The organism is Enterococcus sp. LJL90 (genome assembly GCF_056924355.1).
This window is the reverse complement of record NZ_JBXPBQ010000004.1, coordinates 115343-173013: the sequence shown is the minus strand read 5'-3', so window position 1 is coordinate 173013 and position 57671 is coordinate 115343. Positions and strand designations below refer to the sequence as shown.

54 protein-coding genes and 2 tRNA genes (1 of these 56 cut by a window edge) are annotated in these 57671 nt (G+C 39.8%); 15 read left to right on the top strand and 41 right to left on the bottom strand.

Features of this window, described 5'->3' with window-relative positions:
* Together AC1Z3S_RS10940 and AC1Z3S_RS10935 are read right to left on the bottom strand one after the other, a co-directional pair.
* Positions 1-415, bottom strand: the start of a protein-coding gene (locus AC1Z3S_RS10940) for a DnaD domain protein (protein ID WP_461740402.1). 479 nt of this gene lie to the left of the window's left edge; 415 of the gene's 894 nt are visible here — the first part of the coding sequence; its start codon is at positions 413-415; its stop codon lies beyond the left edge, outside the window.
* A gap of 126 nt (positions 416-541) precedes the next feature.
* A complete protein-coding gene (locus AC1Z3S_RS10935) occupies positions 542-817 on the bottom strand; it encodes a ubiquitin family protein (protein ID WP_461740401.1) in 276 nt (91 codons plus the stop codon).
* 185 nt (positions 818-1002) lie between these two features.
* Between AC1Z3S_RS10935 and AC1Z3S_RS10930 the strand changes: the two genes are divergently transcribed.
* Positions 1003-1584, top strand: a complete 582-nt coding sequence (locus AC1Z3S_RS10930) for a helix-turn-helix domain-containing protein (protein ID WP_461740400.1) — start codon at positions 1003-1005, stop codon at positions 1582-1584.
* Between the two features lie 45 nt (positions 1585-1629).
* Entirely contained in the window at positions 1630-2778 is a 1149-nt protein-coding gene (locus AC1Z3S_RS10925) for a tyrosine-type recombinase/integrase (protein ID WP_461740399.1), read from the top strand.
* Between the two features lie 97 nt (positions 2779-2875).
* Here the strand turns inward: AC1Z3S_RS10925 and AC1Z3S_RS10920 are convergent, their stop codons facing one another.
* The 7 genes from AC1Z3S_RS10920 to AC1Z3S_RS10890 all read right to left on the bottom strand — a co-directional run bounded on the left by AC1Z3S_RS10920 (position 2876) and on the right by AC1Z3S_RS10890 (position 8645).
* The gene (locus tag AC1Z3S_RS10920) at positions 2876-3205 is read right to left on the bottom strand and encodes a DUF1292 domain-containing protein (protein ID WP_265458975.1); all 330 of its coding nucleotides are present in this window, start codon (positions 3203-3205) and stop codon (positions 2876-2878) included.
* 22 nt (positions 3206-3227) lie between these two features.
* Positions 3228-3656, bottom strand: a complete 429-nt coding sequence (gene ruvX, locus AC1Z3S_RS10915) for a Holliday junction resolvase RuvX (protein WP_265458974.1) — start codon at positions 3654-3656, stop codon at positions 3228-3230.
* Entirely contained in the window at positions 3656-3922 is a 267-nt protein-coding gene (locus AC1Z3S_RS10910) for an IreB family regulatory phosphoprotein (RefSeq protein ID WP_265458973.1), read from the bottom strand. The genes ruvX and AC1Z3S_RS10910 overlap by 1 nt, the downstream gene beginning before the upstream one ends.
* Positions 3923-4189: 267 nt before the next feature.
* A complete protein-coding gene (gene argB / locus AC1Z3S_RS10905; RefSeq protein WP_265458972.1) occupies positions 4190-4942 on the bottom strand; it encodes an acetylglutamate kinase in 753 nt (250 codons plus the stop codon).
* 63 nt (positions 4943-5005) lie between these two features.
* Positions 5006-6196 carry a bifunctional glutamate N-acetyltransferase/amino-acid acetyltransferase ArgJ gene (gene argJ / locus AC1Z3S_RS10900; protein WP_461740398.1) on the bottom strand — a complete coding sequence of 397 codons (1191 nt, stop codon included), beginning with the start codon at positions 6194-6196 and terminating at the stop codon, positions 5006-5008.
* A gap of 26 nt (positions 6197-6222) precedes the next feature.
* Positions 6223-7251, bottom strand: coding sequence for an N-acetyl-gamma-glutamyl-phosphate reductase (gene argC, locus AC1Z3S_RS10895; protein ID WP_461740397.1), 1029 nt, complete (start codon positions 7249-7251; stop codon positions 6223-6225).
* A 251-nt stretch (positions 7252-7502) separates the two neighbouring features.
* On the bottom strand, positions 7503-8645 hold the full coding sequence (locus tag AC1Z3S_RS10890) for an acetylornithine transaminase (RefSeq protein ID WP_461740396.1): 1143 nt from the start codon (positions 8643-8645) through the stop codon (positions 7503-7505).
* A 375-nt stretch (positions 8646-9020) separates the two neighbouring features.
* Here AC1Z3S_RS10890 and AC1Z3S_RS10885 point away from each other — a divergent pair, with 375 nt between their 5' ends.
* Positions 9021-9743: a GntR family transcriptional regulator gene (locus AC1Z3S_RS10885; RefSeq protein ID WP_461740395.1), complete on the top strand. Its 723-nt coding sequence runs from the start codon at positions 9021-9023 to the stop codon at positions 9741-9743.
* A gap of 151 nt (positions 9744-9894) precedes the next feature.
* Here the strand turns inward: AC1Z3S_RS10885 and AC1Z3S_RS10880 are convergent, their stop codons facing one another.
* Positions 9895-10737, bottom strand: a complete 843-nt coding sequence (locus tag AC1Z3S_RS10880; RefSeq protein WP_461740394.1) for a TIGR03943 family putative permease subunit — start codon at positions 10735-10737, stop codon at positions 9895-9897.
* 13 nt (positions 10738-10750) lie between these two features.
* Complete coding sequence (locus AC1Z3S_RS10875; RefSeq protein WP_461740393.1) at positions 10751-11800, bottom strand: permease; 1050 nt, start codon at positions 11798-11800, stop codon at positions 10751-10753.
* Between the two features lie 179 nt (positions 11801-11979).
* Between AC1Z3S_RS10875 and AC1Z3S_RS10870 the strand changes: the two genes are divergently transcribed.
* Positions 11980-12324 carry a thioredoxin family protein gene (locus AC1Z3S_RS10870; protein WP_461740392.1) on the top strand — a complete coding sequence of 115 codons (345 nt, stop codon included), beginning with the start codon at positions 11980-11982 and terminating at the stop codon, positions 12322-12324.
* A gap of 73 nt (positions 12325-12397) precedes the next feature.
* On the opposite strand, the gene AC1Z3S_RS10865 is transcribed toward AC1Z3S_RS10870, so the two are convergent.
* Entirely contained in the window at positions 12398-13051 is a 654-nt protein-coding gene (locus AC1Z3S_RS10865; RefSeq protein ID WP_265458963.1) for a redox-sensing transcriptional repressor Rex, read from the bottom strand.
* Positions 13052-13362: 311 nt separating this feature from the next.
* Between AC1Z3S_RS10865 and AC1Z3S_RS10860 the strand changes: the two genes are divergently transcribed.
* Positions 13363-15303, top strand: coding sequence for an ABC-F family ATP-binding cassette domain-containing protein (locus tag AC1Z3S_RS10860; RefSeq protein WP_461740391.1), 1941 nt, complete (start codon positions 13363-13365; stop codon positions 15301-15303).
* Positions 15304-15546: 243 nt separating this feature from the next.
* Here AC1Z3S_RS10860 and hpf read toward each other — a convergent pair whose 3' ends face one another.
* From hpf to AC1Z3S_RS10845, 3 genes are all read right to left on the bottom strand, one after another.
* Positions 15547-16101 (bottom strand): ribosome hibernation-promoting factor, HPF/YfiA family, encoded by a 555-nt coding sequence (gene hpf, locus AC1Z3S_RS10855; RefSeq protein WP_265458961.1) that lies wholly within the window; start codon positions 16099-16101, stop codon positions 15547-15549.
* Between the two features lie 118 nt (positions 16102-16219).
* Positions 16220-16909, bottom strand: coding sequence for a ComF family protein (locus AC1Z3S_RS10850; RefSeq protein WP_461740390.1), 690 nt, complete (start codon positions 16907-16909; stop codon positions 16220-16222).
* Positions 16899-18212, bottom strand: a complete 1314-nt coding sequence (locus AC1Z3S_RS10845; RefSeq protein ID WP_461740389.1) for an ATP-dependent helicase ComFA — start codon at positions 18210-18212, stop codon at positions 16899-16901. Before AC1Z3S_RS10845 ends, AC1Z3S_RS10850 begins: the two co-directional genes overlap by 11 nt.
* A 382-nt stretch (positions 18213-18594) precedes the next feature.
* Between AC1Z3S_RS10845 and AC1Z3S_RS10840 the strand changes: the two genes are divergently transcribed.
* The gene (locus tag AC1Z3S_RS10840) at positions 18595-18822 is read left to right on the top strand and encodes a DUF378 domain-containing protein (RefSeq protein WP_265458958.1); all 228 of its coding nucleotides are present in this window, start codon (positions 18595-18597) and stop codon (positions 18820-18822) included.
* A gap of 131 nt (positions 18823-18953) precedes the next feature.
* Here AC1Z3S_RS10840 and AC1Z3S_RS10835 read toward each other — a convergent pair whose 3' ends face one another.
* The 3 genes from AC1Z3S_RS10835 to AC1Z3S_RS10825 form a co-directional block, all read right to left on the bottom strand.
* Positions 18954-19256, bottom strand: a complete 303-nt coding sequence (locus tag AC1Z3S_RS10835) for a hypothetical protein (RefSeq protein ID WP_461740388.1) — start codon at positions 19254-19256, stop codon at positions 18954-18956.
* A gap of 62 nt (positions 19257-19318) precedes the next feature.
* Positions 19319-19639 carry a PTS sugar transporter subunit IIB gene (locus AC1Z3S_RS10830; protein WP_265458956.1) on the bottom strand — a complete coding sequence of 107 codons (321 nt, stop codon included), beginning with the start codon at positions 19637-19639 and terminating at the stop codon, positions 19319-19321.
* Positions 19640-19716: 77 nt separating this feature from the next.
* Positions 19717-20004: a DUF7662 domain-containing protein gene (locus AC1Z3S_RS10825; protein ID WP_265458955.1), complete on the bottom strand. Its 288-nt coding sequence runs from the start codon at positions 20002-20004 to the stop codon at positions 19717-19719.
* A 126-nt stretch (positions 20005-20130) separates the two neighbouring features.
* Here AC1Z3S_RS10825 and AC1Z3S_RS10820 point away from each other — a divergent pair, with 126 nt between their 5' ends.
* Positions 20131-20766: a YigZ family protein gene (locus AC1Z3S_RS10820; RefSeq protein ID WP_461740387.1), complete on the top strand. Its 636-nt coding sequence runs from the start codon at positions 20131-20133 to the stop codon at positions 20764-20766.
* Positions 20767-20833: 67 nt separating this feature from the next.
* Here the strand turns inward: AC1Z3S_RS10820 and AC1Z3S_RS10815 are convergent, their stop codons facing one another.
* Entirely contained in the window at positions 20834-21541 is a 708-nt protein-coding gene (locus AC1Z3S_RS10815) for a GntR family transcriptional regulator (RefSeq protein ID WP_461740386.1), read from the bottom strand.
* Between the two features lie 309 nt (positions 21542-21850).
* Positions 21851-26095, bottom strand: a complete 4245-nt coding sequence (locus tag AC1Z3S_RS10810) for an acyl-CoA dehydratase activase-related protein (protein WP_461740385.1) — start codon at positions 26093-26095, stop codon at positions 21851-21853.
* A gap of 225 nt (positions 26096-26320) precedes the next feature.
* Here AC1Z3S_RS10810 and AC1Z3S_RS10805 point away from each other — a divergent pair, with 225 nt between their 5' ends.
* The gene (locus tag AC1Z3S_RS10805) at positions 26321-26929 is read left to right on the top strand and encodes a TetR/AcrR family transcriptional regulator (RefSeq protein ID WP_461740384.1); all 609 of its coding nucleotides are present in this window, start codon (positions 26321-26323) and stop codon (positions 26927-26929) included.
* A gap of 83 nt (positions 26930-27012) precedes the next feature.
* Here AC1Z3S_RS10805 and AC1Z3S_RS10800 read toward each other — a convergent pair whose 3' ends face one another.
* The 11 genes from AC1Z3S_RS10800 to AC1Z3S_RS10750 form a co-directional block, all read right to left on the bottom strand.
* The gene (locus AC1Z3S_RS10800) at positions 27013-27180 is read right to left on the bottom strand and encodes a hypothetical protein (protein WP_461737870.1); all 168 of its coding nucleotides are present in this window, start codon (positions 27178-27180) and stop codon (positions 27013-27015) included.
* A 139-nt stretch (positions 27181-27319) separates the two neighbouring features.
* Positions 27320-27391, bottom strand: a tRNA-Gln gene (locus tag AC1Z3S_RS10795).
* 1 nt (position 27392) lies between these two features.
* A tRNA-Tyr gene (locus AC1Z3S_RS10790) sits at positions 27393-27476 on the bottom strand.
* A 117-nt stretch (positions 27477-27593) separates the two neighbouring features.
* The gene (locus tag AC1Z3S_RS10785) at positions 27594-27827 is read right to left on the bottom strand and encodes a DUF2969 domain-containing protein (protein ID WP_461737871.1); all 234 of its coding nucleotides are present in this window, start codon (positions 27825-27827) and stop codon (positions 27594-27596) included.
* A 102-nt stretch (positions 27828-27929) separates the two neighbouring features.
* Positions 27930-29276, bottom strand: a complete 1347-nt coding sequence (locus AC1Z3S_RS10780; RefSeq protein WP_461740383.1) for an MFS transporter — start codon at positions 29274-29276, stop codon at positions 27930-27932.
* Between the two features lie 16 nt (positions 29277-29292).
* Complete coding sequence (locus tag AC1Z3S_RS10775) at positions 29293-30873, bottom strand: alpha-L-rhamnosidase-related protein (RefSeq protein ID WP_461740382.1); 1581 nt, start codon at positions 30871-30873, stop codon at positions 29293-29295.
* A 14-nt stretch (positions 30874-30887) separates the two neighbouring features.
* Positions 30888-32201 (bottom strand): MFS transporter, encoded by a 1314-nt coding sequence (locus AC1Z3S_RS10770; protein ID WP_461740381.1) that lies wholly within the window; start codon positions 32199-32201, stop codon positions 30888-30890.
* A 300-nt stretch (positions 32202-32501) separates the two neighbouring features.
* Positions 32502-33464, bottom strand: a complete 963-nt coding sequence (locus AC1Z3S_RS10765; protein WP_461740380.1) for an AraC family transcriptional regulator — start codon at positions 33462-33464, stop codon at positions 32502-32504.
* Between the two features lie 214 nt (positions 33465-33678).
* On the bottom strand, positions 33679-35136 hold the full coding sequence (locus AC1Z3S_RS10760; protein ID WP_461737875.1) for a glycoside hydrolase family 1 protein: 1458 nt from the start codon (positions 35134-35136) through the stop codon (positions 33679-33681).
* A gap of 104 nt (positions 35137-35240) precedes the next feature.
* Positions 35241-36680, bottom strand: a complete 1440-nt coding sequence (locus AC1Z3S_RS10755) for a 6-phospho-beta-glucosidase (RefSeq protein ID WP_265458945.1) — start codon at positions 36678-36680, stop codon at positions 35241-35243.
* A gap of 90 nt (positions 36681-36770) precedes the next feature.
* Entirely contained in the window at positions 36771-38144 is a 1374-nt protein-coding gene (locus AC1Z3S_RS10750) for a 6-phospho-beta-glucosidase (RefSeq protein WP_461737876.1), read from the bottom strand.
* 234 nt (positions 38145-38378) lie between these two features.
* Between AC1Z3S_RS10750 and AC1Z3S_RS10745 the strand changes: the two genes are divergently transcribed.
* Positions 38379-39290 carry a MurR/RpiR family transcriptional regulator gene (locus tag AC1Z3S_RS10745; protein WP_461740379.1) on the top strand — a complete coding sequence of 304 codons (912 nt, stop codon included), beginning with the start codon at positions 38379-38381 and terminating at the stop codon, positions 39288-39290.
* Between the two features lie 53 nt (positions 39291-39343).
* On the opposite strand, the gene AC1Z3S_RS10740 is transcribed toward AC1Z3S_RS10745, so the two are convergent.
* From AC1Z3S_RS10740 to AC1Z3S_RS10720, 5 genes are all read right to left on the bottom strand, one after another.
* The gene (locus AC1Z3S_RS10740) at positions 39344-41260 is read right to left on the bottom strand and encodes a beta-glucoside-specific PTS transporter subunit IIABC (RefSeq protein WP_461740378.1); all 1917 of its coding nucleotides are present in this window, start codon (positions 41258-41260) and stop codon (positions 39344-39346) included.
* A 146-nt stretch (positions 41261-41406) separates the two neighbouring features.
* Complete coding sequence (gene licT / locus AC1Z3S_RS10735; RefSeq protein ID WP_461737879.1) at positions 41407-42246, bottom strand: BglG family transcription antiterminator LicT; 840 nt, start codon at positions 42244-42246, stop codon at positions 41407-41409.
* 316 nt (positions 42247-42562) lie between these two features.
* Positions 42563-44344, bottom strand: a complete 1782-nt coding sequence (locus AC1Z3S_RS10730) for an ABC transporter ATP-binding protein (RefSeq protein WP_461740377.1) — start codon at positions 44342-44344, stop codon at positions 42563-42565.
* Position 44345: 1 nt separating this feature from the next.
* Positions 44346-46094 (bottom strand): ABC transporter ATP-binding protein, encoded by a 1749-nt coding sequence (locus tag AC1Z3S_RS10725; protein WP_461740376.1) that lies wholly within the window; start codon positions 46092-46094, stop codon positions 44346-44348.
* Between the two features lie 163 nt (positions 46095-46257).
* The gene (locus AC1Z3S_RS10720) at positions 46258-46482 is read right to left on the bottom strand and encodes a YneF family protein (protein WP_265458938.1); all 225 of its coding nucleotides are present in this window, start codon (positions 46480-46482) and stop codon (positions 46258-46260) included.
* Between the two features lie 247 nt (positions 46483-46729).
* On the opposite strand from AC1Z3S_RS10720, the gene AC1Z3S_RS10715 reads away from it, so the two are divergent.
* The 3 genes from AC1Z3S_RS10715 to AC1Z3S_RS10705 all read left to right on the top strand — a co-directional run bounded on the left by AC1Z3S_RS10715 (position 46730) and on the right by AC1Z3S_RS10705 (position 50516).
* Positions 46730-48535 carry a heavy metal translocating P-type ATPase gene (locus AC1Z3S_RS10715; protein WP_461740375.1) on the top strand — a complete coding sequence of 602 codons (1806 nt, stop codon included), beginning with the start codon at positions 46730-46732 and terminating at the stop codon, positions 48533-48535.
* Positions 48536-48919: 384 nt separating this feature from the next.
* Positions 48920-49783 carry an SDR family oxidoreductase gene (locus AC1Z3S_RS10710; RefSeq protein WP_461740374.1) on the top strand — a complete coding sequence of 288 codons (864 nt, stop codon included), beginning with the start codon at positions 48920-48922 and terminating at the stop codon, positions 49781-49783.
* Between the two features lie 103 nt (positions 49784-49886).
* Positions 49887-50516 (top strand): NAD(P)-dependent oxidoreductase, encoded by a 630-nt coding sequence (locus AC1Z3S_RS10705; protein ID WP_461740373.1) that lies wholly within the window; start codon positions 49887-49889, stop codon positions 50514-50516.
* 58 nt (positions 50517-50574) lie between these two features.
* On the opposite strand, the gene AC1Z3S_RS10700 is transcribed toward AC1Z3S_RS10705, so the two are convergent.
* Positions 50575-51177 carry a helix-turn-helix domain-containing protein gene (locus AC1Z3S_RS10700; protein ID WP_461740372.1) on the bottom strand — a complete coding sequence of 201 codons (603 nt, stop codon included), beginning with the start codon at positions 51175-51177 and terminating at the stop codon, positions 50575-50577.
* Between the two features lie 289 nt (positions 51178-51466).
* Between AC1Z3S_RS10700 and AC1Z3S_RS10695 the strand changes: the two genes are divergently transcribed.
* Together AC1Z3S_RS10695 and AC1Z3S_RS10690 are read left to right on the top strand one after the other, a co-directional pair.
* Positions 51467-51805 carry a GNAT family N-acetyltransferase gene (locus AC1Z3S_RS10695; protein ID WP_461740371.1) on the top strand — a complete coding sequence of 113 codons (339 nt, stop codon included), beginning with the start codon at positions 51467-51469 and terminating at the stop codon, positions 51803-51805.
* A gap of 20 nt (positions 51806-51825) precedes the next feature.
* Positions 51826-52017: a hypothetical protein gene (locus AC1Z3S_RS10690; RefSeq protein WP_461740370.1), complete on the top strand. Its 192-nt coding sequence runs from the start codon at positions 51826-51828 to the stop codon at positions 52015-52017.
* 86 nt (positions 52018-52103) lie between these two features.
* Here AC1Z3S_RS10690 and AC1Z3S_RS10685 read toward each other — a convergent pair whose 3' ends face one another.
* Positions 52104-52454: a cyclophilin-like fold protein gene (locus tag AC1Z3S_RS10685; protein ID WP_461740369.1), complete on the bottom strand. Its 351-nt coding sequence runs from the start codon at positions 52452-52454 to the stop codon at positions 52104-52106.
* 349 nt (positions 52455-52803) lie between these two features.
* On the opposite strand from AC1Z3S_RS10685, the gene AC1Z3S_RS10680 reads away from it, so the two are divergent.
* Positions 52804-54081: an MFS transporter gene (locus AC1Z3S_RS10680; RefSeq protein WP_461740368.1), complete on the top strand. Its 1278-nt coding sequence runs from the start codon at positions 52804-52806 to the stop codon at positions 54079-54081.
* Positions 54082-54149: 68 nt separating this feature from the next.
* On the opposite strand, the gene AC1Z3S_RS10675 is transcribed toward AC1Z3S_RS10680, so the two are convergent.
* The 3 genes from AC1Z3S_RS10675 to tyrS all read right to left on the bottom strand — a co-directional run bounded on the left by AC1Z3S_RS10675 (position 54150) and on the right by tyrS (position 57364).
* Positions 54150-55040 carry a deoxyribonuclease IV gene (locus tag AC1Z3S_RS10675; RefSeq protein ID WP_461740367.1) on the bottom strand — a complete coding sequence of 297 codons (891 nt, stop codon included), beginning with the start codon at positions 55038-55040 and terminating at the stop codon, positions 54150-54152.
* 70 nt (positions 55041-55110) lie between these two features.
* Positions 55111-56010 (bottom strand): AEC family transporter, encoded by a 900-nt coding sequence (locus AC1Z3S_RS10670; protein ID WP_461740526.1) that lies wholly within the window; start codon positions 56008-56010, stop codon positions 55111-55113.
* 91 nt (positions 56011-56101) lie between these two features.
* Positions 56102-57364, bottom strand: coding sequence for a tyrosine--tRNA ligase (gene tyrS, locus AC1Z3S_RS10665; RefSeq protein WP_461737890.1), 1263 nt, complete (start codon positions 57362-57364; stop codon positions 56102-56104).
* Between the last annotated feature and the right edge of the window lie 307 nt (positions 57365-57671).

The following is a 57671-nucleotide window of genomic DNA, read 5'->3' as shown; positions in this document are numbered from 1 at the left end:
CTTTTTCACGATCATTCAACGGCTCTAAAATCCCCTGCTGAAAATGCTGGACATTATTTCTATTCTTCAAGCGATCCTCTGCTGAGTAACCAAAATCATAGGCTGGGTTTACCTGTAGCACATATTTCTGATAAGGAGAAATCCGGTATTTTTTTGGTTCAACCCGATTCATCTCTTTCCAATTGGCGACTAAATGAACATCCTCAATGGGGAGTGGGATTAAAAAATGCTTCATGATTAGTAAGTTCAAATCATCTTCTTTACTCCGTAAGAGGTTCATCACTTTGTAAACATCCACACAGCCATCATCATCTGAATACTCCACTGCTTTATACCAGAGCACTTTCGAGTCATTCGGTAACTTAAGAAACGAAGCAGAGTCCGTGATGGTCGTGCTGATCATTCGTCTCACCATCTTTCCTCACCACTTACTTGCAGATGCGCTGATAGATGATTCGTGGTATACTTTTTTGTGTTAGAGTTTTGTGGAGTCTGCTGTTCACCAAAAACAGTGGGCTCTTTTTTAATGTTATTCATCCAGTCACCTCTGTCTCGCTAATATAAATTTTGTTACTTCTGTTTTGGAATAAAATTTGCGAGCCCCAATAATACACACTGGCAACCCTAATTTCACGTATTCCTTTAAACTATTCGGACTAATACCAATCCACTTGGCCATTTCTGCTTGATTAAGAAATTCTTTTCCCACTCCTGCATCGTTTTTAGCCGTTTCTAATGCTTCACGAGTAATTCTGTAGACATACTCCTGTAAGCTCTTAGATTGCATTTCATCTAACTTTACTGAGAATTCAACCACTATCTTCACCTCTCTTATTGATTCATTTCCGTTTAGCTCCTCGAAGTTCAATTTTATTCTGAACAAGATGATAATAGCATGTAATTCTGGCAAAAACAAGATAAAGTTCTAATTATTTCTGTACTTTGATAGCAATCTACATTTTTTTCGTTTATAATGAAGAAGATTATGGGAGGTGATAGACAGTGACAGAGCAAAAATTGGGTTATGGGGATCGTATTAAAAGAATTCGTCTTTCTCAACCAGAAGCAAACACCTTAGAAAAGTTTGGCGAATTACTGATACCTGTTGCATCAAAAGGTGCCGTAAAAAATTGGGAAAATGAAGACAACTTGCCAAATAAGCAGCGATTGAGCCAAATCGCTGAAATTGGACAGGTGACAACCGACTATATTCTTTATGGACCCATGAATATTCAACAAAAGGAATACAATTACTTAGATGCTTTGGAACAAAAGGTAGAAGAAAATGAGTTGAGTACGAGAGAAATTGCTCAGTTAAAACAACTTTATGAAGAGCACCTACTACTTCTTCTTCACCTAGTTAATGACAGGGAAGAAATTTCTTCCACCAGTAAGCTAGTTCTTACGTTAAATGATCTCTTGAATGATAATCCAATACTACTTAGACACACTGTGGATGAAAATGGCCACGATGCTGTCTCAAATCAATTAGCTAGAGAGCGGATTGAACAAAAAGGTGAACTATTACACGGTTTATTAGAAGAATTAGTGCAAGACAAGCTAACTAAATACTCTGATGATTAATTGATTTCTGAAATAGCTCCTCGAATATCTACGGAGGAAATCAATATGGCACAATTTGAACAATATCTGAAAAAAAACGGCTCCAAAGCTTGGAAGTTTCAAGCTTATCTTGGTATTGATCCTGTAACAGGAAAATCTATCAAGACGACCAGAAGAAACTTTGATACAAAGAAAGAGGCTCAGCTCGCACTTTCAAAGCTTCAAGTTGCCTTTGATGAGAAAGGGCTAGAAAAAGAGCACAATGAAACCATTCAAGAAGTCTACGAACTTTGGCTAGAGACTTATAAGACAACTGTTAAAGAAGTTACCTTCATAAAAACTGAAATTAAATTTAAGAAATGGATTTTACCTGTATACGGAAAACTACGAATTAAAGAAGTTTCAGTTAAAAAAGCTCAGAAAATTGTTAACTCTTGGGCAAAAGAAACGGATCAATATAAAGTTTTACACTCAACTTCAAAAAGAATTTTTGAATATGCGATTCACCTTGGTATCTTAAGTAATAACCCTCTAACTCATGTTATGATGCCTAAAAGAGAAAAAAAGATTAGCCACAATTCTAAAATTAAAGTTTATACTAAAGAACAACTAAAAACTTTATTCGATTACCTAGACTTGAAAACAGGTACCTATCGCAGAGATTATGACAAAACGCTTCTAAGATTCCTGATTTACTCAGGTTGTCGAATAAGTGAAGCACTAGCGCTAAATTGGTCTGATATCGATTTTGTCAATAAGATAGTCACTATTGATAAAACTTTGAGTCAAACAAAGCATGGGTACAAGGTGAGCACACCAAAAACGGATGGAAGCAAGGCTAGCATTGCACTTGATGAAAGCACTCTGTCCATTTTAAAAAAATGGCAAATTAATCAACGAAAATATATGCTATCAATAGGTCAAACAGACCCTACGGTGATTTTCTGTGGTATTTACAAACAAACTGTAACCCATCATGCAATTTACATCAGATTAAAAACAATCACTGAAAAAGCTGATCTGCCATTCTTGGGTGTTCACTTCACTCGGCACACTCATGCTAGCTTACTACTTGATGCAGGTGCAAGTATGAAAGAGGTTCAAGAACGATTACGTCACTCATCGATAAAAATGACTATGGACACTTATGGCCATCTTAGCCAAGAATCTAAAGAACAAACTATAGAAAGATTAGTTCAACATTTAAATAATTAGACTAAATTATATAATAGCATTCAAAATGGCATTCAAGAAAATAAAGAAAAAGGCTAAACCCTTATCCATCAAGGGTTTAGCCTAATAAATCAACTGTTTATTCTTCTTCCGTCATAAAAGTATTGAACACTTCTTCAATCATATCCCACTCTGCGTCGGTCTCGATTGGTTCCAGTTCGCCTTCTGTGCCGTCTTCGTTTTCGATGTAAGCATAAGCTTGTAATTCTACTTCTTCGTCCTCCGGTGAGCCGGCTGGATAAAGTAGCACATAGTTGCGGCCAAATTCTTCTTGACCGTCAACAGTTAACAAAATTTCATAAAGGGTTTCGTTGCCTTCATCGTCTACTAAAGTAATATGTTCATGTCCTTCATGGTTGTGATCGTGGTGATGATGATCATGGTCATGATGATGGTGATGTTCTGTCATTGGAATTCCTCTTTTCTAAAAATTATAGTTGATGACTGTGGCTATCGAGATAATTTTGCAAAATCATGACCGAGGCCAGCTTATCGATTACTTTTTTGCGTTTTGCACGGGAAGCATTTGCTTCTTCAACGAGCATCCGCTCAGCCTGTACCGTTGTCAAGCGTTCGTCTTGATAGTCCACTGGTAAATCAAATAATGCTTTGATTTTTTCACCATAAGCCATGGAAGCTTCTGCTCTAGGTCCGATGGTGTTATTCATATTTTTCGGCAGACCGACGACAAATTTTGTCACTTCATACTCTGCCACCAGCTCTTTTAACCGCTCAAAGCCGAAATTTTCCTCATCTTCGTTGATGCGGATAATTTCCACTCCTTGCGCAGTCCAGCCTAGCGGATCACTAACTGATACGCCGACTGTTCTTGAGCCGACATCTAAACCCATCAGCCGCATTAGAATTTAATCCCATTTTCAGCGAGGTAATGTTTAACCAGAACCTCCATAATTTCATCCCGCTCATGCCGGCGAATTAAGTTGCGGGCATCACGATAACGGGGAATGTAAGCCGGGTCTCCTGACAGCAAATAGCCGACAATCTGATTGATTGGATTGTACCCTTTTTCCTCTAATGCATGATAGACAATCGCCAATGTTTCACTGACAGCTTTTTTATGATTGTCATCAAAATCAAAACGAACTGTTTCATCTGTAAAACCCATCTTCAACACCTCTTTTTCCTTCTGGGATTTCCTTCTTTTCAAATAACATTTTACTAGACTTAAGCACAAACTACAAATTAAATAATTCTTACATTCGCTTTGAATCATCTTTTGGCAAACAAAATTAAATCTAAGTGCAAGAAATAAAAATAACTGGTGCACATTTTAAAATCTGCAACAGAAAAAGACTCCAGCCAGCAACCCATCAACAGATAATTTTCCTAATGGACTATCTGTCAATAAAATACTTTTTGAAGTCTCTTTTTTTTAAACTGCAACTGCCGGATAAACAACTTTAGTGCCGGCATAATCAATGGCGTTACTGATGTGGACTAGGCCAACGCCATTTTCTAAAGCTTTTTTGGCACTTTCCAATTTAGGAATCATGCCGCCTGTGATCACTTTGGCCGATTTCAAATTGTCTAATTGATCCGCCTGCACCTCAGATAGCCACTGGTTTTCCTGTTTTATCCCAGGGACATCTGTTAATAAAAATAATTCCTCCGCCTGTAATGCGCTGGCCACTTTGCAGGCAACGTCGTCTGCATTGATATTTAGCCATTGACCTTCACTTGTGATTCCTAAAGGTGCAATAATTGGAATATGTTTCTTTTCCAACAACACTTCAATCAACTCAGTATTAATTTCCTCAACCTGACCGACAAAACCTAAAGAATTTTGATCGATAATCGAGCCTTGAATTAATTGGTCGCAGCCGGCATTTAAGCCAATCGGCGTTAAGTCGGCCTTTTGAAACGTGGTAGTAATCATCGGCTGAACCCTACCTAAAAGAACCATCCGAGTAATTTCCAAAGTTTCTGCCGTGGTTACCCGCAACCCATTTTTAATTTCCACCGGAATATTCAAAGTCCCCATCATTTCAGAAATATAATGGCCGCCGCCATGAACAATTACCAATTGTTTTCCTTGGGCCTGCCATTTACGAATTTGGGTGAAAAATTCCGGTGTTAAATTATCTGAGGCCACGCCTCCCATTTTAATTACAATTGTTCCAGCCATGTCAGCCAGCTCCTTTTTTAACCAATTTATTTTTCATGAAATTATTTGAATGTGTTTAATTTTTTACGTTGAATATAATGCGTTAATTTTGACGTAATCATAAGTTAGGTCACAGCCCCAAGCCTTACCACTGGCTTGTCCTTCAGCCAATGACATGCTGATAGGAACGACTGTATCCGCCAACTTTTCAGCCATCAGCTCTTCATCAAATTGAACTGCCATCCCTGCTTCAAATACAGGAATCCCAGCTAGAGCTATCGCAACTTTTTCAAAATCGAAATCAACGCCAGCATAACCACCGGCGCAGAGAATGCGGCCCCAATTAGGATCTTTGCCAAAGACTGCTGACTTTAATAAATCCGAACCAACAATAGATTTCGCCACCATCCGAGCAGCCAACGGGTCTTTTGCTTCAGTGACTTCTACTTCGATTAATTTCGTAGCGCCCTCGCCGTCTTGGGCAATTTTTTTGGCTAACGTTTCTAATACAAAATGCAAGTCCGCTTTAAACATCGCAAACGCATCGCTGTCCTTTATAATCGGCTTGGTTTGTGCTAAACCGTTTGCGATAACTAGAACTGTGTCATTTGTCGAAGTATCGCCATCGACGGTAATTTGGTTAAAGGTCACTTCTGTTAATTCTTTTAAAACTTCCTGCAGCAGTTCTGCTGAAATATTGGCATCCGTCGTAACATAGCCCAGCATCGTCGCCATGTTGGGATGAATCATCCCGGAGCCTTTAGCGACACCGGCGAGAGTAATTTTCTCCCCGGCAATTTCCTCAGTCACCACGATTTCTTTTGTCACCGTGTCTGTCGTCAAAATCGCTTCATGAAAATGATAAGCGTTGCCGTCTTTTGCTAAACTGTTAATTCCTGTTTCAAGTGTCTCCAGTGGCATCGGTTGACCGATGATGCCGGTCGACGAAACTGCCACCAATTCTGTGGGAATCGCTAATTTTTCGGCAACTTGTTCAGCCATTTTTTTAACAGCCACATGGCCAGCTGGTCCGGTACAAGCGTTGGCATTTCCCGAATTCACGACAACTGCTTGCACTTTGCCATTTTTGACAATTTCTTTGTCCCATTTGATGGGAGCTGCTTGAACTTTATTGGTGGTAAAGACTCCCGCCACCGCTGCCGGCACCTCTGAGTAAAACCAGCCGATGTCTTTTTTCTCTTTTTTCAATCCGCAGTGCTGCCCGTCCGCATAAAAGCCGAGGGGCGCTGCGATGGTCCCTGAAATGATTTCCATAACCTTACCTTCGTTTCTTTTTTTGATTAAGGGAAAATAGGAACAGCTAACAAGCCGCTGGTCTCATCAATTCCCGCCCATTTATTAAAATTTTGCAGCGCTAATCCCGCAGCGCCCTTTACTAAATTATCAATCACAGTGACCAGTGTCAGATAATTATTTTCTGGATTGATGACGTAGCCGATGTCGCAAAAATTTGAGCCGACAACCTGTTTAATTTGAGGCAGCTGATTTTCCTCCTGCATCCGCACAAACGGTTTGTCATCATAATAAGCAAAGGCCTCAGCCACCTGCTCTTTTGTGGTACCTGTTTTTAATTTGACATAAGAGGAAACTAAAATTCCCCTCGTAATAGGAATCAAACTTGTCGTAAACTGGAGTGTTTTTAGCTCTTGATCAAATTGTTTGAGATGGGCTACGATTTCTGGAATGTGCTGATGCTGATTAACCTTGTACATGCTCATATTTTCCTGCACATTAACAAAATGACTAGCTTCCGTCAGCTTCTTACCGGCTCCTGATAAGCCAGACTTTGCATCAATCACGATGGAATCTAAATCAATCAAGTGATTTTTGATTAATGGCGATAAAGTCAGTTCAGTGGCTGTCGCATAGCAGCCAGGGTTTGAAATTAAATTTCCATCCGGCTTGTCATAAAATTCCGGTACCGCATAAAAAGCTTTTTCCAAAATGTCTGCAGCAGTCGGTGCTTTTTGGTACCACTTTTGATAGTCCGCTGGATTTTTCAAACGCAAATCACCGGACAAGTCAATCACAGGAAAATCGGCTTCAAGAAAAGCGGCAACATTTTCTTTACTGATGCCTGCTGGTGTTGCAAAAAAGACAAGTTCATTTTCTGCCATAATTTTTTTTGCATCAAAAGCCTCCACCGGTTGATGCACTAAACCTTTTAAATGAGGATAAAGTTCAGCAATATCATTTTTATGCATTGTACCACTGCATAAAGTTCCAATTTCTAAATGAGGATGACCTTGAATCAAGCGCATCAATTCAATTCCTGTATAACCTGTAACTCCAACAATTGCCGCCTTCATCCAATCACCTCGTCTTTTAATAACTCTGATTATAGAAAATATTTTTATGCATGTCAATGACTTTTTATAAGTTTTTATCACAATTTTCCAATTTTTTATTCAAAAAAAATTCAAAAAGAAAAACTGCAGAAGCAGCTTGGTTGAAGAGAAACTCTTTTAATGGAGAGTTTCGGCAAACTATTAAAACTTTTCTTTTAAAAAGTTTCGCCAGCGATTGCCTGACTGCCAAGCTTTATCCCACAGTTTTATTTTTAATTTGATTTAGTTAAAACGCTTTGAATGAGACCTGTCGCCTGTTTGATTTCCGCTTCAGTTACGGTTAATGAAGGTAGCAGTCGCAAAACATTTTGGCCGGCCCGCAAAGTCAGTAGCCCTTGCTCCTGTAATTTTTGGATAATCTCCTTGACAGAAAATTCGTCGGCAATCACCAGTCCTACCATCAAACCTTTACCACGGATTTCCACAATTTTATCTGATTGAATTTTTTGAAGCTCATCAAAAAGTAGAGCGGATTTTTGTTGAACATCTGCGAGAAAATTTTCCTCCTGCATAATATCTAACACAGCGTTGGCGGCTGCCATAGCCAATTTATTGCCGCCAAAGGTTGAGCCGTGGCTCCCGGGACCAAAGGCCGTTCCAAGCTTGGTTTTGCCGAGCATGGCACCCACAGGAATTCCATTGCCTAAGCCTTTTGCTAAAGTGATAATATCTGGTTCGATGTGAAATTGTTCAAAGGCAAAGAGACTACCAGTCCGCCCCATGCCGGTTTGAACCTCATCGACGATTAGCAGTGAATTATTTTTTTGACAGAGAGCGGCCACTTGTTGCAGCCATGCTTCATCCGCCGGTAAAACGCCGCCTTCTCCTTGAATTACTTCCAGCATCACGGCCGCTGTGTTATCATCCAAAACTTTTTCTAATTCCCCCATCTGATTATATGGAAGATAAATAAAGTCTGGTACAATCGGACCAAAGCCTTCTTGAATACTAGCTTGACCAGTTGCACTCAGCGCCCCATAAGTTCTTCCGTGAAAGGAATCGATAAATGTAATAATTTTGCTGCGGCCCGTAGCCTTACGGGCCAGCTTCAACGCCGCTTCATTCGCTTCAGCGCCGCTATTACAAAAGAAGGCCAAATAATCTTTCTTACCAATTAATTTTTCAGCAACCGTTTCTTGGAGCTGACTTTGATATAAGTTAGGCATATGCCATAAGATTTCATTTTGCTGCTGCAAAGCTGCTACCAACTGGGGATGACCATAGCCTACATTCATCACACCGATGCCGCTGGTAAAATCTAAAAATTCACGACCTTGATCATCTTTTACAACTGAACCTTGACCAGAAATAATTTCAAATGCCTGCCGTCCATAATTATTGAATAATTTACTCATACTAACGCCTCTTTTTTTTCGTTTTCAAAAGTATACCCAATCATTTTATGCATGTCAAAGAATATTTATGTAAAAATAATTTGATTTTAAAATTTATATGCAAAAATTTCCTAAACAATATTTTTTAGATTCCATCTTTTGTATTTTGCTAAAAAAATTCTTAAGAAGGAAGAAATTCTTGGTTAGAATCATTTTTCGTTATCAAGTTATCCATTTATCACCGAGAACAAGATTTTGTAGCGAGAAAGCCTTACATTTATTTGTTATGTATTCTTGCTTTCAAAAAACACTTTAATTTCGAATTGAAATGAAAATTCGATTGATTGTATAAGTATACTTTGCTCACTATACTAAAGATACAGGGGGGAAATGATTATGACAAAATATGAAGAAATTGCAGCCGCTATCCGCGAAAGAATTCGTTCAGGCAGTTATCCGCCAAATCAATTAATGCCGAATCAAACTGACTTTGTTGAAGAATTTAATGTGAGCCGGATGACGATTAAAAAAGCATTGAATCTCTTAATGAACGAAGGCTTGATTAATTCGCAACGGGGTTCTGGAACCCGCGTAATGAGTCCAGCGCTTTGGGGCAATTCCACTGATTGTTTGCAAAAATTTGAATATGAAAAATTGCAGCTGTCAGAAGAACAGTTTGATTTATTAAATATTTCGATTTTAGATTTTGAAGTGCAGTTTCCTAATAAAGATACACAGCAACAATTAGGCATTAGCCGCGAACAACCCGTCTATTATCTAGCACGACTTTACACATTAGCTGGCAAGCCCTACGTTAAAGAAGACGTCTACATACCGGTTTCAATGGTGCCCAAATTGACCGAAGAAATTATCGAAAACTCGATTTATCGTCATTTAGTTGATACTTTGCATCTGCGTTTTGGCGGCATTTTTAAATCCGTCTATGCGGAAAATTCAACAAAAGAAGATCAAAAACTTTTAGCCGTTCCTAATCGCCAAAGTATTTTGGTTACAGAACAAGTCGTTTATTTAAAAGACAGCAAACCGATTGAATATTCCATCTGCCGCAGTATCGGCAATGATCGGCGAATCACATTTGTTGAAGCAAAAACAGCCTGAACTATTTAGAAAAAAAACTCCTGTAGTCGAATAAACTGCGGGAGTTTTTTAGTTTTTCATTCAATAAGAGCTTTTAAAAAAAACAAAAGCTGATTCTCCAATAAAATTTATCTTCTATTGATTTTTCAGATTAAAAGAGAAGGAACAATTTTTAAAAGGCCCGGTAAACATATTGATTGCTCGGGGCGTTGACTTTTTCAATCGATGTCACTTGAATGGAAGGGATACTACTTTCCAAAGGTGCGTAATAAGTCGTGCCGATAACTCCTTCAACAGTCACCCAATCGTTATTTTCAAAGCTGACTCCTGCTGGCAAATTACTCAGCAGACCAAACACACCCGAATCGGCAACACAGTGGATCACACCAAAGCGAAAGGCAAAAATTTGATTGGCTTCGCCTTGGGGCGCCTGAAAAACAAAACCGGTGTACTTAATAGTTTTTCCTTGAAAGATGCTGGGATAATTATAAATGATTTCCATAATTTCCAAGTAGTTATCATCGGTGACTTTAATTGCATTATCTGTTTCATATTTGCTTAATAAAGTTTCCATCATAGAATTGTAATCTGAGTCATTGTAATAAATGCTCGTGTCCGGCCGCAAATATTGGGTATTCATCTCTGGATCGCCGACCGACTCTTCACTGATGGGAAAGGTAATCCCCTTCGCTTCAACAATCGTTGCATCTAAACTAACCGTTGGAAAAACAGTCGCCACCAGTAATGGGATTATTAATAAGCCATAGGAGCTCAATTTTTGATACCATTTATTCAAATGATGATCATGGTCTAGCTCCTCTTCATGTTGGTGAGGCTGTTCAGTTTTGCCAGTCATCCACAGATACAATTGAACGAGAGCCAAAACCAAAGCTAAAATCATCGAAAGTATTGCTAAATATTGGTAATGAATATTGATGTATTGATCTAATTTTCCCGTGACCATCAGATACATCATCACTTCAAAATAACCAGATAAGATTAAAAAACGCAGCACAATTGCTCCCCCTTTAAATGACTAAACCGTAAATCAAAACGGTCACTGTGATAATGGCGACTAACTGTAAAATAAATTTCGTTGAAAAATAGCGTTTCATCATCAATAAATTTTTAATGTCCACCATTGGGCCAAAAACTAGAAAAGCCACGACTGGAGCAGAGCCAAATAAACTGAGCAGCGATGAGCCGATAAAAGCATCGGCTTCTGAACACAAGGACATGGTGAAGGCGAGAACCATCATCACCAAAATCGCTAAAAAAGTATTTGAGCCCAGTGTCAACATGGCTCCAGTCGGCAAATAAGTTTGCATGGCCGATGCAATTAAACCACCAATCATCAAGTAACGACCAGTGTCAAAAAATTCATCAATGGCATGAACTAAAACATTGCCCACCTGTGACAGAAACCCTTTTTTTTCACTCCCATGGTGATGATGTTCTTTTCCGTGAGAATCTTCAACTATCTTCTCTTCACTACTGTAATATTCAAGGACAGCTTCTGAAAAACCGTTTGCTGTAAAGTTAGAATTTGCTACAACTTGATTAGCGCCTGCTAAGGCCGTCTCAGGAATTTTCGACAAATGATGCTGACTGAAGGCTTCATTTAGACGGGTTTTCAGCACTTGTTCTTTGCATAAATAAGCTAGCCACAAGCCTACAACTAAGGCGACAACAAAACTACCCACCATCCGTAAAATAGCGTAGCGCCATGTATTGCTAAAGGCGATATAAGTTGAAAAAATAACGACTGGATTAATAATCGGGGCTGTCAGCATAAAAGCAAATGCCGTGTAAACTGGTACATCTTTTTTTACAAATTGATGGACAATCGGCACAATACCACACTCGCAGGAGGGAAAGAAAAAGCCCATACAGGAGCCGAATAGAATGGAGAGAATTTTATTTTTCGGCAAAAATCGTTTAACTCTGGCAGGTGTTAAAAAAACCTGCAACGCACCGGAGATAATACAGCCTAATAAAACAAAAGGCAGAGCTTCAATCACAATTGAAAGAAAGATTGTACTCATTTGTAAAACTGAGCTGGGTAAAAAATCAAACATAGAATCCAAACCTCCTGTAAATTCTTTTCAAGAATACGCCTCTTAGAAAAAAACTACAAGATTTTTTTCGATTTTTAATTTGTCCTTAGGAAACGAAATGTTGTCCTGCAAGCATTTTATTGGTATTTTTGATAATCCCGACTAAAATGAAGCTAAGAAGTCAAACTTGAGGTGGTCAAATGGAAAAATATTCAGATATTGCAGCAATCCAAAGCGCATTACAAGAGCCAGTCAGCATTTTATATATTTCGATGCCTGATTGCAGTGTCTGCGTGGCAGTCAAGCCCCGTTTAGAAAAATTGGCACAGGATTTAGCGGTCCCACTTTATCAAATGGATGCCTTTGAGGTGCCAGAAGTTGCTGGTGAATTTCAGGTGATGACGGCCCCGGCGGTATTGGTTTTTTCAAAGGGAAAAGAATTGCAACGGCAAGCTCGTTTTATCAATTTTGAAAAAATTAGCAGCTTAGTGGAGGACTTTCAAGCGAGCGATACGAGTGTTGATTATGAAACATTATTTAAATAATGGTCGTTAAAAAGAGCTGAATTATCGAATCACTGATGTTTAAGATCCAGTGAAAAGATAATTCAGCTCTTTTTTAAGCTTTTTCTTCTGGTGTAGCAGAATTATTATTGTGTAGGAAGTAAATCAACGTTTGCAATTCGTTCGTCAAATCAACATTTTGAATTAAGACATCCTTTGGTGCTGACAAACGTGCGGCAGTAAAGTTTAACACGCCTTTAACCCCGGCTTCTCCAAGCTGCTTAACAACTTCTTGGGCTCTGGCAGCCGGCAAGGTTAAAATCGCTACCTCAATTTGCTGAACACGAATTTGCTCCAGCATATCCTCCATTGGATAAACAGGAATACCATCGACAATTCTGCCGATAATTTCTTCATTAACATCAAAGGCACAGCTGATACGAATGCTGTTACTTTGGTGAAATTTATATTTTAACAAAGCTGAACCTAAATTTCCGACACCGACTAAAGCAACATTGGTCAATTGGTCATCATTTAGAGTTTTAGCAAAGAAGTTCATCAAGCTTTCCACGTCATAGCCATACCCTCTTTTGCCTAATTCGCCAAAATAAGAAAAGTCACGGCGGATTGTAGCGCTGTCCACTTGGACTGCCTCACTTAATTCGGTCGATGAAACTTTTGTTTTGCCGGCATTGTTTAAAATTCTTAAGTAACGGTAATATAGCGGCAAACGTTTGACCGTCGCCTTGGGAATTACATGATCTTTCATAATTATCCTCCTTGTTCATCCACATGAAACTGTTTATCGCAATTTTTAGCTGAATGGGTAACTTTTCGCTGATGCAGTGTTTCAAGCCTTCTGAATAAAATGCTTTCACGAAACTTTACCGCCTTTTGCACCTGTCAGTCTAAAAAAATCTTTCACAAATAGTGACAGCCTAATAATAGCAGTAACCATCAGGAAAAAGCAATAAATTAGCTTAACTTTGTGATAATTTTAGAATTAGTTCACAAGGTCGCTGATTCAAGTAAAATATGATACACTATGTTCAGCAAATTTACTGTAGAAAGAGGATTCATATGCTGTTATTACAGGCAAATCAAGTGGCTCGTTACTTCGGTGCGGAGTCGCTTTTTGAAAATATCCAAATGGAAGTCAGCTCCAATTCTAGAATTGGTTTGGTAGGTCGTAACGGTGCTGGCAAATCGACCTTGTTAAAAATAATTGCCGGTATTGAAGCTCCGGATGCCGGAAATATCACTAAAGTCAAGGGGACGACTCTTGGCTATTTGGCTCAAGATACCGGTCTTGCTTCAAAAGATTCCGTCTGGGAGGAAATGCTGAAGGCCTTTGAAAAAGTTCGTCAAATGGAAGCCCGCATGCGGGAGTTGGAAGTAATCATTTCAACAAGCACTCCTGAAGGCCCTCAGTACGAAAGTGTCTTAAAGGAATATGATCGATTACAGCATGATTTTTCTGATTTAAACGGCTACGGCTATGAAAATGAAATTCGCTCAGTCCTTCATGGCTTTAATTTTGATGAAACTTTTTATCAACAATCAATCGAAACGCTATCCGGTGGTCAGAAAACTCGTTTAGCTTTAGCAAAATTACTTTTGCAGCGGCCGGATATTTTGATTTTAGATGAACCCACCAACCACTTAGATATCGAAACGCTTAGTTGGTTGGAGAATTATTTGCAGGGCTATACTGGGGCTCTCTTAATTGTCTCCCATGACCGTTACTTTTTGGACAAAGTGGTCAATGAAATTTATGAACTCTCCCGCCATAAACTGCGAAATTATAAGGGCAATTACTCCCGCTATTTAGATTTAAAGGCCGAACAGCTAGCTTCGGAGTGGAAGGCCTATGAAAAACAACAGACAGAAATTGCTAAACTTGAAGATTTTGTTGCCCGTAATCTCGTTCGAGCCTCCACCACTAAAAGAGCCCAAAGTCGTCGGAAAAAATTAGAAAAAATGGACCGGATGGATCGGCCTGAAGGGGATGAAAAATCAGTTTCCTTTTTGTTTGCAATTGATAAAGTCTCTGGCAATGTCGTTTTGCAGGTGGAGGATGCCGCCATCGGCTATGATCAGACTGTTTTATCTGACCCAATCAATCTGGACATCCGCAAACAAGAAGCCGTTGCCCTAGTGGGACCAAATGGGATTGGTAAATCAACGCTGCTGAAATCTTTAATCGGCGAGATTCCCTTTATTAAAGGCGAAGCCCACTTTGGAACAAATGTTTCTGTTGGCTATTACGACCAAGGTCAAGCCGACCTTCACAGTAATAAAACCGTTTTGGCAGAGCTGTGGGACGAACATCCCACGACTCCGGAAAAAGATATCCGTACTGTTTTAGGGGGCTTTTTATTTAGCGGAGATGATGTTGAAAAAACAATTCCTCTACTCAGCGGTGGTGAAAAAGCGCGAGTCGCTCTGGCAAAACTTTCGATGGATAAAGAAAACTTTTTGATTCTCGATGAGCCCACCAACCATTTAGATATCGACAACAAAGAAGTTTTAGAAAATTCTTTAATTGATTATGAAGGTACGTTGTTTTTCGTTTCCCATGACCGCTATTTTATTAATCGCATCGCCACTAAAGTAATTGAGCTCTCTGAAACCGGCAGCAAAGTCTATCTAGGCGATTATGATTACTATTTAGAAAAGAAAAAAGAAGAGGAGGAATTGGCGGCACTGGCGGCAGCGGAAAATCCTGAGAAGTTGACAGTCAGCGAACCAGATCTAAAAAACCAATTCTTCTTAGACAAAGAACAGCAAAAATTACTGCGGAATTTAAAACGGAAAATCCAACAGGCTGAAGAAGATTTGGCGCAACTGGATGCTAGCATTGCCAAATTACAAGCTGAGATGAATGACCCCAAATATGCTGATGACCACAGTCAGCTGATGAGTTTGAATCAAGACTTGGAATCCTTATCAGCAGAGCAGGAAGCCACCTTAGAGGAATGGGAAAACTTAAGCATTGAATTAGAAGAACTAGAAAAATAGTTAGAATCGCGCCAATGCAGTAGTTCAAACAAAAAAATTTTCGTTTTACTCAATAAAACCTCAAAATCTGACACTCAGTTTATGGGCTGTCAGATTTTTTTAATACCGAAAAAAGTTTTGAATCTGGAATTGGATAACTAAAATGAGGATTTGATAAATCTTTTAATTCTTCATCTACTTTTTTTAAAATCAAAAGAGCCGGACAAGTAAACTTGTCCGGCTCCGAAAATTTTTAAGTCACGCTTAGTTTGTTTCAATTAAGCCATATTTTCCATCTTTACGACGGTAAACAATGCTGGTGCCGTTTGTTTCTGCGTCTTCAAAGATAAAGAAATTATGTCCTAGCATATTCATTTGTAAAACCGCTTCTTCACTATCCATTGGTTTCAATGATAGGCGTTTTGTACGAACGATATCTAATTCAGAGCTTGTTTCTTCCTCACCAGATTCTTCGTTAAATAAAACAGCAGCATCCGCTGTGTTGACAGCAGTTTCGCGGGATTTACGATTGATTTTAGTCTTAAATTTGCGAATTTGCCGCTCCAATTTATCGACAACCAAATCAATACTTGCGTATAAATCTGGCGAAGTTTCCTCTGCTCGAAGAACTAGATACGGAAGTGGAATTGTTACTTCGACCTTCGCTGTCTTTTCAGTATACACCTTCAAGTTTACGTGAGCGGTAGCATCTGGAACGTCAGTAAAGTATCTTTCCAATTTTCCTACCTTTTTTTCAACATAATCGCGAATAGCTTGAGTAACTTCGATATTTTCTCCACGGACATTGTATTTGAACATAACAATTTCCCCTTTCGTCTACCAATAAAGAAAAGCGTGGACCACTCACGCTCCTCTTCTTAATTCTATTATAACTTTTGTCTAATTCTTTTGCAAAATAAATCGCTATCATTTTTAATCATCTTGCCAGAGAAAAACCGAGAATTTGCCGAGCTCCAGCCGACTGTAAAAGAATCGCTGCATAATAGATTGTCCGACCAGTTGTATAGACATCATCGACTAAAAGAATTTTCTTTCCCGTAATTTTTTCTGGAGCAGCCTTTAATTTAAAAGGCTGCGGCATCGCTAAACGCTCTTGGCGATTTTTCAACGATTGCGGCGCTGTCTCCCGCCGCTTTAATAATTCAGTTATCGGAATCGCAGCAGCAGTTAAAAAGCTGCTGACCTGATTAAAGCCCCGCTCTCGATACCTTTTCTTAGATAACGGCAGCGGACAAATCAAAAAATTTTCTTTGCGATATTTTTTCAAAGATCCTTTGACTTCTTTAGTGAAGGTGTGACGTAGCTGATAATTCCCCAAAATTTTATATTCTTTCAGCCATTCACCGTAGGCTGCATCATAGACAAATAAACTTTCCTGCTGAAACTCTAGCTGCGGGTAATACGACCGCCAAAATTGGCAATCGCTACAGAGTCCTGGCTTAATCATCGGTTTTTGACAGCCGGAACAGTTCGAAACCTGCCCTTGAAAAGTAAATTTCTGACGACAAGCTTGACAGAGCTCCCATTCTTTCATTTTTTGCGGTAACAGTAATTCTCTTAGACTTAGATTGCGAATGATTTCATGATTGCAATAGCTACACTTCATCTATTAATCCCGCCTTTGTGCCAGCCTGATTCATTGCCTTAATTTCCTTGAACGCTTGACGCATGGCTGTGCTCATCTGATCGTAAATTAAAATGACTTCCCCATGACTTGGCGGTCCTTTGCGGTCAACCCGACCCGCAATTTGGATCAATGCTGCTTGATTAAAAACGCGGTGGTTCGCTCCTAAAACAATTACTGAGAGCTTTTCAAAGGTGACTCCCCGCTCTAGAATAGTAGTCGTCAAAAGCAGTTGGTATTTATTTTCCCGCATTTCTGTGACAATTTCTTCCCGTCTAGGATGATTGCCATGAACAGCGGCTATTAGCAACTCAGGAAATTCTTTCTTTAAATGTTTGGCTAACATTTCCATCAAAGAAATGCTGGGACAAAAAAGCAGAACACGATTTTGAGCCAATAATTGTTTTAAAAGCTGAATTAGTTTTTTTAGTTTTTTCCCAGAAGCACAGCGCTGCCACCAATTATTCCACCATAATAATTTGGGGACTGGTAGCGGCCTGCGATGATAGCGGGCGGGAATTTTTTCAATCATAAAGTCGTCTTTGATTTGTCGTAGTAGTTTGGGTGAGGGCGTAGCAGTCAGATAAATTAAACTGCTCTTTGGTAGGCGGCTTTGGGCTACTCCATAAGCCAACTGAGGATTATCTGCAAAGGGAAAGGCATCAATTTCATCGATGATTAAGACATCGAACGCCTGATAAAAACGCAAGAGCTGGTGGGTTGTGCAAATTGTCAACAGACTATACCGATAGTTTTCCTCAGAGTTACCGTACAAAAGTAAGATGTCAATATCGGGGAAAACAGCCTGCAACCGAGGATATAATTCCCGGCAGACATCAATTCTAGGAGAAGCAATTGCAAACCGCTCACCGCTTTTCAAAGCGGTTTTTAACCCTTTAAAAAGCATTTCTGTTTTTCCTGAACCCGTCACCGCCCACAATAATAAATTGCGTTTTTGCTTCATTGCTTTTAAAACCTGTCGAGAGCCGCTAATTTGCTGTGGCGCTAGCGTTCCCGCCCAATCCAATTTAAGAGCTTGAGGTGTGCGGAGTGGTTCTTTTTGATGGACTAGAGCCAAGTCGGAACTAACCCGCCCCAAATGAATACAACTTGGGCAATAAAAATGGCCGTTAGGTAAACGAACTGCTTCTTTTGAAAAAGAGCTCCCACAGCGCTGACATACTACCGTCGACGGAGTAATCTTCATACTGGCTGAAAAAATTAAATTGGATTTTTTGCTAATCGTTTTTCGCCGCAGCTCCCGACGACCATAAAACTCACTCATATAAAAACCCCCGCTATAAATTGCGCAAAATATTTTTGATTTCATTTACATAAAAGAGGCTTTCATAAGATTACAAAAACATTGCAACCTCCAAATATTTCTATGGCGTTTGAAATCTAGAAGGATTCTGGTCGTTTTTTGAAATTGAGAGTTTCTTACACTTGCAAGTAATCTGCAAAAATCAGCAGGAAACTCTTTAATCATCGGGAAAATTAGGAAAAAGATTTTTTTCGACTACTAGCGGAGTCAATATGAAATCTTAAAATTGAAGGATTTTTACTTCAGGAAAGAGGCTTCATAAAAAAACATTTAGGCCGATTAATTGTCAGTCTTAGAGAAAGCCGTTAGCATGAAGCTATCTTAAATGAAGGAGGAAATAACAATGAAAACATTAGATTTTATCGCTTTGGGGTTATTGATTGTTGGCGGCTTAAACTGGTTATTAGTGGGCTTGTTTGAATTTGATTTAGTTGCAGCTATTGCTGGTGGACCAGAAACAATCCTAGCAAAAATTATTTATGTGGTAGTCGGAATTTGTGCTATTTATTCTTTACGCTTCTTCCCGCTAATTTCTCGCACTGCTGAAGTTAGAGATACCACCACAATGTAAGAAAAATCAACGTTACAGATAGTTCAACTGGTTGAATGTCTTTTTATGACTTGTGTCAATTCTTCGCCAATTGGACGATTACCAGAAAACTTAGCTTTACTTAAGCGGCCTAAAATTTTAGCAGCCGCTTTTTATTTTTTTAAACGGTTCAAGCGTTTTATTAGCAGGCTGAAATAACTAATCAGCCAGCCGATAAAAAAGATGGTCAGCTTGAAAGTGTCTTGGCCAATCTGAAAATCGAAATCACTCCAGAAAAAATGCCATCCCTGCCACCACCACAATGTGTCGAGGCAGAAAAAGCCAACAGTTAAGAGCAATAAAAATTTTTCTGATTTGCTCCACAAAATTTTTCTTGTTCGGATAATTAAGCCTACTACTAGCAGCAGAGCCGCAAACATCACTAAACTATTTTCTAACCAATCAAACCAACCCATTATTTTCCTCCCAAATAAAAAAAGCCGGGCCATTAATCTGACCCAGCTCAATCAATCACAAATTATTTTTCAATTAAAGTTAAGGCTTGTTGTAAAACTTTTTCACCGTTCATCATACCGTAATCAGACATGTTGATTACTTCTAATGGAATACCTTTTGGTGCCAAACGTTTTTCGAAGTCACCCTTCATAAAACGAACTTGTGGGCCTAAAAGTAAAACATTAACATCTTTTTGTTCCAATGAAGAATCTGCTTCAGAAGCTGATACCGCAAAGATATCTGCATCTACGCCTTGTGCTTCTGCTGCTTTTTGCATTTTAGTTACTAATAAACTAGTGCTCATTCCTGCTGAACAAACTAGCATGATTGTTTTTTTTGCCATAATAAAATCCTCTTCTTTCTCTGCTTGATAGTATTAATTATACAAGTTCAAAACGAGTTGTCAACGCTTTCTATCTGTTATCCTAAAAGTGAGCTGGATTTTACCAATTTGTTAAAAACAATAAACTCTTTAGCCAAATTGACCACCACCACTTCATAGCCAGCATTTAGCCAGCCGTATGCGCCTTTTTCCGGATGAAGATAGTCATTGGCCCACCAATCCTTATCCTTTTGGGCAGTTTGCGGCAAGCCGCTGTAAGGAAAAAGCAGTTCGTCAAACTGTGTGAAAGTCAACGTCACCTGGGAGCCGTTATTACTTTTTAAATAATGGGTCAAACCATCGTATTTCCGTGTACGCTGCTTCATCCAATCACCCGCTTTTTCTTTTATTATGCCGATTTTTTGTGATAATTTCAATCATCAATTGTTCATCCGTGGTAGGTTTTTGTTATACTATCAGTAACAAACATCATTTTGAAGAAGAGGAAAAAAATGCTAGCAAATTATTTAACAATCAAAGCCGATGGTGTGGTGGAAACTGAGGTCAAAAAATCGCGTTTTCTCTGCGGACTGAAACGTGTCACCTCCGAGGAAGAAGCTAAAGAATTTATCATCCAAATAAAAAAAGAGCATTGGAAGGCCAATCATAACTGCTCAGCATTTGTTATCGGTGAACAAAGTGAGATTCAGCGGAGCTCTGACGATGGCGAACCCAGTGGTACTGCTGGTGTTCCGATGTTGGAGGTTTTGAAAAAAAATCAGCTGATCAACGTTGTCGCGGTGGTCACCCGCTATTTTGGTGGCACTAAGCTTGGGGCCGGTGGTCTAATCCGGGCTTATGCCGGGTCAGTCTCCGCTGCCTTAAAGGAAATTGGCATTGTGCAAGGGCGGTTGCAACAGGAAATTTTTGTCAACATTGAATACCCAATATTAGGAAAATTACAAAATTTTCTTGAAACCCAAGGAATTTATGTGTCAGATACTTTATTCACTGAGCGGGTTCAAGTTGTCTGCATGGTGGACGAGGTGGAAAAAGAGGTCTTCCAAGAACAAGTGGTCGACTTGCTTAGCGGGCAAGTCAGCTTTGCCCTGGGAACGAGCCGTTATGTAGAAACTTTAGTCCAATAAAAAAACTAGAAAAGTCCTCCTTGAAGATTTCCTAAGAACATCGTCAGGGAGGAACCTTTTCTAGTTTTTATTTTTCTAAATAAAATTCAAACCGGCTACCCACATATTGACTGCGAACATATTCAAAAGGTCGGCCATCTTCTAAAAAAGAAACTTGTCGCAGGCGTAAAATGGCATCGCCTTTTTTGATTTCCAAATAATCCGCAATTTTTTCAGAAGCTAGATGGGCCGAAATCGTTTGATTAGCGCCATTGATTTTGTAGCCGCCTTTGCCCTCTAACGTATTATAAAAAGAATTGGTCACTTCATCCCGACTAAAATCTGTCACTAAATCGAGGGGAATTCCCGCCACCTCAAAACAAATCGGAACGCCATCGGCATAACGCACCCGTTCCATGCGGATAATTGCATCTTGTTCCTTCAAGTCTAAATGTTTCATTTCACTGGAACTTGGAGTTGTCTTAAAATAAGAAACAGTCCGACTGGAGGGTTCACGATTTTGCGAGCGCATAATCTCGGTGAAACTGGTGGTGCCCGTCATTTTTTCTTGCACTTTTTCACGGGCCACATATGTTCCAGAACCGATTTTCCGTTCTAAAATCCCCTCGTCTGCCAGCGTTTGAATCGCCTGTCTTAAAGTCATGCGACTCACGCCAAAGGTGACGGAAAGCTCTCGTTCTGAAGGCAAACGGTCGCCGACTTTCCAGTGGCCGCTTTCGATTTCTTTTTTTATTTGATCGTGTATTTGAATATATACTGGTAAGTTGCCAGCCATTTTAAATTCCTCCAATACTCAGACTTTTCAGGCATTCTCTAGCCCTGCTGAGCAGTATATTTGAATATATTATAACTGGTATATACCTAAACTACAAATTTTCTTGAAAAAAAGGCAATCAGAAAAAGACTTTAAGCAAACTGCCCTTACTTTTCGAAATATTTGGACCAGTTGTGATGCTATCGTTAGCCTTCAAAAAGTGGCAGCCTTTCAGCCGTTCCACTTTTTGATGTCTGGTTCAACTTCATTTCATTTAGTAAGTCGTTTAACTTAAAGTCTTTTTGTAATTTGTTTAACTTAAACTCTTTTTTACTGAACGGCAGCTTTCGATGCTAACATTTTTTCCGCTGTTGCCATCATTAAGCGAATCCGATTTAATTGATTGACAATCGACACCCCTGGATCGTAATCAATCGCTGCAATATTAGCTCGTGGGTATTGGCGGCGCAATTCTTTAATGACACCTTTGCCGACAACGTGATTAGGCAGACACCCGAATGGCTGCATGCAGACGATATTATCGACATCGTCTTTTAATAATTCAATCATCTCACCAGTTAAAAACCAACCTTCACCGGTGTGATTGCCGATGGATAAAATTTTACCGGCTTCCTCGGCCATATCGTAAATGGAATGAATTCCGTCAAAGCGTTTGGATTTCCGCAACGCTTTGTCCATTGGTTTCTCCACCATCTCAATAACCCGAATCGCAAATTGCGCTAACATTTTACTTTGTTTGGACATGCCCATATTGTCATACTTCCAAATTTGGTTGTATAACGAATAATTCATAAAGCCAACAATGTCCGGCACGACAGCTTCGGCCCCTTCGCTTTCCAAAAGCCGCACGATATCGTTATTTGCGGTTGGCGAGTATTTTACTAAGATTTCTCCGACAACCCCGACTTTCGGCTTCACAACATCCAATAACGGTACGGTATCAAAATCTTGAATGATTTTTTTTATGTTCATATTGAACTGCGTAAGGGAACCGTTTTTAACATTCTTAGCAACCTTAGCCAGCCAATCTTTGTGCTTTTGATCAATCATGCCTTTTTCTAATTCATACGGCCGGGTGCGATAAACTAAGCGTTCAAACAAATCACCATATAAGAAGGCGACAACGACTCGTTTAATCATCGGTAACGTAAATTTGAAACCAGGATTGCTTTCCACGCCTTTATTCCCCATAGAAATTGACACGACTGGCACCTGTTCAAAGCCAGCATCGTTTAAAGCTTTCCTCAATAGCGGAATGTAGTTGGTCGCCCGACAGCCGCCACCGGTTTGCGTCATCATCACTGAGACATTTTTTAAATCATACTCACCACTTTGCAAAGCTTCCACAAGTTGTCCGATGGAAATAATTGCTGGGTAGCAGGCATCGTTATTTACATATTTCAAGCCGACATTAATCGCTTCATTGTCCTCTGAAGGCAGGCAGACAACATCATAGCCTGAGGCCTGCAGGGCTAAATCAACTAAGCCCTCTTGGTGAATTGGGCTGAGCATCGGCATCAATAACGTGTGATTTTTCTTCATCTCTTTCGTGAAGATAATTTTTTCTGGCTCTTCATAGCGCTTCATCGGTTCAAAATGCATTTTACTGCGTTCACCGACGGCTGCTTTTAAGGAACGCAGCCGAATACGAATCGCGCCGAGATTAGAGCCTTCATCAATTTTCAAGACGGTGTAAATTTTTCCGTATTGATCCATAATTTCTTCAACCTGATCAGTTGTAACGGCATCTAAGCCACAACCAAAGGAATTTAATTGAACTAATTCCAAATTTTTTGACTTGGCTACAACCCGAGCCGCTGCATATAAACGGGAATGGTAGACCCATTGATTGACAACCCGCAAGTTGCCGACATTAGCAAGATGAGAAATACTATCTTCTGTTAAGACATGGAAGCCTTCTTGGGTAATCACTTCCGCAATGCCATGATTGATTTCTGGATCTAAATGATAAGGCCGGCCTGACAGCACAATCCCTTTTTCGTTTTTCATGTTGAGCATCATCAAGGTATCTTCGCCCTTTTGCCGAATATCTTCTTTAAAGTTTTCCAGCTCTTCATAACCGTGATGCACGGCGGCGGACATTTCTTCTTCTGAAATGCCTAAGTCCGCAAAAGCTTCGCTCATTACTTTAATCACCGACTCCTCATTGCCTAAATTTAAATAAGGATTGCGGTAATCGACTTTGCCGTCACGAATATCATCGACATTATTTTTAATTACATCGGGATAGCTTTGAACGATTGGACAATTAAAATTATTGTCCGCTTTGGCATCTTCTTTTCTTTCAAAAACGACACCAGGATAAAAAATTAACGGCACTTGGTCATCAATTAACGCTTGAATGTGACCGTGGGTAATTTTGGCTGGATAGCAGGCAGTATCACTAGGAATAGTTTCCATCCCTTGTTCATATAATTCTTTGTTTGATCGGGGTGACAGCTGCACTCTAAAACCTAAATCAGTAAAAATTGTATGCCATAACGGATAGTTTTCATACATATTTAATACTCGAGGAATCCCAACGATACCTCTGGTGGCTTTATCTTTTCTCAAGGCACGGTATTTAAACAGACGTTTGTATTTATAATCAACTAAATTAACTTTACGATCTTCTTTTTTGACCTTAATGCGGGCGCCCCGCTCACAACGGTTACCAGTGACAAAACGGCGACCATCTGAAAAAACGGTGACTGTCATCATACAATTATTTTCGCAAAGTCCGCAATGGGTGAATTCTTTATCCGCTGTAAAAGCATCTAATTCATCGGCAGCTAACGTTGTGGTTTCTTCACCAATCTCATAATCTTCTAAAGCAATTAAAGCTGCACCATAAGCCCCCATCAAGCCGGCAATCGACGGCCGGACAACTTGGCGGCCGCTGATCATTTCAAAGGCTCGTAAAACAGCTTCATTATAAAAAGTCCCGCCTTGGCAGACAATTTTTTCCCCCAGCTCTTCTGGGCGGCGAATTTTAATAACTTTATAAATCGCATTTTTAATAACCGAATAAGAAAGTCCTGCTGAAATATCACCAACAGTCGCACCTTCTTTTTGCACTTGCTTAACCTTTGAATTCATAAATACGGTACAGCGGGAACCTAAATCCACTGGGGTTTTTGATTTCAAGGCTTCTAAAGCAAAGTCCTTCACGTCAAAATTTAAAGACTTAGCAAAGGTTTCAATAAACGAGCCGCACCCAGATGAACAGGCTTCATTCAACTGGATTGATGACAAGACGCCATCTTTAATGGTCATCGCCTTCATATCCTGACCGCCGATATCTAAAATAAAATCAACACCCGGTTGGAAATGATTGGCCGCTTTATAATGGGCCATCGTTTCGACTTCACCGATATCAATTTTTAGCGCATTTTTTATTAATTGCTCGCCATAGCCAGTCACAGCCGCTTTTCCAATGAAAACTTCAGCCGGCATTTGACTGTATAAATCTTTTAAAACTGCCATCGTCGTTTCCAATGGCTGTCCTTGGTTGTTGCCGTAATGGCTGAACAACAAATTACCTTCTTCATCAATCAAGGTAACTTTTGTCGTCGTTGAACCGGCATCAATCCCTAAGAAGGCCACGCCAGAATGTTGAGCTAACTCTTTTTGACTCGCTTGGGCTTGATTGTGGCGTTTTCTAAACAACGCCAACTCCTCTTCGTTTTTAAAAAGCGGCTCTAAGGTATCCGTTGGTGCTAATTGTTCTTGGTCACCGTTTTCCAAAGAATCCAATAATTTTTCTAAAGAGGTTGCCTGATTGCCTTCAGAATAAAGAGCGGCTCCCATCGCCACAAACAGCTGGGGATTTTCTGGAAAAATCACATCTTCATCTGCTATATCTAGAGTTTCAATAAAACGCCGCCGCAGCTCAGACATAAAGAATAATGGTCCACCGAGAAAAGCAATTTTCCCGGTAATTTTCCGCCCCGCTGCTAAGCCGGCAATTGTTTGGTTGACCACTGCTTGAAAAATACTTGCAGCAATATCTTCTTTAGCCGCCCCTTCATTAATCAAAGGCTGCACATCCGTTTTGGCAAAAACGCCGCAGCGGGATGCAATCGGATAAATAGTTGTATAATTTTTCGCCAATTCATTGACTCCATTGGCGTCCGTTTTTAAAAGAACGGCCATCTGATCAATGAAAGCTCCGGTTCCTCCCGCACAAGAACCATTCATCCGCTGCTCTAAAGCCCCTTGAAAAAAAGTAATCTTGGCGTCTTCGCCGCCAAGCTCGATGGCAACATCGGTTTGCGGAATAATTTCTTCGACAGTTTTTGTACAAGCAATCACTTCTTGGACAAAGGGAATCTCTAAAACTTCTGCCAAGCCCATTCCACCGGAGCCTGTAATGGTCATGGTCAATTCTTGATTATTTAAAATTTCCTGTGCTTCTTTTAAAACTTTAATCGTGGCTTGTTTAACATCAGAGTAATGGCGTTCGTATTTAGCAAAGATCGTTTCATTTTCCTCGGTCAAAATAACCAATTTTACCGTGGTAGAACCAACGTCAATTCCTGCTCTAATTGTCATATTTTTCATCTCCTTGGCTCTATCAGCCTAGTAAAACCTGTCTCAAGTGAGATAATTAACAAATATTAATTTTACGACACTTTGTTGATTATCTTACAAACTGTTTGATATACTATATGTATCTATTTTAGAAAGATTTTAATTAATTTTCAACAAGCAATATTCTGCATTTTGTGAGATAAACGACAAATGTTTTTATTTTGTTGGAAAAAAAGAGGTTTTTTTATGACGAAGAAAACAGATTTGCGGGTCAAGCGAACCCACAAAATGATTATTGAAGCTTTTATCAAACTCGTTAGTGAAAAAGGCTACGATAATTTAACTATTCAAGATATCGCCGATGAAGCGATGATTAATCGGGCAACCTTTTATGCCCATTTTAAAGACAAACAGGATTTATACGATCACATTTTTGGTTTTGCTGTCAAAGCTTTTTCAGATATTCTTGATCCATCTGAGCTGGTCCAAGGCAATCGCATTAAAGTTAAAACAATCGAAATTTTACTGACTAATATCTACAAAGAAATCCATAAAAATAGAACTTTCTTCCTATTAATAATGGATGGCTCCTCCAATGAGTTACTGCGGCAAAAACTAGCCGACATTCTCTATGAAAAATACGACGATGTCTTTAAAAAGCTGCGGATCACTGAAAATGATATTGAAGTGCCGATTGATTTTGTGGTGGAATATATGACTTCCATTTTTGTCGGCACACTCCACTGGTGGCTCACCAGCGATACTGAGATGCCCGCCAATCACCTAGCCCGACTAGTAATCAAACTAGTCGGTAATGGTCATCTGACAGTTCTCGGTTTAGAAGTCGAAAGATAAAAAAATTCTGGATCAAAGGAAATTTCCTCCGGTCCAGAATTTTTTTATTGAAGTCCCAACTTCAAGCAATGACTTGGTCTTGCTTAGTGAATTTTGGCGCCCCATTTTTTATTGTGTTGAGTGTTGCGATTGGTTTTCACTTTAACGCCTTTACCTTTGGTGGTTAATCTCATTTCGACATCATATTTATCATCTTTAATGATATCGTAAACTTTTTCAGCGGCTTCTTGAATTCTTGCTTTTAAGGCCATTTGTTTTTCCTCCTTGAAATTTTGTCTTCTATATTATTTTACCTAAGTCAAAAAAAACTGCAAGGAGGAGCACTTTAGAATTTCTATTTGAAATAAAAAACTCGTCAAGCCGCGGCTTGACGAGCAATTTGTTATTTTACTGGGGTAGCTGGATTCGAACCAACGCATGAGGGAGTCAAAGTCCCTTGCCTTACCGCTTGGCTATACCCCAATGGTGGAGGAGAGTGGATTCGAACCACTGAACCCTAAGGAACGGATTTACAGTCCGTCGCGTTTAGCCACTTCGCTACTCCTCCAAGCTATTAGCTGAAATTTTCTCAGCTCTCAGGTCAGCTAGTAAAAAACCTGACTTAGATATAATACATAATTTCTCAGGGTTTGACAAGTCTTTTTCCAAACTTTTTTTTGTTATCTTACTCTTGCAAATTCCATTGGCGAATAATTAATTCAACCGCTTCGTCAAAAGTCTTGACTGAGCCTTTAAAACCACCGCTCATCTCATAATCGAAATTCTTCGGACCTTTTTCGATAACTTCACCAATTTGTTTTTTTCCAATAAATAATTGATTGACTGTCACTTGGCTGCCATTAACTGTTTTCTCACTGGCTTCCACACGGATTTCGATATCTTTATTTTTTTTGCTCACCATTTTCACCTCGAAGGATAGTTTACCATAAAGCATGAGTCTGTACTACAAAAATCCTTCTCTGCAAACTGATTGACGTATTTTACAGAGAAGGCCTTCAGACTAATTTTGATTTGCTGACATTTCAGCTTTGATTAAAGGAAATTGTTTATCTAAATCGTAAAAGCTCATAGTTATCATCGAGCAGATAATCAATAATAATGGCAGATAGCCATACATCGCTTGAATAGCGAAAATGGCTTGGCTACTTTGCGCCGTTGCATCCGGCTGATAGTTGCCCCAGGCTAAAAGCGCACCTGCTAAACCACCAGATAGTGCTTGAGCGACCTTGCCTAGAAAACCATTAATTGCCGAAAGCGATCCAGCAACATTGATTCCTGTTTTCCACTGACTGTAATCAACCGGGTCTGCTTGCATCGAAAAGTAAATACTCTCTTTAAGCCCGTAACCTAATGCAGAAATTGCCGCACCAATGATGATGATTGTATGATTAGCCTGCCCCGATAAAATCAGGACAATACCTAAACCTTGAACACCCGCGGCCAGCAGATACAGATTTCGCTTACCTAAACGTCCCGCAAGAAAAGGCACAAAAAAGTTTGCCACCATCGGAATCACTGACATGATTGTTGCCACTGTGACCGATAATGCTGTACTGCCGACAACTACTGTATAATAGTAGACTAACGCGCTAGTTTGCAGAAAATAACCCGTCCACATAAATAAAATATTGAGAGCAAAAATTTTCCATGGCTTATTTTGGGCTAGAGAATGAAAAACATCTTGTAGTTTGACTTTTATATGTGGTGTTGGAATTTCTCGAATATTAAAAAAAGTAAAGAAGAACAACAGACAACTTGCCACTCCGAAAACGGCCATTAAAATTCTAAAGCCCAAAATTTGATTGCCTTGACCAAAAACTTGAACTAATCGCAGAGCAGATGCACTGACTATCGTTGCACCTAAAAATCCAAAAAACTTTCTCGAAGTCGATAAAGCCGTCCGCTCTTTGGTGTCATTTGTTAAGCTGGGCAACACCGAAGCCATTGGTACATTGACTAAAGTATAAGAAAGTGAAAGGCCGAAATACGTAAAGTAAGCATAAATCAACTTGCCGCTGTTGGAAATTTCTGGAACACTGAAACAAAGATAGGCAAAAACTGCAAAAGGAATTGCTCCAAAGAGAAAATATGGCCGGGACTTGCCCCACCTGGTAGTCGTATGATCAATTAGGTAACCGACTAGTAAATCGGTCACCCCATCAAAAATTCTGGTTAACACAAACATCAGGCTAACTGCTGCAGCATTTAACTGCATAATATCTGTGTAAAAATATAAAAGGTATAAAGAAATCATCTGCCAAATTAAATTGCAGGCCAAATCTGACACACCGTAACCAATTCTTTGGCGCCATTTAGAGATTTTAGGTTGAGCTGCAAGATTTCCCATTGGACTAACTCCTTTACTAAGCTAAATATTTCTCAATCAAATATGCCGGTGTACAGCTCCATGCGTGACAAAAACTGCTAATAATCGGACTGCCGTAAGGTGAAAAACTTGGGTCCTCAGGCTTAAAGGCCTCCCAGAAAGTATCGGCTCCCATCTCAATCATTTTACCCCAATATTCTTTCATCAACTTAACAGCATCATGGTCTAAACCGGCTACAAACAAAGCCTCAACCACATGATGATACATGTAAGGTGTAGCAATTCCTGTGATTGGAAATAATTTTTGCTGCATCCGTTTTAAAATTTTTTGATTTTGCTCTGTTTCAAACACTTCTGCTAAAACTAACCAAACTTGACTGGCAATATTGTACTCGCCATTTGATTCAACTAAAAAGAGTTGTTCTTGTGGGTTAAATAAATGAGTCTGGCTGAATCTCACTAATTGCGATAGCTGGCTTTGATAGAAAGCCATTTCTGGCTCTCCTAACATTTCTGCTAAAACTAAAAAGCGTTTCAGCGCATAAATTAAAATCCCCTGTCCCGCTGAATCCTTTAAAAACTCATTGGACCAATCGACAAATACTGGCCACTCTTCAGAGAGAACTAGGCGACCTTCTTGGTCTACTTGCTGTAATGCCAAGTCAACAGCTTTTTTAGCAGTTGGATATAGTTCTTTTAAAACTACTTGATCATTTGAGTGAAGCACATAATCATGCAAGATTGTCGCAAAAAATAAGCTATAATCAAATAAAAAAGTATCATCTGGAATTAAAGCTGGCGCAGTAAAGACATTAGCAGGAATTTTGCCTTCCGTTGTAGTCATGCCTGCAAATAAATACAAACAGCGTTTGCTTAAGGCTAAATCATCAAAGGTGGCATAATTGGCTAGTGCCTGTAATCGTAAATCGCCAATCCACAGACGGCGATCCCGCTTAGGACCATCTTCAAAAACCGTCTGCATGCAGTCAGCTAAAGTCTTTACTGAAACATCATAAATTTTTTGTAGTTCTTTGTCTGCCAGCTCTTTAGTTGGCAAATGTTTTAAATCAACACTGCTTTCTGCAACAAAAATTGGATTTGAAAAACTAGCTTGCCATTTTGGTGAAGTATCGATTACAGATAATTCAACATACCGACAGCTATAACGGCGTGGTAAAGATAAAGTTGCTGGTAAGACGTCCAGATGGACAAATTCCTCTTGGATCCAAGAACGGGATAGCCAGCCTTGGTAATCAGCAGAATCGGCAGCAATTTCTGCTGGCACCTCTGCAAATTTTAGTTTCAAATATAAAGGCGCATCCATCGGTGAACCGACAGAAGTGATATCTATTTGAAAGGTCCCCACATAGTGATCGCCTAAGTTTAAAATTAAGCTTTCACCTTTCGCTAGAGCATACTCTGCCAATTGCTCAATTTTTTTCGGTGAGGAAATCATATCAACACCATCAATACCCTTGCCGTCAAATTGCATTTCAACAATATCTTTAAACTGAATCTGATGTTTTTTTAATTCAGGTAAATTTTCCTCAGCTCTTTGCAGTAATTTTTCATCATGCAGCCAAGTTACATCTGGATTAATTTGAAAAGTAAAAGCCATAATTGATTCTCCTTTTAATGGTTTTCTGCAGTTATTGCAGTTTCTTCTTGGGAACTACCTACATTGTATTTCTTTTGCAGACGCATCATGACAATGCCAGCCACTGCTGCAATTGCAACAATTCCTGCAAAGCCGTACATGGATTGTTGAATCATCCCAGGAGCAACGAGATAAGGTGTCACAAAGGCAAACAAGCCACAGCACATTCTTGAAAAACCGTTGATAAAGCCTTGCAGTGAAGCCCGGGTTTCAGCTGGAAAAGATTCCTGCGTCCAAACTTTATAAATTGCTTCTCCGGCCAGCGGATTTCCAAAATTATAAAATCCAATGGTGATTGCCAAAGCAATAAACCCTGCGCCGCCGCCAATCAAGGCCATGCCTAACATTGCTGCAATTTGGACAAAAGCTCCTACAAAGAAAGCTTTATTGCGATATTTGCCGCCTGCTACTGAGGTAAAGGCGATGGTCGTTAACAAGGAAACCACATTTAAAACGATTCCTAGACCAGTTGCTTGTGTTTGAGTTGCCCCAGCATTGGTTAACGCATAGGTTTGGAATTGTCCCCAAGTATTCGCTAATAAATTCCAGCAAACATAAAAGACGATAATGGCCATGAAGAAGCTGAAATATTTTTTCATTTGAGAACCAAATAAAACCGTTTTAAAGGAGACCTCTGCTTGGCCACTCGTTTGAGCTTTTAATTCTGCTTGGCGGATAGTTCCCGCTTCATGAAAGGTGCAGAATTTTTTAGAAGTTAAGCGCCATAACCAAGTCACTACTGCAAAAATAAATAAAATGCCAAAGACAATTCGAGCTCCTAAAACGCCTTGAATACCTGATAGCAAGAAAGAACAAATATAAGAGATAAAGACCCCTACCTGCCAAAAAATTTGCGTTGAAGAGACCAACTTTGCAGAGGTGGTCTCATCTGGAGCATCGTGGGAAACGACGGTTAAACTAATTGGTAAGTCGGCACCAGATGAAAAGCCCATGATAATGACTCCAATTAATAAAAATGAAAAATCATTCGCTAAAATACAGATAAGTGTTCCAATAGCATAGAATAAGTTCAACCAGTTAAATGCTCGAATCAATCCAAAAATTTTAGTAATCTGACCAGCAAACAATGAACCGAAAGCGATTGCAAATGTTAGAGCACCTGAGATAATCCCCACCTGTCCTGTTGATAAACCCAATCCCGCCTGCCAAACAGTAATTGTAGCTGACAAGCCGACAATACAGCCGGACCCTAACATGGAGCCAATTCCTGCAGCTGTCGCCAATGGGGTATATTCTTTGACCAAATCCCCTTTTGCATTTTGTTTCATATCCTGCACATCCTTTTCTTTTATCTGATGTCATTGTAAGCGGATTTACACTTTTCAACTATTGCAAAAACCCAGACGTTTTTATCCAAATCACAGATGACAACACAAAAAAACCTGTAACATGAGCGCAAAGATAAAAGACTATCAAACAAAATTACCATCTCTGAATTTTTGCTTCAGAAAATAGAACGGTCCTTTCAAAAAGAGTTTTCACTTAATTTGAAAGCACAATTAAACAGATAAGTTGTTGTTTGAATAGTATTCCATCTATAAAGCTAAGGTCACAGGTTCAAAATATTTTTATTGTTTGCGAAATTCTTTAGGTGTTTTATCCGTGTATTTAGCGAATAATTTATAAAGTGAAGGCAAGGTTTCAAAACCTAGCCGATAGGCAATCTCTTCAAAGCTTTGGTCAGTCTCTTCAATCATCTCAATGGCTGCTTGATAGCGCAGAGTATTGATTAATTCTTGGAAGCTACGGCCAGTTTCCTTCTTTAATTTATTGCTCAGATAATTTTTATTGTAGCCAAAAACCTCCGCTAGCTCCTGAAGATTCAAGTTGCGATAGTGACTATCAATATAGCGGAGAACATCCAAAATATTAGTTTCCGCCTGATATTTTTCCAGATTTTCAGCTTCTAGTTCTCTAGTTAATTGAATAAAGAGCAGCGACAATAAAAGATTTAGCGAGCGCATATAATAATTCTTTTTTTCAAAATATTCTGTAATCATCTTAAATAATGTCTCTTTGACTTCTTCATTTGAGCCGCTTTTAAAATGAATAAAATTGTTGTGGGAGGATAGCTCATTTGAAGCAGTCAGCAAAAATTCATTCACTAAACTGTTAGCTTTCACCATATTGACGACAATCTCTGTCGTAATCGAATCATCCTTCAATAAGATATTGATTAGAATATCATCTTCGGCCAGAGGGTCAATCCGCTGGATGATATCTTTATCAATCAACAAAATTTCTCCCTCCTGCAAATAAATCGGCTGGTCATTGATATATTGAACACAGCTACCGGAGTACATGTAATTGAATTCAACAAATTCATGGGTATGGGCCGGCATCGCCGAATAACGGTGATGCTTATTAATAAAAATATTACCCTCACGAAAAAAATGGTCGCTAGGCATTTTCGGCACTGCAATTTCTGCAAAAGGTAAGTTCTGGTCATTGACATTATAGCCTTGTGTCCGTTGTTCAAATTCAATCGCATTTTCTTGCCACAAAATAGCCTTTAATTCCTGCTGATTCATTGCACCCTCCAAAGTCTTTTCTTTAGTTATAGCTGATAATCAGACAATATACCAGCAAAAAAAGCACTATGAGTCCAACAGATAGCAACTCTCTCTTTAATAAAAAAAAACCACAAACTAATTCATTTTCAAAATTAGTTTGTGGTAACTATTTTCAATTAGAAAGAAAACTTTTCTGTCAGCTTAGCTCATAGCGCTAATTAATTTAGCTTGTTTAAATCTTCTCACCATTACTGGCAATCACTTCTTGATACCAGGTAAAGGATTTTTTACGGCTGCGGGCTAAGCTGCCGTGGCCGTTGTCGTCTAGGTCAACATAGATGAAACCATAGCGCTTTTTCATCTCACCGGTGCCGGCGGAAACTAAATCAATACAGCCCCATGGTGTGTAGCCGATTAGATCAACACCATCTAAATCAATCGCATCCTTCATGGCAGCGACGTGTTTTTGGAAATAATCAATGCGGTAGTCATCATTAATGCTGCCATCAGCTTCAACAACGTCGACAGCACCAAAACCATTTTCCACCACAAATAACGGAATGTGATAGCGGTCATACAATTTGCTTAAAGAAATCCGTAGACCTAGCGGATCAACTGCCCAACCCCATTCTGATTCTGCTAAATAAGGATTTTTAACGGCGGGCATTTGATTGCCGCCGACAAACTTAACATTTTCTGGATTGGCAGAAGAGACTGTCGACATGTAATAGCTGAAACCAATATAATCGACGGTTCCGTTAGCGATAATTTCGTCATCCCCAGGAGCTTTTTCAATGATAATGTTTTCCCGCTCAAATTCTTTTAGCTTATGAGCTGGGTAATAGCCTTTGACCTGCACGTCAATATAAAATTCTTGGTCACGATTAAATTGCAAGGCTTCCAAAACATCCTCAGGGCGCGAAGACATCGGGTAGCTTGGAATATAAGCCACCATCATGCCGATTTGAAACTCAGGATTGATTTCATGTCCCAGTTGAACTGCTTTGCCGCTAGCGACAAATAAATGATGAGCTGCTTGGAATTTGGCTTGTTTAGAATTATCATGGATACCAATTTGAGTCCAACTGCGCAGAAAATTAATTTCATTGAAGGTCATCCAATATTTGACTTTATTTTTATAGCGTTTGAAAATCGTTTCGCAGAAGAACAAGAAATAGTCGATGACTTTGCGATTGCTCCAGCCGTCAAGATTGTCCGCCAAATACATTGGAATATCAAAATGATTGATAGTCACGACTGGTTCAATATTGTGTTTTTTTAATTCATCAAAGACTGCATCATAAAAAGCGAGGCCTTCTTCATTGACTTCATCAGTGCCCTTAGGACAAATCCGTGACCAGTTGATTGATAAACGGAAGCATTTAAAACCCATTTCTGCAAATAGTGCAATATCCTCTTTATAGTGATGATAAAAATCGGTCGCCACATGACTCGGATAATATAAATCCGGATCAATATAGCCGACTGCTCCTTCTGGCAGTCGATGCTCTCTCGTAACGGATTCAAGCTGGCCTTCTTTTGTTTTAAAGGTGATCCGCCGTGGCTCTGTGTGACTGCCACCAGTGATGGCATCTAAGGTGCTGGGTTCTTTACCGCCGGATAGATAGCCGCCTTCGTATTGATTAGCAGCGGTGGCACCGCCCCATAAAAAGTTTTTTGGAAATCCCATAGTTGTGCTCCTTCAATATTTTTTATAAACGAGAAAAACGCTTTTAAAAATTTGCTAAACAAAGAAAAGGCAGCCGTCACCGCCTTTTCTTTGTTTAGTTATACTTATCTTTTGATATTTTCAACATTTTCGCCATTTGATGCGATAACTTGTTTGTACCAATCAAATGATTTTTTCTTGCTTCTAGCTAAGGTGCCGTTGCCGTCGTTATCCCGGTCAACGTAGATGAAGCCATAGCGTTTTTTCATTTCGCCAGTGCCGGCAGAAACTAAATCAATACAGCCCCAAGAAGTGTAGCCTAATAAATCAACACCATCTTGTTCTACAGCATCCTTCATCGCTTCGATGTGGGCCTTCATGTATTCAATCCGGTAATCATCATCCACATAACCGTTAGCATCTGGAGTGTCTACTGCCCCCAAACCATTTTCAACAACGAATAATGGTTTTTGGTAGCGATCGTACATTTGGTTCATCGTGATGCGCAAGCCAAGAGGGTCGATTTGCCAGCCCCATTCACTAGCATCTAGGTAAGGATTTTTGACAGAGGCAAAAATATTGCCTGCTGTTTGGTCCAATAATTCTGGATCGGTTGTTGCTACCCGTGAAGAGTAATAAGAGAAGGAAATGAAGTCAACAGTGTGTTCCTTCAAAATTTCCGTATCTCCTTCTTCCATTTCAATCTTGATGCCGTTACGTTCTAATTCCTTCAAGGCATAGGCCGGATATTCGCCACGAGATTGCACGTCGATGAAGAAATAATTTTCCCGATCCTTTTGAATCCCTGACCAAACATCTTCTGGCTTACAAGTATAAGGATAGAAATTACCGGCAGCTAACATACAGCCAACTTTATTTTCTGGATCCACTTCATGGGCAATTTTTGTAGCAATTGCAGAAGCAACTAATTCATGGTGAGCTGCTTGATATTTGATTTGTTCTTTATTTTCGCCTTCTTCAAAGTAGAGGCCCGCTCCCATAAATGGTGCGTGTAAAATCATGTTGATTTCGTTAAATGTCAACCAGTATTTTACTAAGCCTTTGTAGCGGTTGAAAATCACGCGGCAAAGATTTTCGTAAAAGCCGACTAATTTACGGCTGCGCCATGCACCGTATTCTTTGATTAAATGCATTGGGCAATCAAAGTGTGTGATGGTTACTAATGGTTCAATGCCATATTTATGGCATTCTTTAAATAAATCTTCATAGAATTTCAAGCCATCTTCATTTGGTTCTTTTTCGTCACCATTTGGGAAAATCCGGCTCCAAGCAATCGATAAGCGGTAGGTTTTAAAGCCCATTTCGCCAAACAAAGCGATATCTTCTTTGAAACGGTGATACATATCAATCGATTCTTTAGCTGGATAGAAATGTTCATCATCAAAGTCGAACATTTTCATTTCACCGGCGATAATTGGGAAGCGGTCTTTGCCGATTGGCACAACATCCACGTTGGCTAAGCCACGGCCGCCTTCGTTATATCCGCCTTCACATTGATTGGCAGCAGTTGCGCCGCCCCATAAAAAATCTTTTCTAAATGCCATGAATTTGTGCTCCTAACTTGATTTAAAATATTTAGTACATTATTTACTTTACTGGTCAAATATTCTTTTTCTGTGGAAAAAAATTGACCTTTAGACTAAATCTTTCGCAATTTCATCTTGTACAGTGATGCCTTCTGCTTCTAATTTAGCAATTGTTTCGCTGAATTGTGGCAGATAATCTTTGTGGGCGATAAATAATTCGTCCATAATGCGTTTGGCAGTTGCTCCTGAGCGCACTAGCGGATTAATTGTGAAAGCTTGTAAGGCAGTGCCGTAATCACCAGTAACGGCTGCTTCAATCGTTAATAATTCCATGTTCTTCATCACTTGCAACCAACCACGTTCTGCTGGTGGTAATGAACCAAAGGCAACATTGCGGGCACCTTGAGCGCCAACATAGGCAGTTACTTCCACAACACAATCAGCTGGTAGGTCTGGTACGGCACCGTCGTTTTTAGTTGATACGACAATTTGTGTTTCTTTATTGCCATAGATTGAGGCAATTGTTTCACAAGCTGCATCTGAATAATACGCACCGCCACGTTTTTGTAATTGTTCTGGTTTGTAATTTAATTCTGGATCTTTATAAAGTTCAAATAATTCTGCTTCGGTTTGTTTTACTTGTTGAGCCCGTGTGCCTACTGTTTTATATTCTTCAAGGGCATGGTCTAACATTTCTTCTTCCCGGTAATAGTAACGGTGGTAACCGCACGGAATCATTTTCATTTGTTCTAATTGTTCAATAAAGAATGGAACATCAAAGATATTTTTCGGTAAGCCAGCATCTTCAGTGAATAATTTTTCAATTAATTTCAACGTGATGTCGTTGCCATTTTTATCAGCAACTTTATGCCAATGGAAATGATTTAAACCAGCAAATTTGTAAATTAAATCATCTTTTTCAACACCTAAAGCTTCTGGTTCCACCATCATCGCCATCACAGGTACATTACACAGGCCAATAACTCGGTCCCATTTACCATAGCGAACAACAGCTTCTGTTACCATGCCGCTTGGGTTAGCAAAGTTGACCAACCAAGCATCTGGACAGAGACGTTTCATATCTTCAACAATTTCTAAAATAATTGGCACCGTTCTAAAGGCTTTGAACATACCGCCAGCACCATTGGTTTCTTGACCTAACATACCGTAGTAAGCGGGAATTCTTTCGTCTTTAATCCGGGCATTTAATTGACCAACACGGAATTGCGTTGTGACAAAATCAGCATCTTTTAAGGCTTCTTCACGATCTAAAGTTAAATGAATTTTCACATCATAAGGAGAAGCATCCCACATCCGTTGTGCCATAGCGCCAACGATTGCTAATTTTTCTTTTCCTGCTTCAACGTCTACCAACCAGATTTCTGAAATCGGCAGCTCATCATACCGTTTGATAAAACCTTCCATTAATTCTGGTGTGTAAGAACTTCCTCCACCAATAGTCGCAATTTTAATTCCTTTCATGCTGTCACTTCCTTCTTTTTATTTACAAAATGATTATCACCTAAGTAAATGACTTCTACAATAGAAATTATGATTTTAGGTAAATCGTTTACAAAATTGCTAGCGAAATTAGAAAAAATTTGCGAATATCATATACAAACAACTAAATTATCGACTTTTTTTGTAAACTCACTTAAAAAAACCTTTACAAATCATTATCATTAATTTAACATTTTTGTAAATAGAGGTGAGCAGATGTTACTACGAGAAAAATTAAAAGCCGCAAAGCTATCCCCTTCAGAAAAAACGATAGCAGACTTTATGCTGGCAGAACCAGAAAACTTAAATCAATTAACGGTGCAGGAATTAGCTAAAAAAACTTTTACCCATCCCTCCACTTTTATCCGGCTCGCCAAAAAAATGGATTTTGAAGGCTGGCTGGCACTGCGGGAGGCCTTTCTAGAAGAATGGCAGTATTTGAATAATCAATTTACCGCCAGCGACTGGAATCTACCCTTCAGTGAAAGCGACGGTGTCATGAGTATCGCTAAAAAATTAGCGAATTTAGAACAAGCAACTATCGAAGATACTTATAGTCTCTTGCATCACGACCAGCTGCAACAAGCCAAGCAATTTTTACTTTTGGCCAAAAAAATCCGGATTTTTGCAACCAGCGGCAACTCCTTGATTGCCCAAGACTTCATTTTAAAAATGAATCGGCTAGGCTTTTCTGTCGCTTTAGCAGAAGTCAATTATGACAGTTTTTATGAAGCCTATAATCTCAGTTCTCAAGACTGTGCCATTCTAATTTCTTATTCAGGTGAAAGTAACATGGCCAAAAAACTGTTGCCGATTTTCAAAAAAAATCAGGTGCCGGTGATTGCGATTACCACCATTGGCAATAATTATTTGGCAGATCACAGCGATGCCGTCCTGCGAATTACGACGCGGGAGAAACTTTATTCGAAAATCGGCAACTTTTCCAGCAATACGTCAATCGTTTATTTACTGGATTTATTGTATGCTGCTGTCTTTTCGGAACATTATCAAAAAAACCTGCAACATTTAATTACTTTGGGACAGGCCTTCGATACCCGCACCAGCGACATTGATTTCATTAAAGAAAATCAAGAGGTAACGGCTGCTGACTCGTGGATCCCCAATTAGTCCTCAAAAAATAAGGACTCAAGCTGATTTTTCTGAGCTTGAGCCCTTTTTTATTATAGATTTAAAGCCGTGATAAATTCGTCATTGAAATTGATTTCCTTCACACTTGGTTCTAACACATCCAAGTAGTCCCCGGAATTCGTGACAATCACTGGAATTTCTGTACTGAATCCAGCTTTTTCAATGGCATCTTTATCAAAAGTTACGAGCGTTTGACCTGGTGTCACCCGGTCGCCTTGTTTAACAAAGCTTTCAAAATATTTACCATCCAATTGCACAGTGTCAATGCCGATATGAATCAATAATTCTAAGCCATCATCAGAAACTAAACCAATTGCGTGTTTTGTTGGGAACAAGGTCATGACAGTTCCGTCAAAAGGTGCCACAACTTTACCTTCTGTTGGGGTAATCACCACACCTTTGCCTAAAGCGCCTGACGCAAAAGCTTCATCTTTTGATTGACTTAATGGAGCGACAGTTCCTTGTACAGGAGAGGTGATGATTTCTTTTTTCGATTTGATTTTGACTGTTGTATCAACATCTACTTCAACGTCTGCCATAACTGAATCGTCTTTCCAAAAGACAATTGTTAAACCAAAACCGATTACCGCTGCGATAGCAATCCCAATCACACCAGTCATCACACCACTTGCATCGGTTCCATTAATGTAATTTAGTAAACCAAAGACACCTAAGCCGCCCATTGTGTAAGCAGTTAAGTTATTCATCATCAAGTAAGCGCCGGCAGCAGAAGCACCGATCATTGAGAAGACAAAAGGTTTTTTCTTCGGTAAAGTAATCCCGTAAATTGCCGGTTCAGTTACGCCGAAGATACCAGAAATAATCGCTGGAATAGTCAAGGCTTTTAATTTTTTATCTTTCAATTTGAACATCATTGCAAAGACAACCGCAGTTTGGGCAAAGCTGGCACCAAATGAAGCGGAAAGCACTTGTGAGAAGCCATCTTGAGTAATTTGTAAAATTGCCAATGGCACAACAGACCAGTGTAAACCAAAGATAACCAACGCTTGCCAAACGAAACCTAAAATCGCACCATATAGCGCTGGTGAGAAGTTCATCAAAGCAGTAAAGCCTGAGCTTAATAAATCAGTTGCCATTGAAATAACTGGACCAATTGCTAAAAAACCGATTGGTAAAGAAATTAATAAGACGAAAAACGGTACCAAGAAAGTTTGCACTACTTCTGGAATAATGCGTTTCATTAATTTTTGAATTTGTGCTGCTAAAGCAATAATAAAGATAACTGGTACTACAGAACTTGTGTATGAACCACCCACCCATGGAATACCTAAGAAGGTTGTATAGGCTGGTAAACCAAACAAGCTGTATCCTGCAACACCGTCAGTAGCTAGAGCGGATAAAGCAGAAGATTGGACGTTTGGATAGACTAGAGCCATCCCGATTACAAGACCGACCATTGGCTGTAGGTTGAATTTTTTCGCGGCAGTGTAGCCAATAATGACAGGCATGAAATAAAAAATTGCATCGCCGATCCCATTCAACATAATATACGTACCGCCAGTAGCGGTGTAATTAAACCAACCAAGAGAACCTAAAAAGACTAACAAAGCATTTAAACCTTTAACCATACCGGCCGCAGCCATCGCACCTAAGAAAGGCTGGAAGACCCCACTCAGTAAATCAATTAGACGATTGAAAATATTGCCGTCTTTGCCACCTTCACTTGAGGTACTGTCAGAAATACCGGCAATGTCAATCACATCTTCATAAACGGCTGGCACATGGTTGCCGATTACGACTTGATATTGGCCGCCGCTTTTCATTACAGTTACCACGCCGTCCATATTTTTCAAGGTGTCGTCGTTTGCCCTGCCTTCGTCTTTTAATTTAAAACGAAGCCGTGTAATACAGTGGGTTAAAGAATTAATGTTTTCTTTGCCCCCTACTTCATCTACAATCTTTGCTGCTAAATCATGATATTTACCCATTTTGTTTTCCTCCAATAATTTGTTTTTTAAAATTTTTGAAGGTTTAGCCAACTGAATGTCACTATCCAAAATTTGGTCAATTTGCTCTTCCCCTGACCAAGTGGGAAACTACTACGGGCCTCCTTTAATTGAAATAAATATCTTTATTAACCCTTCTCCATCAAACGTGCAATGTGAATGGTTAGGTAAAGGCGTTCGTCGTCGGTCATTTCATAATAGTATTTTTCCTTTAAAAACTCATCGATTCGATTGACGCATTCAAAGGAATTGCGGTATTTGATTTTGACCAGTTCTAATAAATCTTCATCAGACTCACCGGAGTGAGGCGAGTTTGACAGCATCCGCATAATGAAAAAGCGTAGATGCGTGGTAAAGCGATAAAAATAAACCGAATCCTCATTAAAGGAAGTTTTAAAATAATACTTCACAATATTCATGATATCCTGCATGATTTTAGTCAGCTCATAGGTATCATTCAAACTGTCATTTTCCGCCTGGGCGTTAACCAGATGCAGCGCAATGAAGCCGGCTTCATCTTCTGGTAAACGCAGACCGTACTCTGCTTCAATCTTTTCCAAAGCCTTCACTCCAATTTGAAATTCCTTCGGGTAAAAGCGTTTAATATCCCACAGCAGGGCATTTTTTACAACAATGCCTTTTTTCTGCCGCACAATCGCCGTGTGGATATGGTCGGTTAAGGAAATATAGATGGATTCGTTCAATTCAGTATTTAATTGCTGCTTGGCATAATTAATCAGCTCATCGGTGGTGTTCAAATACTCCAAGGGCAGCTCCGCCAAAAGCTCTTGAAACTTTTGGGAAATCGCATTGTCGGCTAGGCGATAAATTTTGTCGACCTTGTCGGCTTCAATTTTTTCACCAATCTTTTTTTGAAAGGCCAGCCCGCGACCCATGGCGATGACTTCGTTTTGCTGCTCATCTCTTGTTATTACGACATTGTTATTGAGAATCTTTTCAATAACCAATAAGAACCCTCCTCGTCAAAAAGAACCTCATATTATTCTCATGGCGCAAAAGTCGCCAAATAAACGAGAACAATACCAGGTTTAGCTTGCCAAAGCAATCACTATCCACATAAATTGTTAAATTTATTGTAAACTTCTTGCTATGCTTTGTCAACGCTTTCACATAAATTTTTTTCTCTAGAATTATTTTTCTCTATACAAAATAATAGCCCGTGCCGTTTTTCTTGTCAATCTAACTTTATTTTGACAAAAAAAAGTTTTGCTTCCCACAGTCCAACGACTAGAAAAGCAAAACTTTTACTTTATTTACTCATTATTAAAACTCATTATTTTGTAGACGATACATGTCGCTATATAAACCATCTTCAGCTAGTAAACTGTCATGGGTTCCCTGTTCAACAACATGACCTTTTTCCAAAACTAAAATTAAATTGGCATCTTTAATCGTCGACAAACGATGGGCGATGGCAATCGTTGTCCGGCCTTGACGCATATTGGCCAAACCTTCTTGAATCAGCCCTTCAGTTTCCGTATCGATATTTGCAGTTGCTTCATCTAAGATTAAGACCTTCGGATTCGTCACAATTGTTCTAGCAAACGAAATCAGCTGGCGCTGCCCGCTGGAATAGCTGGCGCCCCGTTCAATGACCTTCGCATGATATTTTCCTGGCAGGCTTTCAATAAATCCATCGGCTTGGACAAATTTGGCAGCTGCGACAATTTCACTGTCGGTGATGTTAGGATTCATCATGCGAATATTGCTGGAGATGTCGCCATAAAACATAAAGGCATCCTGCAGCACCAAGCCCATTTTTTTCCGAAGTTCCTCCATCGGAAAATCACGAATGTTGCGGTCATCAATTAAAATTTCACCTTCATAAAATTCATAAAAGCGCATTAAGACATTGATAATCGAGCTTTTCCCGCTACCGGTATGGCCGACTAAAGCAATTGTTTCGCCAGGATTGGCAACAAAGGAAATATTATTTAAGACATTATGCTTGCCGTCATAAGAAAAACTAACATTGCGAAACTCAATTTTACCTAAGAGAATTTCGCCATCCGCCTCTGGATTTTGCGCTGGTGTGTATTCCTCTGTGTCCATGATTCGCAAAATACGGCTACCGGCAACCAAACCATCGGTAAAGATACTTAAGTAATCCATCATCTGAGACATTGGATTAAAGAAGCTTTGAATATAAGTCGTAAAGGCGTAAATCAGCCCCACTTCTACTGGTGAATGCAACGCATCAAAGCCAAAGACTGTTAATGAAGCCGCTACTGCCAGCGCATAAAGAAAGCTAATCACCGGACTCAGCAGTAAGGAATTGGTGCGAATCATATTGTAGCGAGTTTCTAAATACTCGACATTCGTCTCGTCAAATTCCTTTTCGAGACGTTTTTCTTGGCGGAATTGCTGAATGATTTGCATACCAGAAATTGATTCATTCAATTTTGTATTTAGCTGGCTGAGTTTTTCCCGCATGTTCCGGTAAATGCGGGAACTAAATTTTTGATAGTACCAGATAATTCCAAAAAGCACCGGTAGGAAAACTAGATTTAATAGAGCAATTTTGGTATTGATTTGCATCATGGCGATAAAAGAAGTTACCACAGCAAAAATCCCCGTTAAGACCATCAAAAAGACATTCCAAAATTCAAACAACGTCTCTGTATCATTGGTGACCCGTGAGACAATCGAACCGGCTGGTGTCTGGTCAAAATAGCGCATCCCTAAAGTGTGCAGCTTTTCAAAAAGCTGGCTGCGGATTGACTGATAGGTTTTTAAAGACGCCATATTGTATAAGAACCACTGGAAAAACCAGACAATTGCTTTGATGACGGTCCCTAAGAAATACAAGCCGGCAAAAAAGAAAATAACTTGCGTGGTAGCTGTTTGATTCGTCAGATAATTATCCATAAAGGTTTGGATAATTCTTGGTAAGAGAACATTGATCACGGAAAGCAAGAGGGCAAAAATAATCGCCACATAAAAAGATTTACGGAAAGGCTTAGTAAATTTCAACAGGCGTTTGACCAAGGTCACCTGCTCTTTCATCGGCATCGATTTTGTCCATTCGGATTGATATTTTTCCATCTTACTCCCCCCCTTCAATTTTGGCTTCTAATTGTTGTTTACGCCACATTTGGTTATACCAACCGTCTAAAGCTAGCAGCTCCTCATGATTGCCCCGTTCAACAATTCGGCCTTCATCGATGACAATAATTTCCTGCGCATGCATCACGCTGCTTAGGCGGTGAGCGGAAATAATTGTCGTTTTATCTGAACGATAGCTTTTTAAATTTTTCAAAATTGCTTCTTCTGTTTTCGCATCGACTGCTGATAAAGCGTCATCTAAAATCAATAATTCTGGATTGACAATTAGCGCCCGTGCGATAGACAAGCGTTGCTTTTGACCACCGGACAAGGAAACGCCCCGCTCGCCGACCATCGTGTCATACCCTTCTGAAAACCCTTTGATATCTTCATCCACAAAAGCTAAACGGGCAGCTTCCTCCACTTGCTCTTCAGTAAAATCAGGATTAGCAAAGCGGATATTGTCCCGAACCGTCATCGAAAATAAAAAGTGATCTTGAGGAACATAGCCGATTGATTTCAATAAGGCATCCAAAGAATAATCTTTGACATCCACATCCCCAAAGGTAATCTTCCCTTGGTAATCATCGTATTCCCGCATCAATAATTTCAAAATCGAGGTCTTACCTGCACCGGTTTTTCCAACAATTCCAAGAGTGCTACCTTCACCAATTACAAATTTAATTTGCTCCAAAGTATTTCTCTCATCATCTGGATATTTAAAATTAGCTACCTCGAAATTCACACGGCCATGGGCTGGTGTCTGCACACCATCTGCTTTTTCTTCGATATGGGTTTTTTCTGCTAATAATTCGCTCACCCGATCATAACTGGCACTGCCCCGTTCCAAGACATTGAACAAGCGGCCAATTGCAAACATTGGCCAAACTAGCATGCCGATATAGCTGATAAAAGAGACCATCTGACCAATGGTAATTTCATCGGCCATAATAAAATTCCCGCCGACAATAATTGTCAGCACGTAAGAAACACCAATAATAATTGTAATGGCTGGATCAAATAACGCATCTAGTAAATTAACGCGGCGATTTTTGACAATCGCACTGTCAATTTTTTGATTGAAATCTGCTAAATCCTCCTGCTCTTGCCCGAAAGTTTTAATGACTTTAATCCCAGTGATACTCTCTTGAGTCTTATCATTAATATCAGAAAAGGCTGCTTGTGAATCCCGAAAGGCATCATGCAATTTACTGCCCAAGACCCGAGCCATAACAGCTAAAAAGGGCAGCGGCAATAAGGCAATCAAGGTCAAGCGCCAATCAATAAATAAAACCATGGCGACAATCGTCGCTCCACCGGTGATAATCGAATCGGCAAAGGTTAAAATCCCCGCCCCCGCCACATTTTGAATGGCGTTTAAATCATTGGTAGCATGGGCCATTAAATCACCGGTCCGATGCTTTTGATAAAAGACGTGGTCCATTTTAGTAAAATGTTCGAATAATTGCGCGCGTAAATCCTTTTCCAGGCGAGCTGCTCCCCCCCAAATACGTCCCCGCCAAACAAAGCGGAAAATATACTGGGCTAATGCTGCCACGACTAAGATACCAATCCACAGCATAATCCGTTGAATTGAAATCTCGTGTTGATTGATTTCATCGATGATAATCCCAATCACTCGCGGCGGAATTAGCTGCGCTAACGCCACTAAAATCAGCGCCGTCACTCCGATAATATAATTTTTCTTTTCCCGTTTAAAAAACCAACTTAACCGTCGATAAATCGACATATGACACCTCTTTCCATCTGCAAATGCAAACTCTTCATTTTTCATTTTCCTATTGATACATGTTACTTTTTGCCTAACCCATTGTCTTGAAAGCACAAAAAACAGGCTGAAAAAATTCAGCCCGTCTATTCTCGGCAATCAGTTTCCCCTAGTATAAAAACGCTTATTTCCCAGAATTATTTTTCATCTGCGCCATCATTTGGCGGATCTTTTTCTCGGAAGGTTTTTGACCCATGGAAGCCATCATTGAACGTAAGAATTCCTCATTAACGGGAGGATTTTTTTCTAATTCACTCTTGATTAATTTACGTGCTATAAAAACACCGGCTACGCCACCCACAAGTAGGGCAACTACGGCAATTAAAATTACAATTCCTGTTGATACCATCTAAATCGCTCCTTTCTCTGTTACTCTCAAGAAAACATTGTACTAGAAAGCGCCGCAAAAGAAAAGCAATTTTCAAAAAAAGCTGCGAAAAAATCTTAGGCTTTTTGACTTCATTATAATAATTACAAAGTAATCTTCTTTAAAATAGATTGTTAATGATTCTCTTTTTCATTTAAATGTTTTTGTTATCATTTAAAAATTCTTGGTGCTACACTTAATTTACGAAATCAAATGAGAAGGTGTCTGCATGAGTAATTTTAAAAAATTCATCGTGACTTTAATCGCTGGCGGAATTGCCTTGGCGGCGGAATTTATTTTTCAACAACCAACCATTGCTTACTGGATTGTGGTTCTTGTGGGTGGGGTCACAACAATTTCCATGTTTATCGGCATGATTGAAACGCTCCGTTCTGGCAAATACGGCATCGATATTTTAGCCATCACGGCGATTGTCGCCACCTTAGCTGTCGGGCAGTATTGGGCCAGCTTGATGGTCTTAATTATGCTGACTGGCGGCGATAGCTTAGAAGATTATGCTTCTGGTCAAGCCAGTCGTGAGCTGCGTTCTCTTTTAGATAATTCGCCGCAAGTTGCCCATCGCCTGAAGGGAGATACCCTTGAAGATATTGCCGTAGAAGATGTAGCTGTTGGAGATTTGCTTTTGGTGAAACCCGGTGAACTGGTGCCGGTTGACGGTATTGTGACAGAAGGCGAGTCCGCCGTTGACCAATCTTCTTTAACTGGTGAATCCAAACCGATAGATAAAAAAGTTAATGACGATTTAATGTCCGGTTCCTTAAATGGCGATGTAGCATTGCGTTTCAAAGTCACTAAAGCCGCCGCTGATAGTCAATACCAAACTCTAGTTAAATTGGTTAAAGAATCTGAGGTGAAACCCGCCCACTTTGTCCGCTTGGCGGATCGCTACGCTGTGCCTTTTACGATTGTTGCCTATCTAATCGGTGGCGTCGCTTGGTTTGTTTCAAAAGATCCAGTGCGTTTTGCTGAAGTGTTGGTCGTCGCTTCTCCTTGTCCACTAATTTTAGCGGCTCCAATTGCCTTAGTTGCTGGCATGAGTCGTTCTAGCCGCAACGGAATTGTCGTAAAAACCGGTACCACGATTGAAAAATTAGCCAGAGCGCAAAGCATTGCCTTTGATAAAACTGGTACCTTAACAGAGGGCAAACTTTATGTCGATCACATTCAGCCAACGTCGACAAGTATTTCTGCTGAAGATTTATTTCGCTTAGCAGCCAGTGCTGAACAAGAATCCACTCATATTTTAGCCCGTTCGTTGGTTGCCCACGCCAAAGAACAACAAATTTCTTTACTGCCGGTACAAGATTTAGAAGAAGTGACCGGAGCAGGAATTCAGGCTACGATTAACAATCAGGAAATTAAAATTGGCAAAGCCGATTTTGCAGGGGCAACCGACTCAACAACTGATTTAACAACCGATCAAACGGTTGTCTACATTGCATTGGACAATCACTATGCCGGTTACATCACCTTTAGAGATATCGTTCGACCTGAAGCCAAAGCAACGATTCAAAACTTAAAACAATTAGGTCTGCAAAGAATTCTGATGCTGACCGGAGATGGTCCTAAAATCGCTAATGAAATTGGTCAAGAAGTTGGCATCACTGAAATTCATTCAGGCTGTCTGCCCCAAGAAAAAATTTCGGTCGTTCAGGATTTGACCCAGCACGTTTCCCCTGCCGTTATGGTGGGTGATGGTGTGAATGATGCGCCAGCTTTGGCGATGGCCGATATCGGCATTGCCATGGGGGCACATGGTTCGACTGCTGCTAGTGAAAGTGCCGATGCTGTCATTTTAAAAGACGACTTAACCAGAGTTTCAGAGGCGGTTCGTCTTTCTCAAGACACGATGAAGATTGCCAAACAATCAGTACTGATTGGGATTTTTATCTGTGTTGTGCTGATGCTGATTGCGAGTTTTGGTGTGATTCCCACTTTGGTTGGCGCTATTTTACAAGAATGTATTGACACGATTTCGATTTTATCTGCCTTACGAGCTAGAAAAGATCGCTAAACTGTGGCTGTGACATTCGTTTTACGAACAGATGGACTCTCGAAATATATTGTATTTGTCTCTGCGGTCCAGTAGGTCTGCAAGACAGAAAGTGCGAGTGTGGTCTATTAGGCTCTCCTCGTAAATTTTCAATATTTGGTAATGCTCACTAGATATTTTTCGGAAAAAATCCATTCCGTTGTAACTAATGTCGCAGCCTCGTCGTAAAAAATTTAAAGCAAAACGAAGTTGAACTTCCCTGGAAAAATTGGCTCAAAGCTGATGATTCAGGGAAGTTTTTTTGATTTTTACTTTAATTGGAATTTTTTTGACAATCAGACGAACTGCTTTTTTGTATTTTAAAAATAAAACTGTAAGCTTAAAGTAGTGAAAGGATTGATTCGGATGAAAAAAATTGCTTTAGTGACAGGTGCCAGCTCTGGAATGGGCTTGGCGACTGCAACTGCCTTAGCAAAACAAAATATTCATGTCGTGATGTTGATTCGTAATTATGCCAAAGGACTGGCTGCTTTAGCTCAGGTCAAAAAAGAGAGCGGCGGTAGTGCGGAAATTTTGCAGGCCGATTTAGGAGATTTGCAGAGTCTGGAGCGTTTGGCGAATAAATTTCAAGCACAGCACAATCAGCTGGATATTCTAGTGAATAACGCCGGCGTGTTGCCACCAAAACGCCAAGAAACCCAAGACGGCTTTGAAGAAATGTTTGGCGTCCATTATCTGGGGCATTTTGCCTTGACTAATTTGTTAATGCCACAGCTCTTACAAGCTCCCCAGGCACGGATTGTCAATGTCGCCTCCCTCGCTTATCGTTTTGGCGAGATTAATTTTACTGACTTAAATAGTGAGAAACATTATTCCTTTGTTAAAGCCTATAGTAATTCCAAATTGGCTGTCGTTCTCTTTACGGAAATGCTAGCTAAACGCTTGCGTTTCACGCAAGTAACTGCTAACAGTTTACATCCGGGAATTGTTAACACTAGTGTCACCAGTCGTTTTGGCGGTGACTATTTAGCAGCGGCACCTTTTATTTCCAAGGTGTTTTTAACTCCGGAAAAAGGCGCGGCAACTGCGATTCAGTTGGCAACTGATCCTGCTTTATTTGCCGTCTCTGGCAAATACTTTGACCAGGGTCGACGCCGTAAACTCGCAGCCAAAGCCACCAATTTAAACACGATGGAACGTTTGTGGTCAGTCAGCGAAAGTTTAGTTCAAGAGATTTTACCGGACTTTAAGGCCATCTATCAGCCGTGAGCTTTTATTTCTAGCAAAATGTTTTACCAAAAGACCCTTTGCTTTACTTAAATTTTTTTCTTCCCTACAATAAAGACAAAGCTTTATTTAAGGAGGAATTATCATGAAAATAGCTCTAATCGGTGCCACTGGTCACGCCGGATCAGAAATTTTAAAGGAAGCCGTCAGCCGCAATTTAGATGTAACGGCCATCGTCCGTAGCCCTGAACGCTTAAAGTTGGATGTCCCTTATTTAAAAAAAGATTTATTTGCCTTAACGCAGGAGGATTTAGCCCCCTTTGATGTGGTGGTCGATGCCTTTCGTGCCCCAAACGGTCATGAAGAGCTCCACAAAACTTCCGTTGAGCATCTCGTAAAAATCTTAACGGGTACTAAAACACGATTGCTGGTAATTGGCGGAACTTCTTCTTTATTTATCGATGAAGACCGCAGCGAACGCATGATTGACGGCGTTGACCCTAGTGCACCATTTTATCCGACTGCCTACAATATGTATGAAGCTCTTGTTGATTTGAAAAAAGCGAATGACTTAACTTGGACTTATATTTCAACGGCATCCTATTTCAACCCAAACGGAATTCGGACTGGTCACTATCAACTGAGTGATGACCGCATGAAGATGAATAGCCAAGGTCAAAGTGAGATTAGCATGGCGGATTATGCCATCGCCATGGTGGATGAAATTGAAAAACCACAGCATTTAAACGAGCACATCAGTGTCGTGAGCCAATAAAATAAAAACCGCTTAGCTTTCTGCCCTTTTTTAACGGGCTGTCAGCTAAGCGGTTTTTTTATGACAACAGCGGCTCAGCTTCTGCTAACAAGCCCTCTGCATTCAACAAACCATAATCTTTTTTCGAAATAACCAAGACTGGTGTTTCTGGAAAATCCGCCTCAATTTGTTCCTTCGCGTATCCATAAGTCGGCATCAGTAAAATCAGATCGGCCTTTGCTCCTACTGCTTTTATTTTAGCAGCTGAATGGGCCGTAACCTGATAATTTTTCCCGGCTTTTTTACTTAAGTTTTGCATTTTAGTAGCTAAAAATTGGCTGTACATCAAACCGTCCAACATAAAATTAGCGTCAATATCAAAAATAATAATCTGCTTTGGCTGCTCCTGTGTCTGGGTAATCTTCGTTGCTTTTTCCATTTTCTGGCTCCCCTTCTTGCCAAAAAGCTTTTCCAAAATCGTTGGCGGTTTTTGACCGAGGAGTTCATCCACCGAAACCTGAAAATAATTACTTAATGCCAGTAGCGTTTCCAAATCAGGATAACTTTTATTGTTCTCCCACTTCGAGATAGCCTGAGGCGTGACATGTAAAATTTCTGCCAATTGTTTTTGAGTCAGCTTTTTGGTGCTGCGTAATGTTTTAATTTTTAGGCCTAATTCCATCTTCAGATTACCTCCGGGTCATGCGCCTGGCAATTGAGCAGTCGTTGAGTGCCTGATTTTTGCACTTAACTGATGGTTGAGTTGTTGATTTACCAAGCTTCTTCTTATTCTGAGTATAACAAAGTCAAGCAAACTTTTGCTATCCCTTCCACATCACAATTAACATTAAACTTAGAAAGATAAAAACCTGCTGAAAATAAAATGAAATTTTTCTGAGCATTCCTATTGACTTCGAGTCCACTCCAACTTGTACACTAGAAACATCAACAACCCAGAAAGGATGAAGACGATGCTATCTATCCAATTAACCACACCATTAAGCAAAGATTTTTTTGAAGCAGTCTCCCTCAGAAAACAAACCAGTCCCAGTAAAATTAATTACCTTAAAGAACAAAAGTACATCACCTTTGTCGCTCGATACCAACAGCAAATTGTCGGTACCGCCTCTTTGCAAATTTTTACCAATTCATTGGGAAGAATTCGTGAAATTGCTGTCACTCCGGATTTTGAAAATAAATTTGTCGAACAACGGCTGGTCCGTTTCATTGAAGATTTCTTAACCACCCGCAACAGCGGCAATAAGCCAATTCTATTTGGAAAAAAAGCTTACTTAACGCAGGCCGTCTAACTAAAAAAGGAGCAACTATTATGACTGAAAGAAAAACAAGAAACTTACTCGAAGAAGAAAAAATCAAAATTGAATTAGAATTAAAAAATCAATACTACGGCGCCTTTGTCTCAAATGTTTTACACGATTCCCATAGACAGGCACTTAGAGTTAATCCTCAAGCTGATTCTGCTGAAGAAAATCAGCCTGAGACTGAAAAAATAGCTTGTTAAAGGATAAAAAACGGCCAGAGCATAAAAATACCGCCGCCAAAAAATAGGTTTTTGGCGGCGGTACAACGCTAAAGCCGTTTTTTTATTTATTCAATTACTTTATTCAGCAACATTTCTGGTTCGTGATCCAGTGCTTGCCAAGCCTGCTTGGTGTTGCCTAATTTAATCAACAGCCGATCTGTAGGCAGCTTTTGACTCTTCGTAAACAACCACAGACGTAAATTGGCCGGTTCATAACATAAATCACCGGCGTTCACCTCTTCAATCACTCGACCATTTTGGGAAATGGCGTTGGCCTGAGCCCGAAATTGTGCTTGGCAATCTTTTTCAAAAAAGATTGTTGCTGGACTGGTGGCGATAAATTCAGCCACACTTTGACTATCCAATAATTCTATAGGGAACTTTTGCTGGCCGATATAAATATTTGTTTGTGCCATCGCTGCAAACCTCCTTGAACCTCTTTATAAACTAAGGATACAACTTGAAGTGAACTCTAAGGCAAGTATTTTGCTGCAAAATAATAAAAAAAATTGCTGTAGCTAAAATATTCTAGTCTACTAAGTGTCTCACAAAGTACGAAAAGTGCACTCATGAAGGTGGCGGCTTCTTAACAAGGGAGCCAAAAAAATTTTTTCCTCTATCTAAGCCAGCCTTTTTATTTTTTCAAGGAGAAAACAGCAAAATTTTTTACTTACGCCAAAAATTCTATTATTTCTTTTTTAAAAGAGCTTTCTCAAAGGCTTTTGGCTGTGCTAAACTTGAATTAATTCACCTAAGGAGTTATTTATGGAAACTAATTTTGATTTAAAAGGTTGGCGCAAAAATTTTTATATCTTTTTAAGCGGGCAATTCCTTTCCGGTATCACCAGTATGATTGTCCAATATGCAATCATTTGGTATTTGACCCGGGAAACCGGCTCGGCAACAGTTTTAAGTTTGGCTACCTTATTAGGTATGCTTCCGATGGTTTTGCTCTCACCTTTCGTCGGCCCACTAATTGACCGTTGGGATAAAAAACGTCTGTTAATCATCACAGATATTGTAGTGTCAATTTTTGCCATTATTTTGGCTGTCACCGGCACTTTGGCAAATCATTTTCCCTTGTGGCTGGTCTTTATTTCCCTGTTGATGCGCTCGGTGGCCCAAACGTTTCAAATGCCGACAATTCAATCCATTTTGCCCACGATGGTTCCAGAAGATCAGCTGACCAAAGTCAATGGTCAATTAGGCATGGTCCAATCCGCCAATTTTATTATCGCTCCTGCCTTAGGGGCCTTTCTCTACGCTGTTGTGCCGATCAACCTTTTGATTTTGTTGGATGTATTGGGTGCGGTTTTCGGCGTCAGCCTGATGATTTTAGTGCGTATTCCTAAAGTTGTCTCGCAGGGAGAAAAAATTCAGCTTTTAGCCGATACTAAATTTGGTTTTCAAAAACTTATCAGCAATCGCGGGCTGTGGTACATCACCTTAATTGGTGCGGCTTTCACGTTAATTTATATGCCGGCTGCCAGTATGTACCCGCTAATGACCATGCAGTATTTTAATGGCACCGTTGGACAAGCGGGTTTAGTTGAAGTGATTTATTCAGTCGGGATGCTCTTAGGCGGCAGTCTAATCGGCTTTTTTGGAAATTGGAAAAATCGGATGCTGCCGGTGTTAATTTCTTATATCGTAATTGGTGTCACGACTGGTTTAGGCGGTATTTTACCGGGCAATCAAACGGGCTTTTTATGGTTTGTCGGATTAAACGCTTTTGCTGGCATCGCCACACCATTTTTTAATACGATGTTGATGGCGATGATTCAGCAAAGCTATCCAGCAGCCCAATTAGGCCGAATTTTAGGCGTTTTAAATTCTTTAATCAGTTTAACCGGACCCGTCGGTTTAATTTTTGCCGGACCGCTAGCGGATTTTTTAGGGGTAGAAAAACTGTTTATGATTGCCGGGATTGGCACACTTATCTGTGGTGTCGCAACTTGGCTCGTCCCTGCTGCTCGTAATTATGATCGTCAACTACAAAAAAAATTGGCCGAAAATTCCTCCTTGAAAGATTCGCCCGAATAAAAAAGAACTGCTTTTGTTAACCGACCTTATTTTTAAGGTTGGCGATAACAAAGCAGTTCTTTTTTCTATTAACTATTCATAATCTTTTCTAATAAATCGGGGTCAAAGGTTTGTTCCTTGAAACTTTCAATTTCAAATTTATAAGGAGCTTTTTTATTTTTCTTGTCCTCACCGACGTAGGGAGTTTCCAAAATTTTAGGAACGTCGCTAAATTTCTCATGGTGTACAATTTTATTCAGTGCATCAAAGCCAATCGTGCCAAAGCCGATATTGGCATGGCGATCTTTATGGGAGCCTTGAGGATTTTTTGAATCATTGATATGCAAAACTTGCAGGCGTTCTAAGCCAATCACCTTATCAAATTCAGTTAATACACCGTCAAAGTCTTCTTTGATATTATATCCGGCATCATTGGTGTGGCAGGTATCAAAGGTCACGGATAATTTTTCATTTAACGTCACACCGTCAATAATTTGTGCTAATTCTTCAAAGGTGCGGCCGACTTCCGTCCCTTTACCAGCCATCGTTTCTAAAGCAATTTTAGCTTTTTGATTCTTCGTCAAGACTTCATTTAAGCCTTTAACAATTTGCTGAATCGCCGCATCCGGACCAGCGCCAACGTGGGCTCCTGGATGCAACGTAATTTGTCGGGCACCTAATGCTTCGGCCCGTTCAATTTCAGCCCGTAAAAATTCCGTTGCAAAACCAAAATTTTCTGGCTTAATTGTATTGCCTAAATTAATAATATACGGAGCGTGCACCACAATATTGGAAAGATTATGCTCTTCCATAAAAGCTTCGCCAGCGGGAATATTCATTTCATCGATTGCTTTCCTGCGGGTATTTTGTGGCGCTCCGGTATAAATCATAAAGGTACTGGCACCATAACTAGCCGCTTCTTCAGCTGCCCCTAAGAGCATTTTTTTTCCGCTCATACTTACGTGTGATCCAATTAACATCTTGTCCTCCATTTTTCTGCTTTTCATTTAGACTAACCAAAAACCTGCTACAACTCAACTTTTTTGTCTGCTAGAGTAAAATAGTTAAAGCGCCGGTCATCAGCGCAAAACTGATTAGAAAACTAATTGAAGAGGCAAAGCCGACCGCCTCAGCCTTCATCCCAGCCGCTACTGAATTAATTACCCCGAAAGTCGGCACTGGACCCAGACAAAGCAGGCACAAAACTGTTTTCATCATGGCAGGAATCGGCAAAAGAAAAATAATTATTGCCATCACAATGCCGCCACCATAGCGAGTAGCTAAAACCTTTACGACAATTTTTTGATAAGCTTTCGGTAAGACCAATTCCAGATACAAGCCAATCATCAGCATCGATAAAAAGGTATTGGCACTGCCAGCAACTTCTGTTACAGATAAGACAAAAGCCGGTAAATTAATCGATAATAAGCGAATCAGTAACATCAAAACATAAGTTGTAAAAGGAACCGAAGCAAACAGACGTTTTAAAATCTTCAACAAAGAAAAATCATCTTTGATCTTCTCCAAGCGATCGATAAAAATCGTCGTTCCACCAGAAAGCATAATGCTGTTGCCGATATCAAACATCGCCAGATAAGGGACCGCCACCGGCAAAAAGCTTTGGATGAAGGGCAGAGCAAAATTGCCGATATTGTAACCAGAACTGCTGAACATCACAAAGCGTCGTTCCGCTTCTAAAGGTTGCTTGCGGGTAGTTAGATAGCCAATCAAAACCATCAGACCATTAAACAAGAAGCCTATTAAAACTAAAATCAACAGCCCTTGTTCAATCACCAAAGTCGACATATTGGTAATCACGGCAGCCGGCAGCGTCAAATTAATAATAATTTTTGAAATGATATCGCCGTCTCGTTTGGCTAACAGATTCCAGCGTTTTAATAAATAACCAAAAATAATAATGGTAAACAACGCAAAAGCGTTCATTAACACAACAGCCAAAATATTCTCCTCCATGTAATAGAAAAAGCTGGGAGTTAAAATTCCCAGCTTTTTTTCTTCTTAAGCGACACTCATCTGCTTTTTAAAATTTCAATAGGAAATATTTTTTCTTTCCTCGACGAACAACAGTGAATTGACCGGAAATTTTATCGCTGTCAGCTAGCTGATAAGCTAAATCAGTTTGGCGTTCACCGTTAAGGTAAATCGCACCGTTTTGGATATCTTCTCTGGCTTGACGTTTAGAAGCTTCAATTCCAGAAGCAATCAACAAATCAACTAAGTTCAAACTCTCATCAGTTTGCACTTCATAGCTCGGCACATCTTTAAAGCCTTGTTTGATTTCTTCAGCTGTTAACCCTTTGATATCTCCACTGAAAAGAGCTTCTGAAATATGAACTGCTTGTTCGTAGGCCGCAGGGCTGTGAACTAAACTCGTCACCTCTTTAGCTAGAGCTTTTTGAGCAGCTCGGCCTTCTGGTGCAGCTGTAAACTCCGCTTCAATTGCGGCAATCTCAGCCAAACTCAAGAAAGTGAAATATTTCAAAAATTTCACGGCATCCCGATCATCGGTATTAATCCAAAATTGATAAAATTCATAGGGGGAGGTTTTCTCGGCATCTAGCCACACTGCATTACCTTCTGTTTTACCAAATTTTGTGCCGTCTGCTTTGGTGATTAACGGCATGGTCATGCCAAAACCTTGGACTTCTTTTTCTCGGCGTAATAATTCAATTCCCGAAGTGATATTGCCCCATTGATCACTGCCGCCTAATTGCAATAGACAGCCGTGGGTTTCGTATAATTTTAGAAAATCATAAGCTTGTAATAATTGGTAAGCAAATTCAGTGTAAGAAATTCCGGTTTCAATTCGGCGCTTCACACTTTCTTTACTCATCATATAATTAATCGTAAAGTTTTTACCGACATCCCGTAAAAATTCAATTAAACTAATTTCACCTAACCAATCATAGTTATTGGCCACCAGTGCTGGATTTTTTTGATCTTCAAAATCAATAAAACGTGACAGCTGATCTTTGATACTAGCTGACCAATTTTTGACAGTATCTAAAGTGTTTAATTGACGCTCTTGGTCTTTAAATGACGGGTCTCCAATCATACCGGTACCACCGCCAACTAAAGCAATCGGCACATGGCCATTTTGTTGGAAACGACGCAAAGTTAAAATCGGTAATAGATGCCCGATATGCAAACTATCAGCAGTCGGGTCAAAGCCGATATACAGCTTGACAGACTCTTCATTTAATTGTTTTGTTAATGCTTCTTCGTCAGTGACTTGATGAACCAAGCCCCGCAGCTTTAATTCTTCAAAAAAGCCTGAACTCATGTTGTTTCCTCCTAATTTAGCTAAGTTATTAATTTTTGGTAAAAGTTTGTGGCTAGTGCCGTTGTTTCTAATAGAAAATTACTGCCCTGCCTTGGCCTTCATCAGCCGGTTCTTTTTGTTAGAAGCTTGGTAATCGGTCAGTGTAAACCAAACAGCAATCGGCGAAAATTCTACTAGTCGACTCTTAAAACCCGCTGAAACCGTCTGAAAAACGGTTCTACAAAAGATTTTAGCCATGCTGTACATACTTATTCATATTAACTGAAATAGCGTTGAAATAAAAGGGCAAAGTCTAGAATCTAGCGGG

Coding starts and splice junctions, on each gene's coding strand:
- AC1Z3S_RS10830 (WP_265458956.1), bottom strand. CDS start 19,639: ATGGCAAAAAAAACAATCATGCTAGTTTGTTCAGCAGGAATGAGCACT.
- AC1Z3S_RS10800 (WP_461737870.1), bottom strand. CDS start 27,180: ATGGCCTTAAAAGCAAGAATTCAAGAAGCCGCTGAAAAAGTTTACGAT.
- AC1Z3S_RS10865 (WP_265458963.1), bottom strand. CDS start 13,051: ATGAAAGATCATGTAATTCCCAAGGCGACGGTCAAACGTTTGCCGCTA.
- AC1Z3S_RS10740 (WP_461740378.1), bottom strand. CDS start 41,260: ATGGGTAAATATCATGATTTAGCAGCAAAGATTGTAGATGAAGTAGGG.
- AC1Z3S_RS10925 (WP_461740399.1), top strand. CDS start 1,630: ATGGCACAATTTGAACAATATCTGAAAAAAAACGGCTCCAAAGCTTGG.
- argJ (WP_461740398.1), bottom strand. CDS start 6,196: ATGGAAATCATTTCAGGGACCATCGCAGCGCCCCTCGGCTTTTATGCG.
- AC1Z3S_RS10810 (WP_461740385.1), bottom strand. CDS start 26,095: ATGACAATTAGAGCAGGAATTGACGTTGGTTCTACCACGGTAAAATTG.
- AC1Z3S_RS10825 (WP_265458955.1), bottom strand. CDS start 20,004: ATGAAGCAGCGTACACGGAAATACGATGGTTTGACCCATTATTTAAAA.
- AC1Z3S_RS10910 (WP_265458973.1), bottom strand. CDS start 3,922: ATGGGTTTTACAGATGAAACAGTTCGTTTTGATTTTGATGACAATCAT.
- AC1Z3S_RS10875 (WP_461740393.1), bottom strand. CDS start 11,800: ATGTTTGATTTTTTACCCAGCTCAGTTTTACAAATGAGTACAATCTTT.
- AC1Z3S_RS10700 (WP_461740372.1), bottom strand. CDS start 51,177: ATGGAATTAGGCCTAAAAATTAAAACATTACGCAGCACCAAAAAGCTG.
- AC1Z3S_RS10770 (WP_461740381.1), bottom strand. CDS start 32,201: ATGAAACAAAATGCAAAAGGGGATTTGGTCAAAGAATATACCCCATTG.
- AC1Z3S_RS10835 (WP_461740388.1), bottom strand. CDS start 19,256: ATGGGTTGGTTTGATTGGTTAGAAAATAGTTTAGTGATGTTTGCGGCT.
- AC1Z3S_RS10690 (WP_461740370.1), top strand. CDS start 51,826: ATGACTGAAAGAAAAACAAGAAACTTACTCGAAGAAGAAAAAATCAAA.
- tyrS (WP_461737890.1), bottom strand. CDS start 57,364: ATGAGTTCAGGCTTTTTTGAAGAATTAAAGCTGCGGGGCTTGGTTCAT.
- AC1Z3S_RS10705 (WP_461740373.1), top strand. CDS start 49,887: ATGAAAATAGCTCTAATCGGTGCCACTGGTCACGCCGGATCAGAAATT.
- AC1Z3S_RS10870 (WP_461740392.1), top strand. CDS start 11,980: ATGGAAAAATATTCAGATATTGCAGCAATCCAAAGCGCATTACAAGAG.
- AC1Z3S_RS10685 (WP_461740369.1), bottom strand. CDS start 52,454: ATGGCACAAACAAATATTTATATCGGCCAGCAAAAGTTCCCTATAGAA.
- argC (WP_461740397.1), bottom strand. CDS start 7,251: ATGAAGGCGGCAATTGTTGGAGTTACAGGTTATACAGGAATTGAATTG.
- AC1Z3S_RS10920 (WP_265458975.1), bottom strand. CDS start 3,205: ATGACAGAACATCACCATCATCATGACCATGATCATCATCACCACGAT.
- AC1Z3S_RS10820 (WP_461740387.1), top strand. CDS start 20,131: ATGCTAGCAAATTATTTAACAATCAAAGCCGATGGTGTGGTGGAAACT.
- AC1Z3S_RS10760 (WP_461737875.1), bottom strand. CDS start 35,136: ATGGGATTTCCAAAAAACTTTTTATGGGGCGGTGCCACCGCTGCTAAT.
- AC1Z3S_RS10675 (WP_461740367.1), bottom strand. CDS start 55,040: ATGTTAATTGGATCACACGTAAGTATGAGCGGAAAAAAAATGCTCTTA.
- AC1Z3S_RS10680 (WP_461740368.1), top strand. CDS start 52,804: ATGGAAACTAATTTTGATTTAAAAGGTTGGCGCAAAAATTTTTATATC.
- AC1Z3S_RS10885 (WP_461740395.1), top strand. CDS start 9,021: ATGACAAAATATGAAGAAATTGCAGCCGCTATCCGCGAAAGAATTCGT.
- AC1Z3S_RS10805 (WP_461740384.1), top strand. CDS start 26,321: ATGACGAAGAAAACAGATTTGCGGGTCAAGCGAACCCACAAAATGATT.
- hpf (WP_265458961.1), bottom strand. CDS start 16,101: ATGTTCAAATACAATGTCCGTGGAGAAAATATCGAAGTTACTCAAGCT.
- AC1Z3S_RS10775 (WP_461740382.1), bottom strand. CDS start 30,873: ATGGCTTTTACTTTTCAAATTAATCCAGATGTAACTTGGCTGCATGAT.
- AC1Z3S_RS10745 (WP_461740379.1), top strand. CDS start 38,379: ATGTTACTACGAGAAAAATTAAAAGCCGCAAAGCTATCCCCTTCAGAA.
- AC1Z3S_RS10840 (WP_265458958.1), top strand. CDS start 18,595: ATGAAAACATTAGATTTTATCGCTTTGGGGTTATTGATTGTTGGCGGC.
- AC1Z3S_RS10715 (WP_461740375.1), top strand. CDS start 46,730: ATGAGTAATTTTAAAAAATTCATCGTGACTTTAATCGCTGGCGGAATT.
- AC1Z3S_RS10780 (WP_461740383.1), bottom strand. CDS start 29,276: ATGGGAAATCTTGCAGCTCAACCTAAAATCTCTAAATGGCGCCAAAGA.
- AC1Z3S_RS10710 (WP_461740374.1), top strand. CDS start 48,920: ATGAAAAAAATTGCTTTAGTGACAGGTGCCAGCTCTGGAATGGGCTTG.
- AC1Z3S_RS10695 (WP_461740371.1), top strand. CDS start 51,467: ATGCTATCTATCCAATTAACCACACCATTAAGCAAAGATTTTTTTGAA.
- AC1Z3S_RS10720 (WP_265458938.1), bottom strand. CDS start 46,482: ATGGTATCAACAGGAATTGTAATTTTAATTGCCGTAGTTGCCCTACTT.
- ruvX (WP_265458974.1), bottom strand. CDS start 3,656: ATGCGGCTGATGGGTTTAGATGTCGGCTCAAGAACAGTCGGCGTATCA.
- AC1Z3S_RS10850 (WP_461740390.1), bottom strand. CDS start 16,909: ATGAAGTGTAGCTATTGCAATCATGAAATCATTCGCAATCTAAGTCTA.
- argB (WP_265458972.1), bottom strand. CDS start 4,942: ATGGCTGGAACAATTGTAATTAAAATGGGAGGCGTGGCCTCAGATAAT.
- AC1Z3S_RS10730 (WP_461740377.1), bottom strand. CDS start 44,344: ATGGAAAAATATCAATCCGAATGGACAAAATCGATGCCGATGAAAGAG.
- AC1Z3S_RS10725 (WP_461740376.1), bottom strand. CDS start 46,094: ATGTCGATTTATCGACGGTTAAGTTGGTTTTTTAAACGGGAAAAGAAA.
- AC1Z3S_RS10755 (WP_265458945.1), bottom strand. CDS start 36,680: ATGGCATTTAGAAAAGATTTTTTATGGGGCGGCGCAACTGCTGCCAAT.
- AC1Z3S_RS10860 (WP_461740391.1), top strand. CDS start 13,363: ATGCTGTTATTACAGGCAAATCAAGTGGCTCGTTACTTCGGTGCGGAG.
- AC1Z3S_RS10815 (WP_461740386.1), bottom strand. CDS start 21,541: ATGGCTGGCAACTTACCAGTATATATTCAAATACACGATCAAATAAAA.
- AC1Z3S_RS10890 (WP_461740396.1), bottom strand. CDS start 8,645: ATGAGTAAATTATTCAATAATTATGGACGGCAGGCATTTGAAATTATT.
- AC1Z3S_RS10750 (WP_461737876.1), bottom strand. CDS start 38,144: ATGAAAGGAATTAAAATTGCGACTATTGGTGGAGGAAGTTCTTACACA.
- AC1Z3S_RS10765 (WP_461740380.1), bottom strand. CDS start 33,464: ATGAATCAGCAGGAATTAAAGGCTATTTTGTGGCAAGAAAATGCGATT.
- AC1Z3S_RS10845 (WP_461740389.1), bottom strand. CDS start 18,212: ATGAGTGAGTTTTATGGTCGTCGGGAGCTGCGGCGAAAAACGATTAGC.